The following is a 56495-nucleotide window of genomic DNA, read 5'->3' on the forward strand; positions in this document are numbered from 1 at the left end:
CCGGTGAGCACCGGCCCGCCCGCCCGAGCTCGTTCAACGGCTCTCGGTGCCCTCCGGCCGGCCCGCGCCGCGCGGGGGCGCGGACCACGGCGACTCGCCGCCGGTGCGGCGGGGCAGCGGTTCGGTGGAGGACTCGGGGTACGCCAGCGTGAGCGGCGGCGTGTCCGGGTCCTTCGCCGGCACCGGCGGCCAGTCGGTGAGCGTCGGCTTGTGCTCCACCGGTGTGACGGCCGGGGTCAGCTCCGCCTCGGCCGTCGCGGGTGTGGCGGGACGCCGCCAGCGGCTCGTGCTGAACACGGCCATCAGCAGCAGCACCCCGATGAGGAACAGCGTGCCGTTGTCCAGCGGGTCGCGCAGCGGCAGCGGGTCACCGAGCAGCTTCAGGTCGTCCGGCACCCGGTCCCGCACGCTGAACGGCGCGACGAACAGCCCGAGGTACGGGACCGCGAGTAGCAGACCGGCCGCCAGCGGGCCGAACGGCGAGAAGCGCAACGTGCCGAGCAGGCCGAGCAGGATGCCGGCGACGCCCAGATAGACGGCCGGCTCGATCAGGTTCGGCGTGCTGTACGTCCCGATCTCCACCCAGCGGTCGACGGTCCGCTCAGATCCGTCCTGACCGAGCGTGACGAGCACCCAGGTGACGGGCGCCACCGCCAACCCGGCGAGGAAGCTCCAGAGATGTCGCATCCGCGCACCGTACCGTTTCCGGCATGACAGATCATCCCGCGGTCCCGCCGGGTAAGCCGACCTCGTACTCCCGCGTCACGCTCAGTCGCATCATGACCGCGGTCGATGTCAATCTGTACGGGACCGTGCACGGTGGGGTACTGATGAAATTCGTGGACGACGTTGCCGGAGCGGCCGCGGCGCGGCACAGCGGCGGCACTGCGGTGACCGCGTCCATCGACGAGATCGTCTTCTCCGAGCCGGTCCGGGTGGGCGATCTGGTGCACGCCCACGCCCAGATCAACTGGACCGGCCAGACCTCGATGGAGGTCGGGGTGAAGGTGGTCGCCGAGCGCTGGGACTCGGCCGAGGAGGAGCCGGTCCGGGTCGCCACCGCGTACCTGGTGTTCGTGGGCGTCGACGTGGGTGGCACGCCCCGGCAGGTCCGCCCGGTGCTGCCCGAGACGCCGGACGACGAGCGCCGCTTCCGGGAGGCCGAGATCCGGCGCGCGCACCGGCTCGCCCGGCGCCGCGCGATCCAGGCCCACCGCGCCGGCTGACGGGTGCCCGCCCACACCGGTGCGGGGTGCGGGGTGTGGGCGGGGCACGCCCCGTACGGCGCACCCGGCGCGGACAATGGCGGCACGAGGTAGGGCAAGATGGCGCCACGGCTCCGGCACACCGTCGTGGCGGGCCCAGGGGAGGGTGGAACAGTGGCTGACGTGCTGTGGACGCCGCCGGCGGATGTGCGGGAGCGGTCCCGGATCGGTGACTACCTGCGCTGGCTGGCCGAGCACCGCGGGCTGGAGTTCGCCGACTACGACGCGCTGTGGCAGTGGTCGGTGACCGACCTGGACGCGTTCTGGCGCTCGATCTGGGACTACTTCCAGGTGGTCGCGCACACCCCGCCGACGGCGACCCTCACCGACCGGGCCATGCCGGGCACCCGCTGGTTCCCCGGCGCGACGCTCAACTACGCCGAGAACGTGCTGCGCATGCCGGGTCTGGGCGACGACGACCCGGCGGTGATCGCGCACGGTCAGACGCGCGCGCCGGAGACGCTCACCGCCGCCGAGCTGCGCGAGCGGGTCCGCCGGGTGGCGGCCGGGCTGCGCCGCCTCGGCGTGGGACCGGGTGACCGGGTGGCCGCGTACGCGCCGAACATCCCGGAGACGTACGTACTGCTGCTCGCCACCGCCAGCCTGGGCGCGATCTTCTCCTCCTGCGCGCCCGAGTTCGGCACCCGCAGCGTCACCGACCGCTGGCAGCAGATCGAACCGACGGTCCTGGTCGCCGTGGACGGCTACCGGTACGGCGACAAGCCTGTCGACAGGCGCGCCGAGGTGGCCGCGATCCGGGCCGCGCTGCCGTCGCTGCGGCACACGGTCGCCGTCGCGTACCTCGATCCGGACGGCCCGGCCCCCGACGGCGCGCTGCCGTGGGCGGAGCTGGCGGCGCCGACGGACGAGCCGTTGACGTTCACGCCGGTGGCGTTCGACCACCCGCTCTACGTGCTCTACTCCTCCGGCACCACGGGCCTGCCCAAGCCGATCGTGCACGGCCACGGCGGCATCCTGCTGGAACACCTCAAGATGCTGGCGCTGCACCACGACCTGGGTCCGTCCGACCGGTTCCTGTGGTTCACCACGACCGGCTGGATGATGTGGAACTTCCTGGTCTCCGGCCCGGCGGTGGGCGCGGCGATCGTGCTGTTCGACGGCAACCCGGGCCACCCCGACCTGGGTGCGCTGTGGCGGCTGGCCGCCGACACCGGCACCACGTACTTCGGCACGTCCGCGCCGTTCCTGCTGGCCTGCCGCAAGGCCGGCCTGCTCCCGCGCGAGGTCGCGAACCTGTCCGCGGTGCGCGGCCTCGGCTCGACCGGCGCGCCGCTGCCGGCCGAGGGCTTCACCTGGGTGTACGAGAACGTGAGCGACCGCCTTCAGCTCCAGTCGCTGTCCGGCGGCACTGATGTGTGCACCGGGTTCGTCGGCGGCGTGCCGCTGCTGCCGGTGTACGCGGGGGAGATCGCCTGCCGGGCGCTGGGCGCGAAGGTGGAGGCCCGCTCGGCCGACGGCAGCGCGGTGATCGGGCAGCTCGGCGAGCTGGTGATCACCGAGCCGATGCCGAGCATGCCGGTCGGGTTCTGGAACGACCCGGACGGCGCGCGCTACCGGGAGGCGTACTTCGAGGTCTATCCCGGGGTGTGGCGGCACGGCGACTGGATCACGGTGAACGAGCGCGGCGGGTGCGTGATCACCGGCCGGTCCGACGCCACGCTCAACCGGGGCGGCGTACGCCTCGGCACCGCCGAGTTCTACTCCGTGGTCGAGGGGCTGGACGAGGTGGTCGACTCGGTGGTCGTGCACCTGGAGGACGACGAGGGCGGCGCGGGTGAGCTGCTGCTGTTCGTGGTGCTGGCCGAGGGCCTGGAACTCGACGACGACATGCGTAAGAAGATCTGCCGGGAGCTGCGTACGGCGCTGTCGCCGCGGCACGTGCCGGACGAGATCCACCAGGTCCGGGCCGTGCCCCGCACGCTGAGCGCGAAGAAGCTGGAGGTGCCGGTCAAGAAGATCCTGACGGGTACCCCGGTGGACAGCGCGGCGGCCAAGGGCGCCCTGGCCAACCCCGAGTCCCTGACGGCGTTCGCCGCCCTGGCCCAGCGTCGGGCCACCACCGACACCCCCGTCTCCCCGCGCTGACGCTGGAGGGTCAGCGCAGGGTGTGGGTGGTCTTCTCGGTTTCGGCGCGGGAAGGCAGGCGGGTCGGGTCGGGGTGGGCGCACGCGACCACGCTCGCGCCTGCCGTGAGCGGGGTGAGCAGCCAGTCGACCGGGTCGGGGTGGGTGGTCACGTCTACCAGGAGGCGGTCGCCCTGGGTCAGGCCCAGCTCGATCGCCCGCGCCCGCGCGCGGGCCAGCAGCGCCGCGTCCCCGTCCCCGGCGGCCGGGTACGGCGTGAAGTGGTCGCCGTGCCCGCGTACCGCCCCGACGAAGTCGGTGCAGCCAGCCGGCACCTGCCGCATCGGCAGCGCGAACGGGTCGAGCGCCAGCGCGTACCGCTCGCCGGCCGGCCACCCGGCCGCCTCGTCGACCCGGTCGACAGCCACGAACAGCGCCTCCACCGGCCCCGGCGTGCCGGCCACCGTCAGCTTCGCCGACCAGCAGCCGAGCAGCACTGCGGCGGTCTGCCAGTGCGGCGGCAGCAGCACCCCGGCCGTGTCGCCGGGCGCGGCGCCCACCTCGTCCGTGAGCAGGTTCGCGGTCTTCGCCACCCAGTTCGCGAGCGTGGCGCCGGAAAGTTCGGTGCGCTCGCCGGTGGCGTCGTCGTACCAGGTCAGCAGCGGTCGGGTGGGGTCGGTCGCGATCGCGTCGGCGAACACCCGGGCAATGTTGTCGGCCATCGGCGCGAACGATACGCGCCCCGCGTGCGTACTCGATGACAACGACAAGTCGGCGTACCGTCGGGTCGCGGTCAGCGCCTTCCGCCGGGCCCGGCGTAGGCTTGCCGAGAGTGTTCTTCCCCACAACTGCGCCACCTGAGGAGTCGCCCCGTGACCGCCGGTCGCCCGCCCCGCGTTCTCATCGACGCCACGAGTGTCCCCGCCGACCGTGGCGGCGTCGGTAGATACGTCGACGGACTGCTCGGCGCGCTGGGCCGGGTCTGCGGCACCAGCGTCGACCTGGCCGTGGTCAGCCTCCGCACCGACCTGGAGCGCTACACCCGGATGCTGCCCGGCGCGGAGGTGATCCCCGCCCCGGCGGCGGTCGCGCACCGGCCGGCGCGCCTGGCCTGGGAGCAGACCGGCCTGCCGCTGCTGGCCCAGCAGGTCGGCGCCGAGGTGCTGCACTCGCCGTTCTACACCTGCCCGCTGCGCGCCGGCTGCCCGGTGACTGTGACCGTGCACGACGCGACCTTCTTCACCGAGCCGGAGCACTACGACAAGTCGCGCCGGACGTTCTTCCGCAGCGCGATCAAGACGTCGCTGCGCCGGGCCGGCCGGGTGATCGTGCCGAGCAAGGCGACCCGCGACGAGCTGATCCGGCTGCTGGACGCCGACCCGACCCGGATCGACGTCGCCTACCACGGCGTCGACCAGGACGCGTTCCACGCGCCCGGTGACGAGGAGAAGGCACGTGTCCGGGCCCGCCTGGGCCTCGGCGACAGCAGCTACATCGCGTTCCTCGGGGCGAAGGAGCCGCGCAAGAACGTACCCAACCTGATCCGAGGCTGGGCCCGGGCGGTGGCCGACCGGCCGAACCCGCCCGCGCTGGTGGTGGCCGGCGGCCAGGGCCACGACGACGACATCGACCGCGCGGTGGCCGAGGTCCCGTCGCACCTGCGGCTGCTGCGCCCGGGTTACCTGCGCTACGCCGACCTGCCCGGCTTCCTCGGCGGCGCGCTGGTGGCGGCCTACCCCTCGTACGGCGAGGGCTTCGGCCTGCCGATCCTGGAGGCGATGGCGTGCGCCGCCCCGGTGCTCACCACGCCGCGCCTGTCCCTGCCCGAGGTGGGCGGCGACGCGGTGGCCTACACCAGCGAGGACCCGGACCAGATCGCCACCGACCTGGCCGCCCTGCTGGACGACGAGCAGCGGCGGCTGTCCCTGGCCAAGGCCGGTTTCGACAGGGCCAAGGAGTTCACCTGGGAGTCCAGCGCCGAGGTCCACATCGCGGCGTGGCGACGGGCCCGGTCCTGAGCGCCGGCTGCCGGTCCCGGGCGACCGACCGTGACGGCTCGCCCGCTTCGGGCATGATGTGCTGATGTTCTACGCCGTCATCCCGGCGGGCGGCAGCGGCACGAGGTTGTGGCCGTTGTCCCGTGCCGGCCATCCCAAATTCCTCCACCCGCTGACCGGCACCGCCGCCTCGCTGTTGCAGGCCACTGTCGACCGGTTGTCGCCGTTGACCACTCCGGAGCGCACGCTCGTGGTCACCGGTGCCGCGCACGCCGCGGCGGTGGCTCGGCAACTGGCTGGCCTGCCGGAGGAGAACATCCTGGTCGAGCCGTCGCCGCGCGACTCCTGCGCCGCGATCGCGCTGGCCGCGGCGGTGATCGCCACCCGGACCCCGGACGCGGTGATGGGCTCGTTCGCCGCCGACCACCTGATCGGCGACCCGGCCCGGCTGGCCGAGGTGGTACGGCAGGCCATCCGGGGCGCGGAGCAGGGGCTGCTGATGACTGTGGGCATCACCCCGACGCGTCCGGAGACCGGCTACGGCTACCTGGAGACCGGTGAGCCGGTGGGTGACGGCACGCTGCGCCCGGTACGCGAGTTCAAGGAGAAGCCGGCCGCCGAGGTGGCCGAGGTGTACGTCCGTTCCGGGCGGCACCTCTGGAACGCCAGCATGTTCGTCTGGCGGGTGGACGTCTTCCTGTCCGAGCTGGCCCGCCAGCAGCCGGAGCTGCACGCCGGGATCACCGCCATCGCGGCGGCCTGGGGCACCCCGGAGCAGGACGACGTGCTCGGCCGGATCTGGCCGACGCTGCCCCGGATCTCGGTCGACTACGCGGTGATGGAGGGCGCGGCGACTGCGGGCCGGGTGGGTACGGTGCCCGGCGACTTCGGCTGGAACGACGTGGGTGACTTCCACACGCTCGGCGAGGTGCTGCCCGCCGACGGCGCCGGCAACGTGGTGCTGGGCGGGGACGCCAAGCCGGGCGTGCTGCTGCACGACACCACAGGCACCGTGGTGGTGCCGCACTCCGGCCGGCTGGTGGCGACCGTCGGGGTGCACGACCTGATCGTCGTGGACACCCCGGACGCGCTGCTGGTCTGCCCGCGCGACCGCGCGCAGGACGTGAAGAAGATCGTGGACGAGCTGAAGGAACGCGGCGAGGAGGGCCTGGTCTGATCCGCCGGGCCGCCGGAGGGGGCACGCGTCCGGCGGCGCGGCGCGGTACCGGCGCGCTCAGCCGCCGGCGTGGCGGGCCAGCACCGCGAGCGCCGGCGGCACGAGCTGGGCGGTGGCGTGGGCGAGCGGCTCGGGCAGCCGGTCCGGCGTGAACCAGCCGAGCGCCTCGGATTCCGCGCTGACCCGCTCGACCGCGCCCGCCGGGGCCAGGGCGGCGTACCGGACGTCGTAGTGGAACGACCCGCCCTGGCAGGTGACCTCGTGGATGTCCACGTCGATCGGCTCCGGCTCGACGGTCAGGCCGGTGATGCCGGACTCCTCGGTGGCCTCGCGCAGAGCGGCGGCCGCGAGCGTCCGGTCGCCGGGCTCGCAGTGCCCGCCGAGCTGCATCCACCTGCGGATCTTGCCGTGCAGGCAGAGCAGCACCCGGCCGTCCGGGTCGAGCACCAGCGCGCTCGCCGTGACGTGCCCGGCGCGGTGCGTCCGGCTCATCGCGACCGGCCCGTCGGCCAGCAGCGCCAGCGTGCGGTCCCGGGCGGCGCCGGCGGCGGGGCTGGTCGCCGTCCAGCGGCTCAGCGTCGCGACGGCGTCGGCGTGCAGTTCGGTGTACGAGGTGAGGTCGGGCACCCGGACACTCTACGAGCGCCGTCTCCGTACCCTGGCGCGGTGACCCTGCGACTCGTCGAGTTCCTGGTGGCCGGGAACGAAGCAAGCGACCTCCTGCCGGTGCGGTCGGCCGCGCTGCTGCGGGCGCACGGCGCGCGCCGCGGCTTCTGGACCGTGCTGGACGAGGGGCCGGTCGAGCAGTGCCTGGCGCTGCTGCTGGAACGCGACGACGGCCACTGGGAGGCGCACCACGTGGCCGCCGACGCGGGCCCGGAGAACGGCCGCACCGAGGACGGCGAGGCGCTGGCCCACCACGACGGCTGGGTGTACGTCTTCGGCTCGCACTTCGGGTCCAAGCGCGGCCCGCTGCGGCCCCGGCGCGCGTTCGTGGCCCGGTTCCGGGAGGACGACGCGGTGGCCGGGCCGCTGCCGGTGCACGTGGTGCGCAACCGCTTCCGGCTGCACCGGGCGGTGAACGACGCGCTCGCCGCCGCCCCGCTGACGCTGCTGCCGGCCGGTGACCGGGTCCGGGAGCGGTTCATCGTGGAGACGCTGGCCCGGGGCACCGCCCGCGCCAAGAGCTGGGTGACCCGGCTGGCCGCCGACGACCTGCCGGTCAACGTGGAGGCGGCGGCGTTCACCCCGGCCGGTACGGCGCTGCTGGGCCTGCGGTTCCCGGTGACCGCCGCGGGGGAGCCGGTCTACGTCGAGCTGGCCGGCGTACCGGAGATGTTCGACGACCCGGAGCACTCGGGTGACCTGCGGGCGCTCGGGGCGTACGCGCTGACCGGGGTGACGCCGCCCGGCGCGCTCGCCGGCTTCCGCGCGATTACGCCGACCGGCGACGGCGGCTACGCGGCGGTGACCGGGTCGATCGACGCGCTGGGCAAGGGTTCGGTGCTGCTTGACGACCACCCGCACGGCGGTGAGGTGACCTCCCGGCACGTGCGGTTCCGGCACGACGCGGGCGGGGACGCCCTGGTGGCGGGGGAGGTGGTCGCGGAGCTGGCGCCGTTCCACCATGTGGAGGGGCTGGCCGAGCTGGCGGGACGCTGCTATTACGTCACCGACGAGGACCATCGGGTGGCGCTCTGGATCGGATGAGCGAGGGCCGGGCGGCACCCCTGCGACTGAAGTCGCAGACCCTCGTGGTGCCACCCGGCCACGCCCGTCAGCCGGCGTCCGGGTCGATGTTGCGCCCCGGCGTCGGCAGGCAACAGAGAGTTTGCCCAACCCGCCCACCCGCCGTCGAGGTTTTTCACCTGACGCTTAAAGATGGAGATTAGTGCCGGCAGGTACAGTGCGAAGTGTGGCTGGCACCCCCGCCGTCCGCACGGGAGCAATCCATGTTGAAGATCATTTTTTCGGGCGAGGACGTCCTGCGGACCCGGGTCGCACCGGCCGCGGACCCGCTCTGGGAGCTGGTCCTCAGCCTGCACCTGCTCCAGGGGCGCAGCCGGGACCCGATGATGACCACGTGGCGGCGCACCGTGGCGCACGGACTGCGGACCGACACCGACGCCGAGCAGTACCGGCTGCTGCTCGCGCTCAACCCGCCGCGCGGCTACTTCCCCGACTTCCTCACCCCGTCCGCCAGCCGGGAGGGCATCGAGGCCGGGCTGGACGCCGTCCGGGGCACCCCTGTGGACATGCTGCGCCGCGACCTGACGCGGCTGGCCGGGGAGACAGCGCTGCCGTCGTCGGCCAGTGCGCTCGCCCGTGGTGAGCCCGCGACGCTGCACCACCTCACCGACGCCATGGCCCGCTACCAGTCGCTGGCGGTCACGCCCTACTGGGCCCGGGTGCAGGCGGCGGTCGAGGCGGACCGGGCCCGGCGTGCGCGCGCCATGCTCGACGGGGGCGCCGAAGGGCTGCTGGCCAGCCTGCGGCCGAACATGCGCTGGGTCTCGGGCGTGCTGGAGGTGCTCGACTACCCGGACACGCGGGAACTGCACCTGGACGGCCGGGGGCTGCTGCTCGTGCCGTCGTTCTTCTGCTCGCGTACGCCGGTGGCGCTGGTCGATCCGACGCTGCCGCCGGTGCTGGTCTACCCGGTGGACCGGCTCGCCGGCCTGACGCCCGCGTCCGGCGCCGCCGCGTCACCGCAGGGCGAGGCGCTCGCCGCCCTGCTCGGCCGTACCCGCTCCCGGGTGCTCCAGGCCGCCGACGACGGCTGCACCACCGGCGAGATGGCCCGCCGGCTGCGCATCTCCGCCGCCGCGGCCAGCCAGCACACCACGGTGCTGCGCAACGCGGGACTGCTGGTCAGCCAGCGTGACCGCAACACCGTCCTGCACACGCTCACCCCGCTGGGCCGGGCCGTCCTCGACGCCTGAGCACGCCCGCCGGAGTCAGAGCGCCAGCGTGGCGCTCGCGGCGCTGCCGGACGGGGGCGGGAGCAACGTCGAGTCGATCCCCTCCGCGGCCAGCGCGGCGCGCAGGCGCTGCAAATCCGCGCCGAACCGGACCAGGTCCGCCCGGTCCACCGGGGTGGGCGCCGCGCCGAGCAGCAGGCCGGTGGCCGAGGCGGGCCAGCCGGGCACCGTCGCGGCCAGTCCGTCGCGTACCTCGTCGTCGGTGACGTGGGTGAAGACGGTGCCCGGCGCGACCACGTCGGCCACCGCCTCGATCGCCCGCCGCACCGCGTCCGCATCGGCGGGCTCGGGGCCGACCCGGTCCGCGAGCGTCGCCGCCGCCCGCAGACCGGCGGCGCGCGCCTCGGCCGTGCCGAGCGAGAACAGGTCCATCGAGGCGTCGCGCACCAGCGTGCGGGCGCCCTCGTCGTCGTCCCGGGTCGCGGCGAGGTAACCCCGCACCACGGCGACCGGCACCTGGTCGCACTTGCCCTTGATCAGCTCACCGGCCGCTGCCAGCTCGTCGACCACCGCCATCTGGGTGACGAACAGCTCGTTGCCGTACGGGTCGACCTCGCCCCGGTGGTCGCGGATCGCCGGCATGCCGGCGACCCCGAGCGCCACGTCGGTGAGCCCGTTGCGCCACGGCCGGCCCATCGTGTCGCTGACGATGACCGCCACGTCGAGGCCGTACCCGTCGCGCAGCGCGGCGCGCAGCGCCCGGGCGGACGCGTCCGGGTCGACGGGCAGCAGGACCAGCCGGGTCTTGTCCACGTTCGAGGCGTCGATGCCGGCGGTAGCCATCACGAACCCGTGGTGGGTCTGCACGATCCGGGTCGCGCCCCGCGTCGCCACCACCCGGACGGTCTCCCCGGCCAGGATGCGGTCCCGCTCGGCGAGCCGTTCCGGGCCGTCGGCCGGCACGTCGACCAGCCGGCCCTCTGCCTTCGACACGATCTTGCTGGTGACCACCAGGACGTCGTGGTCGCGCAGCCAGGGCGCCGCACCGGTGATCAGCGCCGCCAGGTCGTCGCCCTCGGTCACGTCGCCGATGCCCTGCACCGGCAGGATCTCCAGCCTCACATCAACTCCAGCGCGGCGCGCACCATCGCGGCGGTCGCCGCCTCGTCGGTCATCCGCAGCGGCGCCGCGCGGACGGTCACGTCCGGCACCACGGTGCCCTCGTCCTCCGGCGCGACCAGCCAGCCGTCGAGCAGGCCGCCCGCCGGCCGGGCGCCGTAGAGGCCGCCCACGCCGGCCGCGCTGCACTCCACGCCGAGCACGGCGAGGCAGCGGTCGGCCATGCCGCGTACCGGCGCGCCGCCGATGATCGGGGACACCCCGATCACCGGGGCCGGTCCGCCGGTCACCGCTTCGCGCAGACCGGGCACCGCCAGCACCGGCGCGATGCTCACCACCGGGTTGCTCGGCGCGATCAGCACCACGTCCGCGGCGGCGATCGCCTCGACCACGCCGGGCGCGGGCTTCGCCGCGTCGGCGCCGACGAAGACGAACCGGTCGGTGGGTACGCCTGCTCGATGGCGAACCCACCACTCCTGGAAGTGGATCGCCCGCCGGCCCTGCTCGTCGGTGACGACGGCGTGGGTCTCCAGGCGGTCGTCGGTGGCGGGCAGCAGCCGTACGCCCGGTTGCCAGCGGGCCGCCAGCGCCTCGGTCACCTGGGACAGCGGGTAGCCGGCGTTGATCATCTGGGTGCGCACCAGGTGGGTGGCGACGTCCTTGTCGCCGAGGCCGAACCAGCTCGGCTCCGCGCCGTACGCGGCCAGCTCGTTCTTCACCGTCCAGGTCTCGCCCGCCCGGCCCCAGCCGCGCTCCGGGTCGGCGCCGCCGCCGAGCGTGTAGAGCACGCTGTCCAGGTCGGGGCAGACCTTCAGCCCGTGCAGCAGCAGATCGTCGCCGACGTTCACCACGGCGGTCACCTCGGCGCCCACCTCGCGGGCGTACGCCCGCACGCCGAGCAGGAAACGGGCGCCCCCGATGCCGCCGGTCAGTACCACGATGCGCATGGCGTCCATCCTTCCGCACGCGCCGCCGTCGATCGTCCGGTGGCCGGAGAGACTACGCTCACTTCGGCAACTGTCCGCTTTCGTCCCCTGGGGGAGTCCGTGACCAGCCCCGCCGAGCCCGCGTCCGGCGACGCCGCGCAGGCCAGCCAGTTGATCAAGCCGTTGCGCGAACTCGCAGCGCTCGTCCTTCTCGGCGCCAACGCCGTGCTTCTCTTCGTCGGCCTGGTGCGCCTGCTGCCGATCGACGACTACAGCACGGCCAGCGGCCGGGCCGGGAGCACGTATTTCACCTTCGTCGGCCTGGAGTCGACGGTCCTGCCGCTACTCGCCGTCCTGATCGCCACCGCGATCCTCCCGGTCGTACCGAAGGCCAAGCTGATCACGCAGGTGGCGCTCGTCGAGTACGCCGTGTCCGTCGTGTTCGGCGCGCTGACGTTCCTGATCTGGCTGGTCGGCCGGCTCGCCGACGGTGAGGTGCTGGACGCGTTCCTCGGTCTGCTCACCCGCGTGGCGTGGCTGGCGATCTTCGGGGTCGCCGCGTTCGTGGTGTTCAAGATCTGGCGCACGCTCTACTACGTGCCGAAGCCCAAGCCGCAGCCGGGCGTGTACGGCCAGGCCCAGCCCGGCTGGCCGCAGCAGCCGGGTCAGCCCGGCGGCTACCCCGGTCCGGGCGGCTACCCGCAGCAGCCCGGCCCGGGCTTCCCGCAGGCCGGCTCGCCGCCGCCCGGCTGGCCGCAGCAGCCCGGTCCGTATGGCCAGCCGCAGTCGGCGCCGCCGTTCAACACCGCCCCGCCGCATGCGCCGCAGTCCGGCCCGCCGTCCGCCGACCCGCAGTCCGGCGTGCCGTACGCCGGTCCGCAGCAGCCGCCGCAGTACGGCTCGTCGCAGTCGGCGCCGCCGTTCGGCCAGCCGCCGTCGGCCGACCCGACGCAGGCGATCCCGCGCCAGTCCGCCGAGCCGGGCGCGCCGTCGGCCGCCGCCGACGACGAGCGCACCCAGCGGTTCGACCGCGAGGACCCGAACCAGCCCCGCTCAGGTCCGGGCGGGGGGGGACGGAGCATCGTCGCCCGCCGCCACCTCGGGCCCGCCACCAGCCCGCACCGTCCCGCCCGCCGCTGTGCGGGGGACCACCCGGTTCGTCCCGCTGCCCGGATCGCGACCGGGGGCGGGCATCCGGCCGTGCGGCAGCGCCTAGGCTGGGCGGATGGTTGATCGCAGCGAGCCCGAACCGACCGAGGCGAGCATCCGGCGGGCACTGGGGCGGGCCGCCACCGGCCGGGCGCTCGACGCCGGCGAGGCGAGCGCGCTGCTGGCCGCTCGCGGGCCGATGCTCGACGACCTGCTCCGGATCGCCGGCGACATCCGCGACGCCGGGCTGCGCGACGCCGGGCGGCCGGGCGTGGTCACGTACTCGAAGAAGGTCTTCATCCCGCTGACCCGGCTCTGCCGGGACCGCTGCCACTACTGCACGTTCGCCACCGTGCCGCACCGGCTGCCCGCCGCCTACCTGGAACGCGACGAGGTGCTGGCGATCGCCCGCGAGGGCGCCGCGCAGGGCTGCAAGGAGGCGCTGTTCACGCTCGGCGACCGGCCCGAGGAGCGGTGGCCGGCGGCCCGCCGTTGGCTGGACGAGCGGGGCTACGACTCGACGCTGGACTACCTGCGCGCCTGCGCGGTGGCGGTGCTGGAGGAGACCGGCCTGCTGCCGCACCTGAACCCGGGCGTGCTCACCTGGTCGGAGCTGCAGCGACTCAAGCCGGTCGCGCCGAGCATGGGCATGATGCTGGAGACCACGGCCACCCGGCTCTGGTCCGAGCCCGGCGGCCCGCACTACGGCTCGCCGGACAAGGAACCCGCGGTACGCCTGCGGGTGCTCGACGACGCCGGCCGGGTCGGGGTGCCGTTCACCACGGGCATCCTGATCGGCATCGGCGAGGACCGGGCCGAGCGGGTCGACGCGATCTTCGCGATCCGCCGGGCGATGCGGGAGTACGGCCACCTCCAGGAGGTGATCGTGCAGAACTTCCGCGCCAAGCCGGACACCGCGATGCGCGGCATGCCGGACGCGGAGCTGCACGACCTGGCCGCCACAGTGGCGGTGGCCCGGGTGCTGCTCGGCCCGAAGGCCCGCATCCAGGCCCCGCCGAACCTCATCGCGGGCGAGTACGACCTGCTGCTGCGCGCCGGCATCGACGACTGGGGCGGCGTCTCCCCGGTCACGCCCGACCACGTCAACCCGGAGCGGCCCTGGCCGCACCTGGACGAGCTGGCGGCGCGTACCGCGAGTGCCGGGTTCACGCTGCGCGAGCGGCTGACCGTCTACCCGGAGTACGTCCGGGCGGGCGAGCCGTGGCTCGATCCGCGCCTGCTGCCGCACGTCACAGCGCTCGCCGACCCGGCAACCGGGCTCGCGGTCGAGGCGGCCCGCCCGGAGGGACGGCCCTGGCAGGAGCCGGAGGAGGTGTACGGCGGCCGCACCGACCTGCACGTCACCATCGACGTCACCGGCCGTACCGACGACCGGCGGGGCGACTTCGACAGCGTCTACGGCGACTGGGCCGAGGTGGCCGGCAAGGTGGCGCCGGAGGCGCGCGCCGGCGTACCAGTGGGTGGTGGCGCGGACGCCGACCTGCGCGCGGGCCTGCGGCTCGCCGCTGACGACCCGGCGGCGCTGCTGACGCCGGCGCACGAGGCCGAGGCGCTGGCGCTGTTCGGCGCGGACGGCCCGGCGCTGGACGAGCTGTGCCGGCTCGCAGACGACGCGCGCCGGGACGCGGTCGGCGACGACGTGACCTACGTGGTCAACCGCAACATCAATTTCACGAACGTCTGCTACGTGGGCTGCCGGTTCTGCGCGTTCGCCCAGCGGGAGAGCGACGCCGACGCGTTCCGGCTCTCGCTGGAGCAGGTCGCCGACCGGGCCGAGGAGGCGTGGACCGCGGGCGCGACCGAGGTGTGCCTCCAGGGCGGCATCGACCCGAAGATGCCGGTGACCGGTTACGCCGACATCGTCCGCGCGATCAAGGCGCGGGTGCCGGACATGCACGTGCACGCGTTCTCCCCGATGGAGATCGTCACCGCCGCCGCGAAGGCCGGCGTGCCGGTGCGGGAGTGGCTGCTCCAGCTCCGCGAGGCCGGGCTGGACACCATCCCGGGCACCGCCGCCGAGATCCTCGACGACGACGTGCGCTGGGTGCTCACCAAGGGCAAACTGCCGGCCTCCGCCTGGGTCGAGGTGGTGAGCACGGCCCACGAGCTGGGCATCCGGTCCAGCTCCACGATGATGTACGGCCACGTGGACCACCCGGGCCAGTGGCTGGCCCACTTCCGGGTGCTGGCCGGCGTGCAGGACCGTACCGGCGGGTTCACCGAGTTCGTGGCCCTGCCGTTCGTGCACACGAACGCGCCGATCTACCTGGCCGGCATCGCCCGCCCGGGCCCGACCTGGCGGGAGAACCGGGTGGTGCACGCGATGGCCCGGCTGCTGCTGCACGGCCGGATCGACAACATCCAGTGCTCCTGGGTGAAGCTCGGCGACGCGGGCACCGTGGAGATGCTGCGCGGCGGCTGCAACGACCTGGGCGGCACGTTGATGGAGGAGACGATCTCCCGGATGGCCGGCTCGGGCAACGGGTCGGCCCGTACCGAGGAGCAGTTGCGCGCCATCGCGACCGCCGCGGGGAGGCCGTTCCGCAAGCGGACGACCGCGTACGGTCACGCCCGCGCCTGAGGTCGAACCTTTCCCCGCCGCGGCCCGTACCTGTGGATGCCGGCGGCGGTTTCGGCGAGGACCGCCGCCGGTGACCCCGAACCGGGGCCCGGCGGTGTCCGGGCGCCCGGCCCGCTGCGGCGCTGCGGCGCCGGTCCGGAAAGGTTGCCGATGAGCACTGACGAGACCACCGAGGCGCCGAAACGGCGGACCTGGCCGCGGTTGACCCGCAGGCAGACGCTCACCGCCGCGGCGAGCGCGACACTGGGCGCCGCCGCCCTCACCGTGCCGGGCCTGTCCGCCGCGCAGAACGCCCCCACGGCGAACCGGCGCGACGAGCCGATCGTGGTCCATCTCCGCGACGCCGCGGCCGGCGTCATGGACGTCTTCGTCGGCGCCAACCGGGTCGAGGTACGCGACCGCGGCCTGGCCGACCGCCTGGTGCGCGCCGCCGGCCGGCGCTGATCCCACCCTCCGCCGGCGCGGGCTCCCGGCGCCGGTTCCGACTTCCGTTCCCCCGACGAAGGTGCGTCCGCCATGTCCTCTCACCGCGAGGCCCCGGAGATCGCCAAGGATCCGGTCGCCGACAGTTCCGACCTGTACGCGTTCGTCACGCCGAGCCAGCCGGACACGGTCACGTTGATCGCCAACTACGTGCCGGTGCAGCTTCCGTCCGGCGGCCCGAACTTCTTCGAGTTCGGTGACGACGTCCGGTACGAGATTCACATCGACAACGACGGGGACGGTTATCCGGACGTCACCTATCGTTTCGAATTCACTACCGAGATCACGAACCAGAACAGTTTTCTCTACAACACCGGGCCGATCGAGTCGCTGGAGAGCAAGAACTGGAACCGGCGCCAGTTCTACCGGCTGACCCGGATCGCGGACGGTCGCGCCCGTGTGCTGGCGCACAAACTGCCCTGCCCGCCGTGCAACGTCGGCCCGCTGTCCACGCCGAACTACCAGAACCTGGTCCGGCAGGCGACGTTCAAGCTGTCCACCGGCGAGAAGGTGTTCGCCGGGCAACGCGCCGACGGTTTCTTCGTCGACCTGGGCGCGGTGTTCGACCTGGGCACGCTGCGGCCGTTCCAGCAGTTGCACGTCGCCGGCAAGAAGCTGTTCCGGACCGAGGGCGAGCCGGTGAACGCGCTGGACCGGCTCAACGTGCACAGCCTCGCCGTGCAGGTGCCGCTGCGCCAGGTACGCCGCAAGGCGTCCCGCTACGGCTACGCCGACCGTGCCTCGACGATCGGGGTCTGGACCAGCGCGTCCCGCCAACAGGTGCGGGTGCTGGGGGACCGGGTCGCTGCCGACACCGCCGCCGGGCCCTTCACGCAGGTGTCGCGACTCGGTAACCCGTTGTTCAACGAGGTCATCGTGCCGATGTCCAGGAAGGACGTGTGGAACACGCTGCCGCCGTCGGAGGACAAGCGGTTCGCCGGGTTCGTGGAGCGGCCCGAGCTGGCCGGACTGCTGCCGGCGCTCTACCCGGGCGTGTTTCCCAATCTGGACGCGCTGAACAAGTCCAAGAAGCCGCGTGCCGACCTGGTGGCGATCCTGCTCACCGGCGTCCCGGCCGGACTGATCGACGGCTTCGCCAACACCACCGGCGACGTGCAGGCGGACATGCTGCGGCTGAACACGGCGATCCGGCCCAGCCGTACCCCGGACCGGTTCGGTGTGCTCGGCGGCGACCTGGCCGGCTTCCCCAACGGCCGCCGTCCCGCCGACGACGTGGTGACGATCGCGCTGCGCGCCATCGCCGGGCTGACCGTGCCGCTGGTCGACAAGACGTTCCGGCCGGACGCCGCCGCGGCGGCGGTGACACCGGGCCTGAGCGCGGCCGACGTGACAGCGCCGTTCCTGGCCGACTTCCCGTTCCTCGGCACGCCGTACGACGGGTTCGGCAACCCGCAGGCGAAGAAGTCCTGACGGGAGCCGGCGAATGTCACACCATCACGATCTCGGCCCGTCGGAGGTCGGCAGCGTCGTGCTCGACCTCGGCGGGGACCGGGGCGCGCTGATCATCCACACCGGGCGGGACCTGCACGGCCGGGAGATCGAGATCAGCCGCGTGGACCTCGACGGCCCGCGGACCCACTCCGCCGTACGCGAGCGGCACGTCCGGGACGGGGTGTTCCACAGTGCGGTCTACCCGGATCTGGAGGCGGGTGTGTATACCGTCTGGTGGGACGAGAGTACGTCCGCCGGCGCGATCTCGGTCACCGGTGGGTCGATCGCCGAATTCGTTTGGCCCACCAGCTCACCAGCCCGCTTGGACTGATCCGTCAGTCGCGCCGGAACCCGCGCCTCGTCCACATGATGGACGGGGCGCGGTCGGCGTTGGACGGCTCGACGGGCGGTACCGCGGGAAGCGGGTTACCCTTTGCCCCACCAATTCTGATCTTGGTACGAGCGGCCGGCGGGGGCGTCCGGCCGGCCTGTCGGCGATGCGCCACGGCAGAAAACTTCCGGCAACTCGCCGGGGAGGGCGTTACTCGTCCGGGGTCTGAATCGATAGGGCAGGTTGCGAGGCTACGGGCGACCGGGGCGGTCGTCACGGACGTGTCGGGAGGGCGACTCCATTATCAAGTTTGGCTTGACGGCGCACGCATTACACGCGTGTAATTTGAATGGGGTTGTTCGCACGGAACGCAACAAATGGTGACCGTACGGACAGGCACGCCTTTCGCGTGGGGGGTTGCAGCGGCGAATGACGCCGGTGCGCGACAAGGAGGCAATCGATGGACGGCCAGCTCGAGGTGGCCGACCTGCTCGGGAACGCGCCGGAGTGGCAGGAGCGAGCGCTCTGCTCGCAGACCGACCCGGAGGCGTTCTTTCCCGAGAAGGGCGGCTCGACCCGCGAGGCGAAGCGCATCTGCTCGCGGTGCGAAGTGAAGACGGAATGCCTGGAGTACGCGCTCGGCCACGACGAGCGGTTCGGAATCTGGGGTGGCCTCTCCGAGCGGGAGCGGCGCAAGCTCAAGCGGCGGGTCGCCGCCTGATCCACGTACGGGTCCACGGGCGGTGGGGGCCGCCCGGACCCGGGTCGTCGTCCGGCCGGCGCGTCCGGCCGGGTGGCGGCGCCTGTCCGGCCGACCCGGTCAGGCCAGCTCGTCCGGGTCGACGCCGAGCAGATTCGCCACCTGCTCGATGATCACGTCGTGCACCAGGTCGGCGAGGTCCTCGCGGTCCATCGCGCGGAACTCCAGCGGCCGCCGGTAGAGCACGATCCGCGGCGGCACCTCCTGGCGGCCGGGCCGCCCCGGCAGCAGCCGGGCCAGCGGCACCTCGCCGTCCTCCAGCACGTCCGAGTCGTAGACGTTCAGATCCGGCGGGACGTCCTCGACCGCGAACTCCACCCCGGCCAGCTCCTTGGCGAACCGGCGTTCGAGCGTCTCCACCGTGTCGAGCACCAGATCGTCGAAGACCTCGGCCTTCGTCCGCGCCAGCGGCACCGTGGCCGGCACCAGCCGCCCGCGCAGCCCGCGACCGTGCCGGTCACGGTGGGTGCGCCGGCCGGAGCCGGGGCGGCGGTTCTGGGGGCTCGTCATGACGGACAGGGTAGCCCGGGCCGGCGGTCCACCCGCCGTCGCGCGGCCGACCGGCGCGCCGGTGTGCCGATCGGCGGAATTGTGATCACCATGACGGGCGTGTCGTAACGCGAAGCGGTGCGCCGGACCCGGTAATGGGGATACCCTGCCGCCGTGAGGTCACCACGGCGCTGCTCCCGTAACGGCTGCCCCCGGCAAGCGGTCGCCACACTGACCTATGTCTACAACGAGTCGACGGCGGTGGTGGGCCCGCTCGCCGCGTTCGCCGAACCGCACACGTACGACCTGTGTGAGCCGCACGCCCGCAGCCTGACCGCCCCGCGGGGCTGGGACGTGGTGCGGCACGAGGGCGAGTTCGAGCCGCCGCCGCCCACCACCGACGACCTGGTGGCGCTGGCCGAGGCGGTACGCGAGGCCGCCCGCCCCGCCCCGCCGCGTCCCCCGGAGGACGAACCCACCACCAAGCCCCAGACCCCCCACCAGCAGGGCCGTCGGGGCCACCTCCGGGTCATCCCGCCCCACCACTGAACGACCCCGCCCCGGACCCTCCATCGGTCGATCATGAAGGTCCCGCTGGTCGGCCAAGTGCACGGACCAACGGGTGCCCGCCGGCCGGTCTCGGCCAGGTCGTCCGGGGTGGCGGGCGGGAGGCCCAGGATCGGGCTGACCGGCCCGGCGACGTCCGCGCCACCCTCGGCCGGCGCGACCGCCGTGGCCCGGCCAGACCAAGGTCAACACCAGTACGGCGAGGTGGCCGCATCCAACCCACCCGGACCCCACCACCACCCCGGACTGGTGTCGATCATGAACGCCGGGCGCACTTGGCCCCGCGAAGATCAACGCCAGTACGGCGAGGTGGCCGCATCCAACCCACCCGGACCCCACCACCACCCCGAACTGGTGTCGATCATGAAACCCGGGCGCACCGGGGTCAGTGGCCCAGGAAGCGGGTGAAGAGATCGGCTCGGCGGGACGGGCGGGACGTGCGGTGCTCGCTCTTGTCGGCTGAGGACATGATCTTCAGGCCGGCGTTCACCGCCAGCCAGCGCAGCGGCTCCGGTTCCCAGTGGGGGGAGCGGTGGCCCACCCAGGGCAGCGCCGTGAGGTCGCTGTCCACGCCCCGGATCAGGTCGGCCAGCGTACGGCCGGCGAGGTTGCTGGTGCCGACGCCGTCACCGACGTAGCCGCCGGCCCAGGCCAGACCGGTACGGCGGTCCAGCCCCACCGACGCGGCCCAGTCCCGGGCCACGCCGAGCGGTCCGCCCCAGGCGTGCGTCACCGGCACGTCCGGCCCGAGTACGGGGAACAGTTCCCCGAGCGCCCGCCGCAGCGCCGCGAACACCCGCGGCTCCCGGTCGAAGCCCTGCCGGACCCGGGAGGCGTAGTGGTAGGGCGCGCCCCGCCCGCCGAACGCGAGCCGGCCGTCGGCGGTGCGCTGGCCGTACACGATGACGTGCCGGTAGTCGGAGAACGTCTCCCGCTGCGCCAGCCCGATCCGTGCCCAGGTCTCCTCGGGCAGCGGCGGGGTGGCCACCATCAGCGAGTAGACGGGCGCCACTGTGCGCCGCTGGCCTGGCAGCCCCGGCGTGTAGCCCTCCGTCGCACGCACCACCACGGGCGCCCGGACCACGCCCGCCGCTGTCACCGCCGCGCCCGGCCGCAGCGCGGTCACCGGGGTGCGCTCGTGGATGCGTACGCCCCGGCGCTCCACCGCCCGGGCCAGACCCCGGACCAGCCTCGCCGGGTGTACGGCGGCGCAGTGCGGGGTGTACGTGCCGCCGCGTACCCCCTCGGCGGTGCAGCGCGCGGCGGCCTCGCCGGCGTCGAGCAGCCGCAGGTCGTCGTCGGTCAGCCCGTGCGCGTGGGCCTGGGCGACCTCGGCGCGGGCCCGCTGGAGCTGGGCCTCGCCGCGGGCGAGCATCACCGTGCCGCCGGCCTGCCAGTCGCAGTCGATGCCCTCGGCGAGGGCGACCCGCCCCACCTCGGCGACCGTGTCGTGCATGGCCCGCTGCATGGCCAGTGCCCGGTCCCGGCCGTGCCGCCGGGCCAGCGCCGGCAGCGAGGTGGGGAACAGCGCCGAGCACCAGCCGCCGTTGCGCCCCGACGCGCCGTACCCGGCGATCTCCCGCTCCAGCACGACGACGCGCAACGTGGGGTCGGCCTGGGCCAGGTAGTACGCCGTCCACAGCCCGGTGTACCCGGCGCCCACGATCGCCACGTCGGCGTCCGTGTCTCCGGGCAACCCGGGTCGCGGTGTCAGCGGTTCGTCCAGGCCGGACAGCCAGTACGACAGCTGCTGGTATCCCGTCATCGGCTTCAGAGCCGCGACCACGCCTCGGTCAGCACCGCGCGCAGGATCTGCTCGATCTCGTCGAAGTGCTGCTGGTCGGCGATCAGCGGCGGGGCGAGCTGCACGACCGGGTCGCCCCGGTCGTCCGCCCGGCAGTAGAGCCCGGCGTCGAACAGCGCGGTGGACAGGAAGCCGCGCAGCAGCCGCTCGGACTCGGCCTCGTCGAACGTCTCCCGGGTCGTCTTGTCCTTGACCAGTTCGATGCCGTAGAAGTAGCCGTCGCCCCGGACGTCGCCGACGATCGGCAGGTCGTGCAGCTTCTCCAGGGTGGACCGGAACGCGTCCTCGTTCGCCCGGACGTGCCCGATCAGGTCCTCCCGGGCGAACACCTCCAGGTTGGCCAGCGCGACCGCGCAGGAGACCGGGTGGCCGCCGAACGTCACGCCGTGCGCGAACATGCCGGTCTCGGTGAGGAACGGCTCCATCAGCCGCTCGCTGGCGATCATCGCGCCGAGCGGGGCGTAGCCGGAGGTGATGCCCTTGGCGGTGGTGATGATGTCCGGCTGGTAGCCGTAGCGGACGGCGCCGAAGTACTCGCCGAGCCGGCCCCAGGAGCAGATCACCTCGTCGCTGACGAGCAGCACGTCGTACGCGTCGCAGATCTCGCGTACCCGCTCGAAGTAGCCGGGCGGCGGCGGGAAGCAGCCGCCGGAGTTCTGCACCGGCTCCAGGAAGACGGCGGCTACCGTCTCCGGCCCCTCCCGCTCGATCGCCCGGCCGATCTCCTCGGCGGCCCAGCGGCCGAACGCCTCGGCGTCGTCGCCGTGCTCGGGGGCCCGGTAGAAGTTGGTGTTCGGCACCTTGATGCCACCGGGCACCAGCGGCTCGAAGTCGGTCTTGATGCCGGGCAGGCCGGTGATCGACAGCGCGCCCATCGAGGTGCCGTGGTAGGCGATGTAGCGGCTGACCACCTTGTGCTTGGTGGGCTTGCCGGTGCGCTTGAAGTAGGCCCGGGCCAGCTTCCACGCCGCCTCGACGGCCTCGGAGCCGCCGGTGGTGAAGAAGACCCGGTTCAGGTCGCCGGGGGTGAGCGTGGCGATCTTCTCGGCCAGCTCGACGGCCTTCGGGTGGGCGTACGACCAGAGCGGGAAGTAGGCCAGCTCGCCGGCCTGCTTGGCGGCGGCCTCGGCCAGCTCGGCGCGGCCGTGACCGGCGTTGACCACGAACAGCCCGGCCAGCCCGTCCAGGTAGCGGCGGCCCTGCGCGTCCCAGACGTACGCGCCCTCGCCCCGGACGATTGTCGGAACCTCGCCGGCGGGGTAGCTCGCCATGCGGGTGAAGTGCATCCAGAGATGGTCGGTGGCGTTGGCCATGTCAGCCCCATCGGGTCTCGGGCCGGTCAGGGGTGACACCGGCCGCTCTGCCCACGGTTATCCCACAGGCGATGCCGATAAGGCAAGCGAACAAGCTTCAGCGCGACGGATTCAGCGCCATATCACTGTGCTGTCAACGGAATCCGCATCAGGCGGTGCCCCAGCTGTAGGTCTGCTTGCGCAGCTTCAGGTAGACGAACGCCTCGGTGGAGAGCACCCCGGGCACGCCGCGCAGCTTCTGCAGGATCTCCAGCAGGTGCGCGTCGTTGCGGCAGACCACCTCGGCCAGCAGGTCGAACGAGCCGGCGGTGATCACCACGTAGTCGATCTCCTCGAACTCGGCCAGCCGGTCGGCGACCGGCTCCAGGTCGCCGTCGGTACGCAGCCCGATCATGGCCTGGCGGGGGAAGCCGAGCTGAAGTGGATCGGTGACCGCGACGATCTGCATGACACCCGCGTCGAGCAGCCGCTGCACCCGCTGGCGTACCGCCGCCTCGGAGAGGCCGACCGCCTTGCCGATGCTCGCGTACGGGCGGCGCCCGTCCTCCTGGAGCTGCTCGATGATCTGCTTGGCCACGTCGTCGAGCAGAGCGTGGTTGGCTCCGTCACGCACAGTGACCCGACGGGCGCCGTTTCCGTTCTCCTGGTGCCGGTTGACCATCGACGCTCCTCGTGTCCGGTTCTCCGTGTTGAGCGTAGTGCCCCGCGCAGTCTGGCGTATTTCGTGGCGACTGGCCATTCCCGCAACGGAATCCCTTGTGAGAGAGGTTTTCTCATGTCAGGATCAGTCGTCCATCGCCACTGACCCTCCCGCCGGCGCGCCGCCCCCCGTCCCGCCGCCGACGATGCCCCCCAAGGAGTCGTCACATGCGTAGTCCCCTCCGGCCCCTCACCCGGCGTGGTCTGCTCACCGGGACCCTCGGCTCGGCCGCGCTGCTCGCCACCGCGGGCACCCTGGCCGGCTGCGGGACCAAGGGCGCCCAGCAGACCGAAGCCGGATGCAAGAGCGAGGATCTGTCCGCCACCGAGAAGAAGGTCGCCTTCTCGAACTGGCCGCAGTACATGGACACCGACGAGAAGGACGAGTCCAAGCGCCCCACGCTCGACGCGTTCGTCGCCGCCACCGGCATCCAGGTGACATACACCGAGGACGTCAACGACAACAACGAGTTCTTCGGCAAGGTACGCAACCAGCTCGCCGGGTGTCAGAGCACCGGCCGGGACATCATGGTGCTCACCGACTGGATGGCCGCCCGGGTGATCCGCCTCGGCTGGGTCCAGAAGCTGGACAAGTCGAAGATGCCGAACGTCGAGGCGAACCTGCTGCAGTCGCTGCGCGGTCGCTCCTTCGACGCCGAGACCCAGCTCGCCGTCCCGTGGCAGTCCGGCCTGGCCGGGCTCGCGTACAACGCGAAGGTCACCAAGGAGATCCGCACCGTCGACGAGCTGCTCACCCGTCCCGATCTCAAGGGCAAGGTGACTGTGCTGTCGGAGATGCGCGACACCATCGGACTGCTGCTCCAGTCGCTCGGCCACGACCCGGCCAAGTTCACGTCGGCCCAGTTCGACGACGCGCTGAACAAGCTGAAGAAGGCCGTGGACAGCAAGCAGATCCGGCGGTTCACCGGTAACGACTACGCACCCGACCTGGCCAAGGGCGACATCGCCGCGTGCATCGGCTGGTCCGGCGACGTGGTCCAGCTCGGCTTCGACGACGAGAAGATCAAGTTCGTGGTGCCCGAGTCCGGCGTGATGCTCTGGTCGGACAACATGCTGGTGCCGAACAAGGCCACCCACAAGGCCAACGCCGAGGCGTTGATGAACCACTACTACGACCCGGCGGTGGCGGCGAAGCTGGCCGCGTACGTCAACTACATCTGCCCCGTGCAGGGCGCGCAGGCCGAGATGGAGAAGATCGACCCGGACCTGGCGAACAACCCGCTGATCTTCCCGGACGACACGATGCTCTCCAAGGCCAAGGTCTTCATGGCGCTCGACGAGGCGCAGGAGAAGGAGTACGAGACCAAGTTCCAGCAGGTGATCGGCGCGTGAAGGGGCAGCAGACCCCGGCCGGTGACCTGCGACTGGTCGACCTGACCAAGCGGTTCGGCGTCTTCACCGCCGTCGACGACCTCACCCTCACCATCCCGCAGGGCTCGTTCTTCGCCCTGCTCGGCGCGTCCGGCTGCGGCAAGACCACCACGCTGCGGATGATCGCCGGGCTGGAGCAGCCGACGAGCGGACAGGTGCTGCTCGGCGAGCAGGACATCGCCGGGCTGCGGCCGTACAAGCGGCCGGTGAACACCGTCTTCCAGAGCTACGCCCTCTTCCCGCACCTGGACATCCACGAGAACGTGGCGTTCGGGCTGCGCCGCCGCGGGATTCGCAACGTGGGCGACCAGGTGGAGCGCATGCTCGCGCTGGTGCAGCTCGAAGGGTACGGACGGCGCCGCCCGGCCCAGCTCTCCGGCGGCCAGCAGCAGCGCGTCGCGCTGGCCCGGGCGCTCATCAACCACCCGCAGGTGCTGCTGCTCGACGAACCGCTCGGCGCGCTCGACCTCAAGCTGCGCCGGCAGATGCAGATCGAGCTGAAGCGGATCCAGACCGAGGTCGGCATCACGTTCGTGCACGTCACCCACGACCAGGAGGAGGCCATGACGATGGCCGACACGGTCGCGGTGATGAACGCCGGCCGGATCGAGCAGCTGGGCGCGCCCGCCGACATCTACGAGTACCCGGCCACCGCGTTCGTGGCGAACTTCCTCGGCCAGTCCAATCTGCTCGCCGCCGAAGCCGGCGGTCGCGCCGCCGACGACGTGCTGGTCACGGCGCACGGCTCGCGCTTCTCGGTGCCCGCCGGCCGGGCCCGGCTCACCGACGGTCCGGCCTTCCTCGGCGTACGTCCGGAGAAGCTGCACCTGGTCGACGGCCCGGACCGGGTGCCGGCCGGACACCAGCACGTCGGTGGCGTGGTCACCGACGCCTCCTACGTCGGGGTGAGCACCCAGTACCTGGTGCGCACCGCGTGGGGCAGCGAACTGTCCGCGTTCGCCGCGAACAGCGGGCTGGGCGGTCAGCTGGCGGTCGGCACAGCGGTGACCGCGCACTGGGATCCGCGGCACGCGTTCCTGCTGCCCCGGGCCGCCGGTGCGGACGACCAGACCGCGCCGCTGCTCGACGAGCCGCCGGTGGGTGCGCTGCCATGAGCGAGCGCAGCGAGCGAAGCGGAGTGGCGGCATGAGCGCGCTGGCCCACGTACCGACCTCCGCCGGGAAACCGGCGCCGCCGCCGGTGCGGCGCGGGCGCAGCCGGCTCCTGCCGTACCTGTTGCTGCTGCCCGGCGCGGTCTGGCTGTTCGTCTTCTTCGCGCTCCCGCTGGTGCAGCTCGCCTCGGCCAGCCTCTACGACCCGGCCGGCTCGCTCTCCACCGGGTACGCCATGACCTGGGCGTTCAGCAACTACCCGGACGCGTTGCAGGCGTACTGGCCGCAGTTCTCCCGGTCGTTCCTGTACTCGGCGATCGCGTTGGTGCTCGCGCTGCTGATGGGCTACCCGCTGGCGTACGCGATCGCGCAGAAGGCCGGCCGGTGGAAGAACCTGCTGCTGGTCGCGGTGGTCGCGCCGATGTTCACCAGCTTCCTGGTGCGCACGCTGGCCTGGAAGACCATCCTGTCGGACAACGGCGCGCTGGTCGGGCTGCTGCGCGACGTGCACCTGCTCGGCCCGGACGGCCGGCTGCTCGCCACCCCGATCGCCGTGGTGCTCGGTCTGACGTACAACTTCCTGCCGTTCCTGGTGCTGCCGCTGTACGCGAGCCTGGAGCGGCTCGATCCCCGGCTGCTGGAGGCGGCGAGCGACCTGTACGCGAGCCCGCTGCGCGCGTTCGCCAAGGTGACGCTGCCGCTGTCGATGCCCGGCCTGATCGCCGGCACGCTGCTGTTCTTCATCCCGGCCACCGGTGACTACATCAACGCCGAGCTGCTCGGTACGCCGAACGAGTACATGATCGGCAACGTCATCGACTCGGCGTTCCTGGTCCGGCTGGACTATCCGCAGGGCGCGGCGCTGTCGTTCCTGCTGATGGCCGCGATCCTGGCGATCGTCTTCGTCTACCTGCGCCGGGCCGGTACGGAGGAGGTGCTGTGAAACTCAGGCGCTGGCTCGCCGACCGGTGGGTGATGGGCGTGGCCCTGCTCGTCCTCGGCTACCTGACGCTGCCGATCATGGTGGTCGCCGGTCTGTCCTTCAACCGGCCCTCCAGCCGGCTCTCCTACGACTTCAACGAGTTCACGCTCGACAACTGGAAGCAGCCCTGCGCCACCTCGGACATGTGCGACGCCGTGGTGCGCAGCATGCAGATCGGCCTCATCGCCACAGTCGTCTCCACGCTCCTTGGCACGCTGATGGCGTTCGCGCTGGTCCGGCACAGCTTCCGCGGCCGCTCCGGGCTCAACGGGCTGATCTTCCTGCCGATGGCCACCCCGGAACTGGTGATGGGCACCTCGCTGCTCGCCCTCTTCGTCGCCGCCGGGGTGCCGCAGGGCTTCTGGACCATCGTCATCGCGCACGTCATGTTCTGCGTGTCGTTCGTCGTGGTCACCGTGAAGGCCCGGCTCTCCGGCATGGACCGGCGGCTGGAGGAAGCCGCGATGGACCTGTACGCCAGCGAGTGGCAGACGTTCCGCCGGATCACGCTGCCACTCGTGCTGCCCGGCATCGTGGCCGCCGCGCTGCTGGCGTTCTCGCTCAGCTTCGACGACTTCATCATCACGAACTTCAACGCCGGCACCACTGTCACGTTCCCCATGTACGTCTGGGGCGCCTCCCAGCGCGGCATCCCGCCGCAGGTGAACGTGATCGGCACGGCCATGTTCGTGATCGCGTTGCTGCTCGTCGGGGCCACCTCGCTGCGCGGGCGGCGGGCGCGCCGGGCCGCCCTCGCGGTGGTCGCCACACCGGCGGGCAAGCCATGACACTCCCGCATACCGGCCGGGCGCTGGCCGACGCCGCGCCCGTGTCGTACTGGCTGGACCGCCCGGTCCGCCCCGACCCGCTGCCGCCGCTGACCGGGACGCACACCGCCGACCTGCTCGTGGTCGGCGGCGGGTACGCCGGGCTGTGGACCGCGCTGCTCGCAAAGGAGGCCGACCCGGACCGCGACGTCCTGCTCGTCGACGCGGGCACCTGCGGCTGGGCGGCGTCCGGGCGCAACGGCGGGTTCTGCGCCGCGTCGCTCACCCACGGGCTCGCCAACGGCGTCGAACGGTTCCCCGGCGAGATCGGCGAGCTGGAACGGCTGGGCCGGGAGAACCTGGACGCCATCGCCGCCACCGTGGCGAAGTACGACATCGACTGCGACTTCGAACGCACCGGCGAACTGGCGGTGGCGGTCGAGCCGTACCAGCTCGATGGGCTCGCCGCCGACGCCGAGATGGCCCGCCGGTACGGCCACGACGTGCGGCTGCTCGACCGCGACGAGGTACGCGCCGAGGTGGCGTCGCCGACGTACCTGGGCGGGATGTGGGATCGCGACCGGGTGGCCCTGCTCGACCCGGCGAAGCTCGCCTGGGGACTGCGCCGCGCCGCGCTCGACCTGGGCGTACGCGTGCACGAGCACACCCGCGTCACCGGCCTGGTCCGCGACGGCGCCGGGATGCGGGCCGCCACTGCGGGCGGTGCGGAAGCGGCGCCCGGCGCGGTACGGGCGCGGCAGGTTGTGCTGGCCACGAACGCGTTCCCGCCGCTGCTGCGCCGGCTGCGTTCGTGGATCGTGCCGGTCTATGACTACGCGCTGATGACCGAGCCGTTGACCGAGGCGCAGCGCGACGCGATCGGCTGGCGGCACCGGCAGGGGCTCGCAGACACCGGCAACCAGTTCCACTACTACCGGCTCACCGCCGACAACCGGATCCTGTTCGGCGGCTACGACGCGATCTACCACTACGGCAACCGGGTGGCGCCCGCGCTGGAGCAGCGCGAGGCCACCTTCACCACGCTCGCCTCGCACTTCTTCACGACGTTCCCGCAGCTCGCCGATGTGCGCTTCAGTCACCGCTGGGGTGGCGTCATCGACACCTGCACCCGGTTCTGCGCGTTCTTCGGCACCGCGTACTCCGGACGCCTGGCCTATGCGGCCGGGTTCACCGGGCTCGGCGTCGGCGCGACCCGGTTCGGCGCCCGCGTGACGCTCGACCTGCTCTCCGGCACCGACACCCCGCTGACCCGGCTCGACCTGGTGCGCCGCAAGCCGCTGCCGTTCCCGCCGGAACCGGCCCGGTCCGTGGGCATCAACCTCACCCGCTGGTCGCTCGCCCGCGCCGACGCGCGTGACGGACGGCGCAACCTCTGGCTCCGTACTCTCGACCGTCTTGGACTGGGGTTCGACTCCTGATGCGTATCCTCCTCGTCGGCGCCGGTGGCGTCGGCTCCGCCGCCGTATCCATCGCCGCCCGCCGTACCTTCTTCGAGATCATGGTGGTCGCCGACCACGACCCGGCGCGTGCGGCGCGGGCCGTCGCCGGGCACGGCGACCGGTTCGTCGCCGCCACAGTCGACGCGTCCTCCGCCGACGCGGTGGCCGCGCTGTGCCGGGAACACCGGATCACTCATGTCCTCAACGCGGTCGACCCGCGCTTCGTCATGCCGATCTTCGACGGCGCGTTCGCCGCCGAGGCCGACTACCTGGACATGGCGATGTCGCTGTCCCGGCCGCACCCCGAACACCCCTACGCCGAGACCGGGGTCAAGCTCGGCGACGAGCAGTTCGCCGTCGCGGAGCGGTGGGCCGCCGCCGGGCGGCTCGCGCTGTGCGGCATCGGCGTCGAGCCGGGCCTGTCCGACGTCTTCGCCCGCTACGCCGCCGACGAACTCTTCGCCGAGATCGACGAGATCGGGGTACGCGACGGCGCGAACCTGACAGTCGCCGGGTACGACTTCGCGCCGTCGTTCTCCATCTGGACCACCATCGAGGAGTGCCTCAACCCGCCGGTGATCTGGGAGGAAGGGCGCGGCTGGTTCACCACCGAACCGTTCAGCGAGCCGGAGGTGTTCGACTTCCCGGCCGGGATCGGCCCGGTCGAGTGCGTCAACGTCGAGCACGAGGAGGTGCTGCTCATCCCGCGCTGGGTGCCGGCGAAGCGGGTCACCTTCAAGTACGGCCTCGGCGCCGAGTTCATCGAGGTGCTCCGCACGCTGCACAAACTCGGACTGGACTCGACCCAGCCGGTGCGCGTACGCGGGGTCGAGGTGTCGCCGCGCGACCTGGTGGCCGCCGCGCTGCCCGACCCGGCCACGCTCGGCGACCGGATGAGCGGCAAGACGTGCGCCGGCACGTACGTCACCGGCACCGGCCCGGACGGCCGGCCACGCCGCGTCTACCTCTACCACGTGGTCGACAACGAGTGGTCGATGGCCGAGTACGGCCACCAGGCGGTGGTCTGGCAGACCGCCGTCAACCCGGTCGTCGCGCTGGAACTGCTCGCCACCGGTGCCTGGTCCGGCACGGGCGTGCTCGGCCCGGAGGCGTTCCCGCCGACCCCCTTCCTCGACCTGCTCACCGGCTACGGTTCGCCGTGGGGGATGGAGGAACGATGACCCGGTACGGCCCGATGTACGGCCCCGACGTCACGTTCCTCGGCGTGCCGCCGTGCACCGTCGAGGAGCCGGTCACGTACGCCGACGCGGATGTGGTGATCATCGGGGCGCCGTTCGACGGCGGCACCTCGCACCGGCCCGGCACCCGGTTCGGGCCGTCCGCCATCCGGCAGGCCTGCTACCTGCCGCACGACGGCTCCCGCCCGTCGCTGGCGCTGCGCGTGGACGCGCTGAAGGACCTGTGCGTCTACGACGCCGGCGACGTGGAGATGTTCGGCGGCGACATCGAGCGTTCGCTTGCCGCGCTGGAGACCGCCGTGCACGCGGTAGCCGCCGCCGGAGCGATCCCGGTGGTCCTCGGCGGGGACCACTCCATCGCGCTGCCCGACGCGACGGGCGTGGCCCGGCACCACGGGCTCGGCCGGGTGTCGCTCGTGCACTTCGACGCGCACGCCGACACCGGCGACGTCGAGTTCGGCTCGCTGCACGGTCACGGCCAGCCGATGCGTCGGCTCATCGAGTCCGGTGCGGTACGCGGCGACCGCTTCCTGCAGATCGGGCTGCGCGGCTACTGGCCCGGCCCGGACACGCTGGCGTGGATGGCGGAGCAGCGGATGCGCTCGTACGAGATGACCGAGATCGTGGCGCGCGGGCTGGACGCCTGCCTGACCGAGGCGTTCGGCATCGCGACCGACGAGTGTGAGGGCGTGTTCCTCTCGGTCGACGTGGACGTGGTCGACCCGGGCATGGCACCGGGCACCGGCACACCCGAGCCGGGCGGGTTCACCTCCCGGCAGCTGCTCGACGCGGTGCGCCGGGTCTGTTACGAGCTGCCTGTGGTCGGGCTGGACGTGGTCGAGGTCGCCCCGCCGTACGACCACGCCGACATCACCGCGTACCTGGGCAACCGGGTGGTGCTGGAGGCGCTCTCAGCGATAGCCCGCCGCCGCCACGACGCCGAGACCGGAACCCCGTGGAACCCCACCCAGCCGCTCCTGGATGGTCGCTGACTGGTAGTCGGCGATGTTTAGCTCGGGCTATGGTTGGAGCATGGGTGCGGACGGGAAGCGCTGGTCGGTCCGGGTCACCGGAGAGGTCCGGCACTGGCTGCGCGACCTGCGGGACCACGACCCGGCGTCGTATGAGAGCGTCCGGGTGGCGGTGGACAAGCTGGCCGAGGTGGGGCCGGGGCTAGGTCGCCCGCTCGTGGACACGCTGCGTGGAAGCAGTCTCCGTAATCTGAAGGAGTTGCGGCCCCGCTCCGGTCGGGACGTGGCTATCCGGGTGCTGTTCGTCTTCGATCCCTGGTCGCAGGCGGTCCTCCTGGTCGCCGGCAACAAGGCGGGCAACTGGACCCGCTGGTACCGGCAGCACATTCCGGCGGCGGAGGTTGCCTACAAGGCTTGGCTCGACAGCGAGCGCGAGCGAAGGGGGGAGTCGTGACGGAGTTCTATCACTGGGACGAGGTCCGCGCCGAACTCGGCGGTGACGACGAGGCGTACGAGGCGGAGCGCGCCCGGACCGACGCGTGGGTGAGCGCGTTCCACCTGGCCGAGGAGCGCAAGCGGCTGGGGCTCACCCAGCGGCAGGTAGCCGAGATCATGGGGGTCACGCCGGGCCGGGTCAGCCAGATCGAGAACGGCGACCTCGACGTCAACGAGGTGGCCACGCTGAGCCGGTACGCCAACGCCCTCGGCGCCCGGCTGCGGATCATCTTCGACTACGGCGACGACCTCCGGCAGATCGCCTGACCGGAGGCCGCCGACGCGGTCAGGGGTGGGCGCAGCGGGGGCGCAGGCGTACGGGCTCGGTGGTTTCGGTAATCGAGTTGGGCTCGATCACCAGGCGGGCGATCGTCGTTGCCCGGCCGGGACGGAATCTGCCCTGGTCGGCGGGGATGGTTGCGGTCCAGGTGCCGGCGGTGCGCTCGTCGGTGCACGCGCCGATCACCCCGAATCCGAAGCCGGTGACCGAGCCGCGCCGGACCCGTTGGTCGAGGTGCACCTCGATGTACGCGAGGCCGCGCTCCGCGCCGCAGTCGAACCGGCCACCGACGGTGGCGGTGTGCGCCCGCGCGTCGGCCGTGCCGAACCAGTTGACGGAGATGCTGGGGGAGGCCGCCGGGGCGGCGACGGCGGCGCCGGGTGCGAGCCCGAGCGTGGCGGCGGTGGCCAGGGCGGTGAGGCCGGCGGCGAGCACTGGCTGTCGGACCGGGTGCATGGGCGGTCTCCTGTCGGGCGGTGGCGGACGCGACCCGGTAGCGACTCGAGCGGTGGTGGGACGCGTTCTCCGAAGTGGACGGCGTCAGCATCCCACCGCCGCGATGCCCGCGAGCTGCAAGATCTCGGACAGATCAGCGGTTCAGGTGGGACCGGATGAGGAAGCGGACGCCCTCCGGGGCCTCCAGGGAGAAGCCGCTGCCCCGGCCGGGCACCACGTCGACGGTGAGCCGGGTGTGCTGCCACAGCTCCCACTGGGCCTTCGACATCCAGAACTCCACCGGCTCGGGCACGCCGTCGACCGCCAGCGAGGCGAGCAGCACGTCCGAGCCGCCGGTGCGGAACTCACCGGCCGGGTAGCACATGGGGGCGCTGCCGTCACAGCAGCCGCCGGACTGGTGGAACATCAGCGGGCCGTGCTGCCCCCGCAGCGACCGGATCAGGTCGGCCGCCGCGGGGGTCACTGTCACGGTGTCGCCCATCAGAAGAAGCCCAGCTTCTTCGGCGAGTAGCTGACCAGCAGGTTCTTGGTCTGCTGGTAGTGCTCCAGCATCATCTTGTGGTTCTCCCGGCCGATGCCGGACTGCTTGTAGCCGCCGAACGCCGCGTGCGCCGGGTAGGCGTGGTAGCAGTTCGTCCACACCCGACCGGCCTGGATCGCCCGTCCGGCCCGGTACGCGGTGTTCAGGTCCCGGGTCCACACGCCCGCGCCGAGCCCGTACAGCGTGTCGTTGGCGATCTTCACGGCGTCGTCCAGGTCGGCGAAGGAGGTCACCGACACGACCGGGCCGAAGATCTCCTCCTGGAAGATCCGCATGGAGTTGTCGCCCTCGAAGATGGTCGGCTGGACGTAGTAGCCGCCGGACAGTTCGCCGCCGAGGTCGGCGCGCTCGCCGCCGGTGAGGACGCGAGCGCCCTCCTGCCGCCCGATGTCCAGGTAGGACAGGATCTTCTCCAACTGGTCGTTCGACGCCTGCGCGCCGACCATCGTGTCGGTGTCCAGCGGGTGCCCCTGCTTGACCGCCTTCGTCCGCTCGACGGCGGCGGCGAGGAAGTCGGAGTAGTGGCCCTGCTGGATGAGCGCCCGGGACGGGCAGGTGCACACCTCGCCCTGGTTGAGCGCGAACATGGTGAAGCCTTCGAGGGCCTTGTCCCGGAAGTCGTCGGACGCGGCGCTGACGTCGTCGAAGAAGATGTTCGGGCTCTTGCCGCCCAGCTCCAGCGTGACCGGCTTGATGTTCTCGCTGGCGTACTGCATGATCAGCCGCCCGGTGGTGGTCTCGCCGGTGAACGCCACCTTCGCCACCCGCGGGGAGGACGCCAGCGGCTTGCCCGCCTCGACGCCGAAGCCGTTCACCACGTTGAGCACGCCGGGCGGCAGCAGGTCGCCGATCAGCGAGAGCAGGTAGTGGATCGAGGCGGGCGTCTGCTCGGCCGGCTTGAGCACCACCGCGTTGCCGGCGGCGAGTGCCGGGGCGAGCTTCCACACCGCCATGAGGATCGGGAAGTTCCACGGGATGATCTGCCCGACCACGCCCAGCGGCTCGTGGAAGTGGTAGGCCACTGTGTCGTCGTCGATTTCGCCGAGCGAGCCCTCCTGCGCCCGGATCGCCCCGGCGAAGTAGCGGAAGTGGTCGATCGCGAGCGGGATGTCGGCGGCGAGCGTCTCGCGTACCGGCTTGCCGTTCTCCCACGTCTCGGCGATCGCCAGGGACTCCAGGTTGTCCTGCATGCGGTCGGCGATCCGGTTGAGGATCAGCGAGCGTTCGGCGACCGACGTGCGGCCCCACGCGTCGGCCGCGCCGTGCGCCGCGTCGAGCGCCTTCTCCACGTCCTCGGCGGTGCCCCGGGCCACCTCGCAGAAGGTCTGCCCGGTCACCGGCGTCGGGTTCTCGAAGTACTTCCCACCGTGCGGCTTCACGTACTCGCCGCCGATGTAGTGGTCGTAGCGGGACTGCCAGTGGGTGGGGGCGTCGTAGCGCGTCATGGGTACCTCCGCCGTCCGTCTGGGGTGGATGGCGGGCAGGCTAGTTTCCGGGACGTTGCAGGAACGTTGCGCGCGGCAGCGCGTACTCCTCGGCGAGCTGGCGGGCCCGCACGACAGCGAGTGGCCGGCGGGGCGCGCCCGGCGGCAGCGCCCGGGCCAGGGCCTGCCACGCGGCCAGGTCGTCGGTCCCGGCCGCCGTCGCGGTCCAGGCCGCGAGCAGCCCCGGGTCGGCGCCGGCCAGCACGGCGGCGCGCAACTGGCCGTCGACCAGGCGGCGCAGTCGCGCGACTCCCGGCGCGTCCGACCCGGGCAGCAGGGGCCCGGGGTACGCGCGCAGCGCCGCCGCCGGATCGCCACGTTCCAGCAGTTCGGTGACGGTACGGAAGTCGGCGCGCACGGTCGGGCGCAGCCGGTACGGGCGGGAGTCGAGCAGTTCCTCGCCGAGCACGCGGCGCAGCCGGGACAGTTCGGCGCGCAGCGTGACCGGGTGCCGCCTGTCGTCGCCGTAGAGGTCGAGGCCGAGCTGTTCCCCGGTTCGTCCCTCGGGATGGTCGACGAGCAGCACCAGCAGTTCGCTGTGCCGCCGGCCGAGCCGGATGCGCCGGCCGCCGACGCGCAGCTCCGCCTCGTCCCGCCCGAGCGCCGACACGTACGCCACGTCCGGCGCGGTGGGCGCGGCGCCGGCCAGGAACGCCTCGGCGGCCCGGGCGGTCGCCCGCACCAGCGCGAGGCTCTGCGGGTTGGCCAGGTGGTCCCCGCCGGTGATGTCGACGGCCCCGAGCAGCGCGCCGCTGGCCGGGTCGTGGATCGGCGCGGCGGCGCAGGTCCAGCGCTGCACCGGCCGGACGAAGTGCTCGGTGGCGAAGATCTGCACGCCGTGGTCGACGGCGAGGGCGGTGCCGGGGGCGTTCGTGCCGGCGTGCGCCTCGTCCCAGCGGGCGCCCGGCACGAAGTTCATCCGCTCGGCGTGCCGCAGCACCCCCGGGTGGCCCTCCACCCAGAGCAGCCGGCCGGCGGCGTCGCAGACCGCCATCAGGTGTGCGCCGTCCTGCGCGATGCCGCCGAGCAGGTCGCGGAACAGCGGCATCACCCGGGCCAGCGGGTGCGCGGCGCGGTAGCTCTCCAGCGCCTCGTCGGTGAGGTCGACCGGCGCGGTGGCCTCCGGGTCGAGCAGCGCGGACCGCTCCCACGAACGGGCCACCACCTCCCGGACGCCACCGGTGGTGCCCCTGGCGAGGAACGCCTCGTGGGCGGCACCGATCTGCGCGATCCGCTCCGCCGGATCCGCGCCGAACTCCAGGGCGAGCCACGGGTCAGCCACCAGCGCCTCCTTCCACCCATCGTGACCCACCTCACGCCTGAGCGCCAATGCGTGATCCGGGTCACTTCAGCAGTGCGCGCGCCGCCCGCGGACCGGACGAACGGCCCAGACGGCCCTACGCCGGTTGTCGCAGCGTGGCCCGCGTGGAGGATGGCTGCTGCGGACGCTTACAGAACCCTTAACTGCGGCCTGCGAAGGTGTGCCGGACGACGAGGAAAGACGGGGGAGCGCAAGGTGCGGGTGCTGGTGGCGGACGACGAGCGGCTCTTGGCGGACACGGTCGCCGAGGGGTTGCGACGGTTCTCCATGGCCGTCGACGTCTGCTACGACGGGGACGGCGCGCTGGAACGGATCGGGGTCAACCGGTACGACGTGGCGGTGCTGGACCGGGACATGCCCGGCGCCACCGGCGACGAGGTGTGCCGGAGCCTGGCCGGGGCCGACGCCGGCACCCGCGTGCTGCTGCTCACCGCCGCCGCCGGCATCCGGGACCGGGTCGCCGGCCTCGGGCTGGGCGCCGACGACTACCTGACCAAGCCGTTCGCGTTCGCCGAGCTGGTGGCGCGGGTGCAGGCGCTGGGCCGCCGGTCCACCCCGGCGCTGCCGCCGGTGCTGGAACGGCACGGCGTGGTGCTCGACGTGGCCCGGCACACCGCGACCCGGGACGGCAGCCCGCTCGGGCTGAGCCCGAAGGAGTTCGCCGTCCTGCACGTGCTGATGCGGGCCGGTGGCCGGGTGGTCAGCGCCGAGGAGCTGCTGGAACAGGCGTGGGACGAGTTCGCCGACCCGTTCACCAACGCGGTCCGGGTGACGGTGATGACCCTGCGCAAGAAGCTCGGCCAGCCGTCGGTCATCCACACCGTGCCGAAGGCCGGCTACCGGATCGGCGAGCCGGAGTGAGCCCCCGTCGCCGCATCCTGCTGATCGGGGTGCTCGCCCTGCTGGCCGGGTTCTTCGTGCCCAACATGGTCAAGTCGCTGCTCGGACTGGTGTGGGGGCAGGCCCAGTGGTTCTGCGGCCTCGCCACCATCGGTGCGGTGTGCGAGCCGGGCCGCCCGTTCGTGCCGCTGCTGCCGCTGCTGACCCAGTTGCTGGTGCTGGTGGCCGCCGGATTCGCGGTGTGGGGCGCTGCCCGCTGGTGCCTGCGCCCGGTGCACGACCTGGCCGCCCCGATCGCGAACCTGGGGCCGCAGAACCTCGGCTACCGGATCCGGCGCGGCGGCCGGGACGAGCTGGCCGGGCTCGGCCGCGCGATCGACGACATGCTGGACCGGGTCGCCGCCGGGTACGAGGGGCAGCGGCGGTTCGCCGCGAACGCCTCGCACGAACTGCGTACGCCGCTCGCGGTGCAACGCACCCTGATCGAGGTCGGCATGGCCCAGTCGCTCACCGGAGAGCAACTGGAACTGCTGACCGCCCAGCTGCTCGCCACGAACGAACGCAACGAGCGGCTGATCGAAGGGCTGCTCGCGCTCAGCGAGAGCGACCAGGGCCTGCGGTCCTCCACGCCGCAGCGCCTCGAACAGATCGTCACCGGCGTGCTGGCCGCGTACGCCGACCGGGCCGCCGAGGCCGGCGTGACGGTCGAGGCCCGGCTGTCGCCCCGGATCGTGACCGGCGAGCGAGTACTGCTGGAACGCCTTGTCACGAACCTGGTGGAGAACGGCATCAAGTACAACCGCGAGGGCGGCCGGCTCGTCGTCACGGTCGGCGGTGACCCCGCGCTGACCGTCGTCAACAGCGGGCAGGCCGTCCCCGCCGAAGCGGTCGACGGGCTGTTCGAGCCGTTCCGGCGCCTCGCCCGGGACCGGACCAACCAGGGTGGCGGTGCCGGGCTCGGCCTGGCCATCGCCCGCTCCATCACCCAGGCGCACGGCGGCATCATCGCCGCCCGCCCGGGTGCGGACGGCGGCCTGCGGGTCGACGTCCACCTGCCCACCGTGGGCTGACCACCCCACACGACTCCGGGAGCCGCCGTCGCGGCGTCCCGCGATGACACCTGCCCGAGGACGGGACCGGCGCCGCCGCCTCCCACCCGCAGACGGCCGGAGAGGAGACCGCAGTGCCGACCCGTACCGAGGGGAACGCGCCGTCCGATGGCCGGGTGGTCTGGGCCGACGTGGCGAAGGGCGCCTGCATCGTGCTCGTGGTGCTCTGGCACGTCGTCGTCAAGGACTACCTGCGCGTCGACTGGCGCGTCGGCCTGCCGGTGCCGGGCGCGTGGGGCCTGCTCGGTGAGCAGTTGCTGCCGCTGCGGATGCCGTTGTTCTTCACGATCTCCGGCGTCTTCGCGGCGAACGCGGTGGCCCGCCCGTGGCGGGTGGCCGGGCGGCCCCGGATCGCACAGAACCTCTACCTCTATGCCATCTGGCTGCTCATCCACACCGCGCTGCTGGCGCTCGCGCCCGGTTTCCCGACCGACCGGGCCACCAGCCCCGGCGAGCTGCTGGCTCAGCTCACCGTGACGCCGTCCAACCTCTGGTACCTGTACGCGCTGGCGCTCTACTTCGCGATCGCGAAGGCGCTGCGCCGGGTCCATCCGGCGGTGCTGCTGGCTGCTGCGGGCGCGCTGTCCGCGGTCGCCGCCACCGGGCTGCTGGACAGCCCCGGCAACCGGGGGCAGGTCTACCAGAATCTGGTGTTCTTCCTGGCCGGGGTGCACCTGAAGCCGTACCTGACGCGGTGGGCGGACGGCACCAGCACCCGCCGGCTCGCCGGCACCGGCCTCGCGTACGCGATCGGGCTGGCCGCCATGGCGCTCGCTGGCGCGCAGAGGTGGCCCGGCGTGTACCTGCTCGTCTCCGTGATCGCTGTGGCGTTCGGGCTGACCGCCGCCGCCCGGCTGGCCCGGCACCGCCTGGCCGGTCCGGCACTGGCCCGGCTCGGCCGCCGCACCCTCCCCGTCTACGTGATCCACATGCCGGTGCTTGCGCTGCTGGACCGGCTCCTCGCCGCACCGGTGGCCGGCCTGCCCGGGCCGGCCCGGGCGCTGCTGGTGACCGTCTACCCGGTCCTGCTCACCGCGCTCGTGCTGGCACTGAGCCTCGCCGCGCACCGCGGCCTCACCGCGCTCGGCGCGCACTGGCTGTTCGACCTGCCGCGCCGCCGCGCCCACTCGAATCCCGAAGGAGAGACCATGCCCCGAATCGACGCGCCGGTACTGCCGGACCGAACACATGTCGAGGAGGCCGCCCGCGTGCTGTCCGGCCGGGTGGTGCGTACCCCGGTGCTGCACAGCCCGGCGATCGACCGCCTGGCCGGCGCCCGCATCCTGCTCAAGGCGGAGAACCTGCAGGACGGCGGCTCGTACAAGATGCGCGGCGCAATGCTGGCGGTGGGCCGGCTCGCCGCCGCCGGGCACACCGGCGTGGTCGCGCAGAGCACCGGCAACCATGCCGTCGCGGTGGCGCTCGCCGCGCGCCGGCACGGGCTGGCCGCGACCGTCGTGCTGCCGGAGGACGCCGCGCCGGTCAAGGTGGACCGGGCGCGCGCCGCGGGCGCCCGGGTGGTCCGGGCCGGCACCACAGTCGAGGAGCGCCTCGCAGTCGCCCGGCGGATCGCCGAGATGGAGGGCCACCCGCTCGTCGACGCGTACGACCACCCGGACGTGGTGGCCGGGCAGGGCAGCGCGAGCCTGGAACTGATCGAGGAGGCGGCGCGGCGCGGTACACCGCTGGACGCGCTCGTGGTGCCGGTGGGCGGGGGCGGCGGCATCGCCGGTGCCTGCCTGGCGGCGACCGGAACGCCGATCGAGGTGTACGGCGTGGAGCCGGTCGGGTGCGACTCGCTGGCGCGCAGCCTGGCCGCCGGACGGCCCACACCCGTCGCCCCGGCGCCGAGCCTGGCCGACGGACTCCGTCCCGGCTGCGTCGGTGACCTGCCGTTCGCGGTGGCCCGCAACCGCGTACGCGGGGTGGTCCGGGTCGACGACGACGCGATCGCCGAGGCGTTCCGGCTGCTCCTGCTGGACCTGAAGGTGCTCGTCGAGCCGTCCGGCGCGGCCGCGCTGGCCGGCGCGCTGCGGCTGGGCGAGGTGGCCGGCGCGGGCGGCGTCGCCCGTCCCGGGGGCGGGGCGCCGTGGCCGCCCGAGGGCCGGCGGTGGATGACTGTCGGCGTGGTGCTGACCGGCGGAAACGTGGAAGCGGACCTGGTGGCCCGGCTGGCGGGCGACCGGATGACTGTGGGAGTGGCGGCATGAGGACAGTGCGGATCGGTGTCCTGTTCGGAGGCCCGTCGGCGGAACACGAGGTCTCCTGCGCCTCGGCGCTCGGCGTGGCCCGGGCCCTGGCCGAGCAGGGGCACCGGGTGGTGGCGCTCGGCATCACCCGTACCGGCGGGATCCGGCTGCTGCCCGAACCGGTGCTGGCGCAGCACCTCGGCACCGTGGCCGCCGGGCGGGCGATCGACGACCGGCTGCCGGTCACCGGCCCGGCGGTCGAGCTGCGACGCGGCACGACAGCCGGCACCGTCGCGGTCGGCGCGGCCGACGCCCCCGCGACTGTGCACGCCGAACTGGATGTGGTGTTCCCGGTGCTGCACGGCCCGTACGGCGAGGACGGCGTGGTGCAGGGGCTGCTGGAATCACTCGGGGTGCCGTACGTCGGGTGCGGGATCCTCGCCTCCGCAGTCGGCATGGACAAGGTGGCGATGAAGCGGGCGCTGCGGGCCGAGGACGTGCCGACCACGCCGTACGTCTGGTTCGACGAGCCGACCTGGCGGGCCGCGTCCGACCCGGAGAAGCTGGTGGTCGGGCTGCGCGGGCCGCTGTTCGTCAAGCCGGCCCGGATGGGCTCCTCGATCGGGATCTCCCGGGTCGCCGACGGCGACGACCTGGTGGCGGCCGTGGAGGAGGCGTTCCGGCACGACCACGTGGTGCTCGTCGAGCAGGGCGTGACCGGCCGGGAGCTGGAGTGCGGCGTGCTCGGCGGCTGGCAGCCGGAGGCGTCGGCGGTCGGGGAGGTCCGGGTCGCGGGCGGCTGGTTCGACTACCGGCAGAAGTACTTCGGCGACGCCGACCCGATGATCGTCCCGGCGCCGCTGCCGGACGAGGTCACCGAGCGGATCCGGGAGCTGTCGGTGCGGGCGTTCACCGCGATCGGCGGCTGGGGCCTGGCCCGTGTCGACTTCCTCTACGACGAGGCCACCGGTGACCTGTTCGTCAACGAGCTGAACACGCTGCCCGGCTTCACCGCGCACTCGATGTACCCGAAGGTGTGGGCCGAATCCGGCGTCGCGTACCCCGAGGTGGTGGACCGGCTCGTCGCGCTCGCCTTCACCAGGCACGCGGCCCGGCCGTCGCGCGAACACCCCGGGGGTACGCCGTGATCCTGCTCTCCGACCCCCGGGTCGCCGCGGTGTCCAGCCGCGACGACGGCGAACCCCTGGTGGACCTGCGCGAGATGCCCGGGCTGCGGGTGGACGGGCGGGCCGCCGACCCCGCCGGGGCGTACGCCCGGGTGCGGCGCGGTGTCGCGGACCGGTTGCTGGCCGCGCAGCGCGCGCTGCCGGCCGGGCTGCGCCTGCTCGTGGTCGAGGGCTACCGGCCGTACCGGGCGCAGCTCGACATCTTCACCGGCTACCGGGACGAACTGCGGCGGCGTCACCCGGACTGGCCGGCGGACCGGCTGCACCGGGAGACCACCAAGTTCGTCTCGCCGGTCGCTGTGGCCCCGCACAGCACCGGCGGAGCAGTGGACCTCACCCTGTGTGACGCCGACGGTATGGAGCTGGACATGGGCACCGCGCTCGACGCCACCCCGGAGGAGAGCGCCGACGCCTGCTTCACCGCGGCCCGGCACATCCCGGTCAGCGCCTGGCGCAACCGGAACGTGCTGGTGGCGGCGCTGAGCGGTGCGGGGCTGGTGAACTACCCGACGGAGTGGTGGCACTGGTCCTACGGCGACAGGTACTGGGCGTTGATGACCGGAGCGCCACAAACCCGCTACGGTCCGTTGTAGTCCATCAGCCCAGGTGAACGTTCCGGTCCTCCCGTCCGTACCACGCGTCGAACGACGGCGACGACGGGAGAGAACGTGAGGGTGCAGCGCAAGCACGTGCTGGCGGCGACTGTGGCGGTGACCGCCACGGTGGCGGTCTCGGTGGGCACCGGACTCGGTTTCGCGGACACCGCGCCGGCCGCGCGATCGGTCTGCGCCGGGTCGGTGACCTTCTCGGCCGAGGGCGGGCCGCCGGCCGCGACGAGTGACAGGTTCCCGGTGGGCACCCGGCTGCGGGTGACGAACCTGGACAACCGCAAGGTGACCACGGTGACGGTGACCGGGCCGTCCGGGAGCTGCGTGCTGCTGAACGCCGCCGCCATGGACCTGGTACGCGAGCCGGGCAAGAACGTCATCCGCCGCAACGTGGTGGAACGCCTCGACGGCGGCGGCGCCCCGGCGCCCGGTGTGCAGCCGGGTGAGACCCGGCCGGGCGCGGCGCAGCCGATCGGCGGCAGCGTCTGCTCCGGCGCGCTCACGTTCTTCGCCGAGGGCGGGGCGCCGGCCGCCACCAGCGGTCAGTTCCCGCTCGGCACCCGGCTGCGGGTGACGAACCTGGACAACGACAAGGTGGTGACGGTGACGGTGACCGGGCCGTCCGGTAGTTGCGTGCTGCTGAACACGGCGGCCATGGACGCGATCCGGGAACCCGGCAAGAACCTGGTCCGGCGCAACACCGTGGAGCTGCTCCGCTGATCCTCCGGGCGGAACACCATGGGCCGGTCCTGGGGGAGATCGGGCCCATGGTGTTCCACGTCCGGATTCAGCCGAAGGCGGCCGCCAGGATGTCCAGCCCCCGGCCCAGCTCGTCGTCGGAGATGACGAGCGGAGGCAGGAACCGCAGCACGTTGCCGTAGGTGCCGCAGGTCAGTGTGAGCAGCCCGGCCGCGTGGCAGGCCGCCGAGATCGCCGCCGTGGCGGCCGGGTCCGGGGTCAGCGTGCCCGGCTGCACGATCTCCACGGCGAGCATCGCGCCCCGGCCGCGTACCTCTGCCACGCGCGGATCACCGGCGGCGATCGCGTGCAGCCGCTCACCCATCACCGCGCCGATCCGGCGCGCGGCGGCGGCCAGGTCCAGCTCCCGCATCGTCTCCATCGCCGCGAGCGCGGCGGCGCAGGCGATCGGGTTGCCGCCGTACGTGCCGCCCAGACCGCCGACGTGCACCGCGTCCATCAGCTCCGCCCGGCCGGTCACCGCCGCCAGCGGCAGGCCGCCCGCGATGCCCTTGGCCAGCGTGACCAGGTCCGGCTCGACGCCCTCGTGCTCGCAGGCGAACCAGTCGCCGGTGCGGCAGAAACCGGTCTGGATCTCGTCGGCGACGAACACCACCCCGGCCGCCGTCGCCCACTCGCGCAGCGCCGGCAGGAAACCCTCAGCGGGTACGACGAAACCGCCCTCGCCCTGGATCGGCTCGATCAGCAGCGCGGCCACGTTCTCCGCGCCCACCTGCTTCTCGATCATCTCGATCGACCGGGCCGCCGCGGTGGCGCCGTCGAGCCCGCCGTCGCGCAGCGGGTACGACATCGGCACCCGGTAGACCTCACCGGCGAACGGCCCGAACCGGTGCTTGTACGGCATGTTCTTCGCGGTCAGCGCCATGGTCAGGTTGGTCCGGCCGTGGTAAGCGTGGTCGAACACCACCACCGCGGGCCGCCCGGTCGCGTGGCGGGCGATCTTCACCGCGTTCTCCACCGCCTCGGCGCCGGAGTTGAACAGCGCCGAGCGCTTCGCGAAGCCACCCGGGGTGAGCGCGTTGAGCTGCTCGCAGACCGCCACGTACGACTCGTACGGCGCGACCATGAAGCAGGTGTGGGTGAACCGCTCGACCTGCGCGCGTACCGCCTCGACCACGCGCGGCGCGGAGTTGCCCACGTTGGTGACGGCGATGCCGGCGGCGAAGTCGATCCACTCCCGGCCGTCCACGTCGGTGATGGTGCCGCCGCCCGCCCGGTCCACGTACGCGGGAATCGTGCTGCCGACGCCCCGCGCCACCGCCTCGACCCGGCGCTTGTGCAGCTCATCGCTGGTGGTCATGGGGATCAGCCCTCGATGTTGTGCATGACGTGCTTGACCCGGGTGTAGTCCTCCAGGCTGTAGACCGACAGGTCCTTGCCGTGGCCGGAGTGCTTGAAGCCGCCGTGCGGCATCTCCGAGACGAACGGGATGTGCGTGTTCACCCAGACGCAGCCGAAGTCCAGCCGACGCGTCATCCGCATGGCCCGGCCGTGGTCGCGCGTCCACACCGAGGCGGACAGGCCGTAGTCCACGCCGTTGGCCCAGCGCACCGCCTCGTCCTCGTCGGAGAAGCGCTGCACGGTGATGACCGGCCCGAACACCTCGTCCTGGATGATCTCGTCGGTCTGGCGTACGCCGGAGACCACTGTCGGGGCGTAGAAGAAGCCGCGCTCGCCGACCCGGGCGCCGCCGGTGGTGACGTTCGCGTGGTCCGGCAGGCGGTCCACGAAGCCGCTCACCCGGGCGAGCTGGTTGGCGTTGTTCAGCGGGCCGTAGAGCACGTCGGCGTCGTCCGGCGCGCCGGTGCGGGTGTTGCGGGCCTGCTCGGTCAGCGCGGCCACGAAGTCCTCGTGGATGCCCGGACCGGTGAGCACGCGGGTCGCCGCCGTGCAGTCCTGACCGGCGTTGAAGTAGCCGCCCATCGCGATCGCCTCGGCCGCCGCCGCCACGTCCGCGTCGTCGAAGATCACCACCGGGGCCTTGCCGCCCAGCTCCAGGTGCGTCCGCTTCAGGTCCGGCGCCGCCGCGGCGGCGACCTCCATGCCCGCGCGGGTCGAGCCGGTGATCGACACGAGCTGCGGGGTCGGGTGGGACACCAGCGTACGGCCGGTGTCGCGGTCGCCGCAGACCACGTTGAACACACCAGGGGGAAGGTGCTCGGCGGCGATCTCGGCCAGCAGCAGCGTCGACACCGGCGTGGTGTCCGACGGCTTCAGCACCACCGCGTTACCCGCCGCCAGCGCCGGGGCGATCTTCCAGACCGCCATCATCAGCGGGTAGTTCCAGGGCGTCACCTGGGCGCAGACGCCGATCGGCTCGCGCCGCACGTACGAGGTGTGCCCGGCCATGTACTCACCGGCCGAGCGCCCCTCCAGCAGGCGGGCCGCCCCGGCGAAGAAGCGCAGCTCGTCCACCGCGGGCGGCAGCTCCTCGTCGGCCGTGAGCTGCCGGGGCTTGCCGGTGTTGCGGACCTCCGCGTCGACCAGCTCGGCGGCCCGCGACTCCACCGCGTCGGCGAACTTCAGCAGCGCCCGCTGCCGCTCGGCCGGCGTGGCGTCCCGCCAGGTCTCGAACGCGGCGGAGGCGGCCTTCATCGCCGCGTCCACGTCCGCCGCGCCGGAGACCGGGGCCTGGGCGAAGACCTCGCCGGTGCACGGGTCGATCAGGTCGGTGTAGCCGCCGTCCACCGGGTCGACGTACTCGCCGTTGACGAAGTTGCGCAGCTGCTGCTGGTCGCTCATCAGAAGTCTCCGAGAAGGTGGCCGGGAGGAGGGTCAGCGGAGGTTATCGCAATCTGACTGCCATCTTGGCTACTAAATCCGAGGCAGACAAGGGTTTGAGCAACTGTTTCCGCGTGGGCACCTGTGGTCTAGGCTGCCGGTCGTGGAGCCGAGAGCCTTCTACGTCGCCGGTCGCCCCGCCCACGGCGGGGACGAGCTGACAGTCACCCACCCGTACGACGGACAGCCGGTGGGGCGTACCACGCTCGCCACGGCCGACCAGGTCGAAGCCGCCGTCGCGGGCGCCGCCCGGGTGGCGGCGGAGGCCGCGGCCCTGCCCGCGCACGCCCGCGCTGCGGCCCTGGACCACGTCTCCCGCCGGCTCGCCGAGCGGGCCGACGAGGTCGCCGCGCTGATCACCGCCGAGAACGGCAAGCCGGTCAAATGGGCGAAGGCCGAGGTGGGACGCGCGATCTCCACCTTCCGCTGGGCCGCCGAGGAGGCCCGCCGCTTCTCCGGCGAACTGCAACGACTCGACACCGACCCCGCCGCCACCGGCCGGATCGCCCTGGTCCGGCGCGTGCCGCGCGGCCCGGTGCTCGGCATCACCCCGTTCAACTTCCCGCTCAACCTGGTCGCCCACAAGGTCGCCCCGGCGCTCGCCGTCGGCACCCCGATCGTGGTCAAGCCCGCCCCGGCCACCCCGCTCACCGCGCTGCTGCTCGGCGAGATCCTGGCCGAGACCGACCTGCCCGAGGGCATGTTCTCGGTGCTGCCGCTGCCGAACGAGCGTGCCGCCGAACTGGTCACCGACCCGCGGCTGCCGGTGGTGTCGTTCACCGGCTCCGGACCGGTCGGCGCGGCCATCCGCCGGGCCGCCCCGGACAAGCACGTCACGCTGGAACTCGGCGGTAACGCCGCGGTGGTCGTCTGCGAGGACTGGGCGGCGGACGAGGACCTGACCTTCGCCGCGCACCGCATCGCCACGTTCTCCAACTACCAGGCCGGGCAGTCGTGCATCGCGGTGCAGCGGGTCTACGTGCACGAATGGCTCTACGACGGCTTCCTGCCCCGGCTCGTCGCGGCGGTGCAGGCGCTGCGCACCGGCGACCCGCGATCCGAGCTGACCGACGTCGGCCCGCTGGTGTCGGTCGAGGCGGCGCAGCGCGTCGAGACCTGGGTGGACGAGGCGGTCGCCGCCGGCGCCGTCATCGAGACCGGCGGGCGGCGCGACGGCGCCACCTACCCGCCCACGGTGCTCAGTGGCGTGCCGGCCGACGCGAAGGTGTGCGCCGAGGAGGTGTTCGGACCGGTGCTGGTGGTCGCCCCGGTCGCGAACGACCGGGCCGCGTTCGCCGCCGTCAACGACTCCGTGTACGGCCTGCAGGCCGGTGTCTTCACCCACCGGCTCGACGTGGCGTTCGACGCCGCCCGCACGCTTGAGGTCGGCGGCGTGATCGTCGGGGACGTGCCGTCGTACCGGGCCGACCAGATGCCGTACGGCGGCATGAAGGGCTCCGGCGTCGGGCGGGAAGGGCTGCGCAGCGCGATGGACGACTACACCGAGCCGCGCGTCACGGTGCTGACCGGCGTGGCCCTCTGATCACTCGCCCTCGGCTCACCAGGTGCCGTCGTCGCGGACCCGGGCGGGGGCGCGGCCGAGCAGCAGGGTGGTGAGGGCGGCGTCGATGTCGGCGCCGAGGAACCACTCGCCGGCCTGGTCGAGGGCGAAGACGCGGCCGTGCTCGTCGACCGCGAGGATGCTCTCCTGACGTTCGCTGCCGAGCGGGAACAGACGGGCGCCCAGGACGGCGGCGAAATCGGCGAGGGAGTCCGCGGTGTGCGCGGCCCGCAGCGGATTCGTGGTGAACCGGCTGATCCACACCTGCTCGCCGGGCCCGCGCCGCCGGCTCAGGACGGCCGGGAACGCGGTGAGCGCCGCCTCGGCGGCGGGGAACGCCTCGTGCCGGTGATGCTGTCCCGCGACCGCTTTCGTCTCGGTCATCGCGCCCATCGCGAGTGCCTCGTTGAACATGCTGATCTGCCAGCCGCCGTCCATGAGGGCATGGGCGACCTCGTCGGGAAAACGGCCGGGTTCAGTGACCTCGCGCGGCTCCGGGCGCCATTCCTCCACGAAGGCGAGGTCGGACCACGGCAGTACCGCGAACCGCACCAGGAACCGGACGCACGAGTCGCAAGGAAGATCCGCTTGTCCGCCCTGCGGATCGCCCGGCTCACGACTGCGATAGACCTCGATCCGGCTGGTGCCGAGCAGGTCGCGCGCGTCCTCGATGGACAACGGCGGCAGACCTTCGGCGGCGCGACGGTGGTCGTGCTCGTAGAGCGCGTCCGAGACGACGATCATCTCGGCGTGCCGCTCCCCGCCGCGTACCAGATGCCCCGCGGGTAGCTCGTCCAGATAGGACTGCACCAGCGGGTGGTGGCGTACCTCGATCTCGCCCTTCGCGCCCTGCGCGACGTGCTGCCGGCCGTCGACAGTGAGGTGCGCCGCCGCGCCGGGCGTGGGCAGGCGGGTCAGCTCACGCAGCAGTTGGGCGGCCGGATCGACGGTACGCGGCGGGCGCGGTTCGGCCGGACGTCGCTGCCGGTACATCCGCTCGACCGCCGCGGCCGGCACCCGCGGCCACGTGGACACCTCGCCGGTCTCCTTGTCGATGACAGTGGTCGGCAGGTCGCCGGGGAGCGCCGGGGCCTCGGTGGACACGATGGAACTCACCACGTAGCCCAGGTCGAACTCCTCGACCTCCGGCGTGCAGGGAAAACCGAGGCGGTCGGAGTCCCGCCGGGCCCACACCGAGGCGATCTGCTCGGCCTGCTGTCGCTCGATCACCACCTGAAATTACCGGACCCCACGGATTTCGTGGCACCCGGTATGGTCGGCCCTACCCACGGTGACGGAAGGGGAGCGACGGTGGCCGAGAGTGCGGACCGGGATGCGAACCGTGCACTACGAGCGCGATTCGACGAGGTGTACGGCCAATACCAGCGCTTGCGGTCCGGTCTGGACGAACTCCAGACCAAGCTGGCCGACCTGCGGGTCACCGAACGCTCCCACGACGGTCAGGTGACCGCGATCGTCGGCGCGCGAGGTGAGCTGATCAGTGTCGAGGTGAGCCCGGCGGCGTTCCACGACCGGGACGCCCGGGCGCTGAGCCGGAAGATCACCGAAACCGTGCTGCGTGCCTCCACCGCGGCGACCACCGCCACCCGCGAGCTTGTCGCCGGCTACCTGCCGCCGGGCTCGCCGTCGGTCGAGTTCCTGCGCACCCACGACTTCGGCGCGCTGCTCGGCCGGGCCGACTCCGTGCTGGCCCGCGGCGAGTGACAGGTGGCCGGGGGAGAGATCTGGCTGGACCCGGACCGGGCCCGCCGCGGCGGCGCCGACCTGGCGCTGTCGGGGCGGGCGGTGAGCGCGGCCCGGCGGGAGACCGGCGAGCCGATCGCCGCCGCGAGCGCCCAGCGGCCCTGGGGCCGCGACGACATCGGCGCCGCGTTCGACAAGCACTACCAGGGCTACGCCGAGACGCTGCTGCGCGCGTGGGAGCTTCTCGGCCGCTCGCTGGAGGTGCTCGGCTCGGACGTCGTCCGCTCGGTCACGGCCACCGTGGAGACGGACCTCAGCAACGCCCGTGACCTCGGGACGATCCCGCAGCAAGGGCACAACCCCCATCGGCCCCGGCGCTGACCACCGGAGGACCCGCGCGTGAGCATGCTGCCCAGCCCGATCCCGCACCCGCTCGACTTCTGCCCGTGGGACCTGCCCGGCTGGATCTACGAGGCGCTCGACTGGGTGGTCGGCGTCGAATGGCCGGAGGGCGACGAGCGGGCCGTCTGGAACCTGGCCGACCAGTGGTACGGCGTGGCAGGCGTCCTGACCCGTCCGCGCGACGACGCGATCACCGCCGCCGGCGAGGTGAAGAGCGGGTACGGGGGAGTCGGCCTGGTCGCCGGCGCGTTCGACACGGCGTGGCACAAGCTCGCCGAAGGTGAGGACGCCCCGCTGCACGTCCTGGTCGCGGCGACCGACGAGCTGGCGCGTCTGGTCGACTCCTGCGGCTGTGACATCGAGGGCGCGAAGCTGGAAGCCTGGATCGAGCTGGGCATCCTGGTCATCGAGTTGCTTTCCCTGGCCGTCGCGACGGTGCTCACCCTGGGCGCCGCCTCACCGGCGGCGGCCGCCGCGATCACCGCCACGCGGGTCGTGGTGCAGCAGATCTTCAAGCGGCTGGTGGCTCAGCTCGCCCGCAAGGCGGTCAAGCAGGGCCTCAAGGAGGCGGGCGAACGGGCCGCGAAGGAGGCGGCCAAGTCCGGCGCCCGCAAGCTGGCCCGCCGGGCCGCGATCGGTGGCCTGCTGGAGGCCGGTCAGGAAGCGGGCACCAGCCTCGGCACGCAGGCGTACCAGAACTCCACCGGCCGGAGGGACGGCCTCGACCTGACCGACGTGAGCACGTCGGCTCTCGGCGGATTCGCCGGCGGCGCGGTCGCGCCGCTGGCCGGGCTGGGCCGGCACGCCAACGGGCCGTTCGCGGAGATCGCCGAGCGGTTCGGGCGGGAGATGGGCGGGGAGACGCTCGCCGAGACCGCCGCGGGTCTGGCGACCGGCCAAGGGCCGTCGCTCGAGGATCTGGCGCGCGCCGCTGCCTCCGGCGCCAGCGGGTCCGCCACCAACCAGGCGGACTCGGCACTGCAACGCCGCCTCGACGGGCAGCTGAGCGGGTTGACGGTGTCCCCGGTCGGCCTGGACGTGCCGGTCGCCGCCGATCCCGTCGGGCTGATCCCGGCCCAGCGGGTTGCCGAGCCGATCGTTCAGGGCAGCGGCACGATCGCCGGCGCCGTTCCCGCGACACCCTCACACGTCACGCCCCAAGCCGCCGGTCCGCACCCGCTCGCCGTGGACCTGCCCCGCCCGGCGCCGGATCCCACGACGACGCCGCCGCACAGCGATGTCGTCCCGCACGACGAGGCACGTCCGGCGGTCGCCACGAGCCCCACGTTGTCCTCGGTGATCACGGACGCGCCCGTCGCCACGCCCCCGCCGACCGCGTCCGGAGTCCACAACGGCGTAGGTCCGGTGACGGCGCCGATCGACCACCCCACGCCGCCCTCGACCAACCCGGTCCAGGCGGCAGCCTCACCGACGACACTCCCTACACCACCTGCCGACCACACGCGGGTCGCGGCGCCACCAACGGCGGACCGCGCCGCTCCCTTCAGCAACGGAGTTCAGGCGGGACCGCCTCCGGTCTCGCCGGTCCATCCGCAGACGGGGCCGCATCCGGGAGCGCCGGCCGTCGGGCCTGAGCCCCGACCGGGGCCGAACACCCGTTTTCCGCTGCTGGAGTCCTTGGCTCCGCATCGCCCTCCTACCGACTCCCCGGGGCCCCACCCGGGCCCGCCCCATGTCCAGGCGTGGCCCCGTGAGACCGCCGAGCAGCGCGCCGCGCGGCTGAAGGCCGACCGGGAGGGTCTGGACCGGCGGCGCTACCAGGGCTATCTGCAGTCCCAGCGTGCCTTGCACGAGGAGAACAGACGAGAGGCGCAGATCAAGGAGCTGCGTGATCTCGCCGAACAGCATTACGAGGCGGCGCGTTGGCTCCTCATGCAGGCCCACGAACTGCGCCAAGCCGGGCGGCACGAGCTCGCCGACAGGCACGTGTGGGAGGGCCGGCGGCGAGAACGCCTGCATTACCGAGCCGTCGATGAGGTGGAGGCGGTCCGTGCCGGCCAGCGTCTGCCGCAGAAGGTGATGGTCGAGGACGACCTCGACTTCTACCGCATCAACGACGACGTGGCGGACTTGGCCGTCGGCGCGGTGGAGACGGCCGACCACTCCGCGCTCACCGGTCACGGGCACCCCGAGCCGATCGACAGGTCCCGGCCGTACGGCCGCCGGGGAGGGCTCCGGCCTCCGCTGGCGCTGCACCAGACCGACCTCGAACGGCAGATGCCCCGCAACCCCGACGGCAGCGTGACCCGTACCGCCGATCCCCGACGCGGCAGATGGTTCCGCCTCGCGAACGACGGCGGACCGGCGGCCGACGCGACCCGGGGGATCAACTGCCTCGACTGCACGCTGTCGCTGTTCGAGACCTGGGTTCACGGACGGCCGCGCGTCGCGGCGCCGCGCACGTTCGACGGCTACCTGAACGGCGACGTGAACCGGCCGGTGGGCGGGGAGGCGGACGGGCCGCTTCGCGTCGAGCAGACGACCGGCGGCCGGTTCCAGAACCTCTGCCCGCCGGACCGGCCCGGTGTCACCGGCCGGCAGCGGCAGCTGTTGGTGGACGGCGGTTACCGAGACCTGTACGCGCAGCTGGCGTCGGGCGGCCACGGCAGTTACGCGTTCCTCATCACCAGCTTCGAGGGCGGCGGATCGCACGCGTGGGTGGCGTTGAACCAGAACGGCACGATCCTCTTCCTCGACCCGCAGACGGGCGAGGTGGCGGACCGGCCGATCTACCACCACAGCGGGCGTCCGGCCCGCGGCAACGTGGTCGGCGTCGATGCTCTGGTGCTCGGCCCGGACGGCCGGCCGATGCCGCTCGCCGGCCGCCCACCCGGCACCTACAACGTCCTGCCCGAGCCGCTGCCCCGCCCGGCGCCGCCACGGCCGCCGGCCCCGCCGCCGATCGCCGACGGACCCGTCCCGGACTTCAACCACGTCCACCTGCTCGGCGAGTCCACGACCATCCACCGCCGCGCCGACGGACCGATGCCGGGCGGCGCGCCGCCCGTCGAGCCGGAACCCGACCGGGTACGCGAGGATCACCGGCAGGCACACGCCGACCGGATTGCGGCCGGGCTCTACGTTCGCGACGCGCTGGCGGAGAGCGGGAACCTCGACGCCGCCTTTGCCGCCGGCGTGACGCCCGTCGAGTTGGCGCAGCACGCCGACGTATCGACGTTGCGCCGGCTCGTACCGGGGTTGGACGAGAGCGGTGCGGCCGACCTCACCCGGTTGTTCGCCGACCCGCGCGTGCAGCGGATGCTCGACCAGAGCTGGGAGGCGCCGCCGCGACGCGAGGAGTTGCTGGCCGAGAGTTTGGTGCGGCAGCTCGCGGAGCGGCCCGACCTGGTCCGGATGATCCTGGCGACACCGGAACTCGCCAACTCGCTCACCGCCCGGCCGCTGACCCTGCATCACCTGGCCAGCCACCAGCAGGCCATCGACGTACTCGGCGAGGTCATCGACGACATCGCGGTCCGCGGGGTCGATGCGGTCATGTCGCATGAAACATTGACGCCTCAACCGACGCCCATCACTCACGAGCAGCGTCGACTCGTCGAATCGGTCGCATCTCGCCGCCAGTCGAGACTGCAACCTGGGTTTGATGAAAGGCGACGTCATGATGAGGTCTACCGCCTTGCATACGTTGACCGGCTGTATGCGGATGCGGTGGTCGCCCAGCAGGAGCTGAACAGGCTTGCCATCAAACTGGCTGCACACGGCGGCACACCCGGCTGGCGGACCGAGCCCAAGAGCCGAGAGCGTGTCCTCGACAAGCTGGAAGGCGAGTACGAGAATGACGCGTCCCAGCTCAAGGACTTGGCCGGCGCCAAAGTGCAGTTCGACAGCATCGATGCGGTTTACCAGGCGCTCGGCCGTCTGGCAGCCGACCCGGAGGTCGTGATTCTGCACATCAAGGATCGTTTCCTCAGCCCGCAGGGGAGCGGTTATCGGGACCTACTGCTGAACCTCCGGATGTCGAACGGCCATGTGGGAGAGCTTCGGCTGCACCTGGTGTCGCTCGACGACATCGCAGAGTGGGAGCATTCGTTGTACGAGGTTCGGCGCGACCTCAGCGCGGCGGCAGAGATCGAGGGCAGATCGTTGACACCGGGGGAACGTGCGATTCGGGACGGACTCCTCCGGCGAGTGCAGAACGCTTACTGGAGCAAGGTGCAAGAGAGTCTTGGGGAGGAGCCACCGCGGTGAGTCAGGTAGAGGGCTTGCGGCTGCCGAAGTTCTTCGATTACTTCGGGTCCCCTCTGAAGCTCGTAGCCACCCCCGACGGCGGCATGGCGGGCTGGCGGCTCTCCAAGGACACGGGGGGCTGGCGGGAGGCCAACAATCTCGTCGACAAGGTGCTTTTCGTCGGCGGCGACGAGATCAATCAGATCTCACCGGATGAGTTCGTACAACTCACTGAGCACGAGCGAGGTCGCTATCTGAGTGGCGACGGACCGATCTTCGCTCTCTATGAAACCGTCCAGGCGATCGAGGACACGCTTCGGGCGGAACGCCGGTACCCGACGCCGCAGGAGCAGGCACTGATCCGGGGCGTCCGGCGGCGGACCTTCGTGATGTTCGAGGAGCAGCTCCAGCAGGCCGGTGACCCCGCCGCCGACCCCACCATCGCCTCCTGACAGCGACCGGGAGCGCCATGCCCTCCACCGACGGCCCACCCGTGCCCTACGTGCCGCCCGCCGACGTGGCGGAGGCGCGACGCGTACAGGAGGAGTTGCGGTCGCGGGTGGACCTGGTCGGGCCCGGTCCTGCCGCGCCCGCGACGGTGGCCGGCTTGGACGTGGCGTACGCGCAGGACGGTGACCTGCTCGCGGCGGCCGTCACGGTCCTCGACGCGGCCACCCTCGACGTGGTGGACGAGGCGGTGTGTGTGGGGCGGCCCGCCTTCCCGTACGTGCCGGGGCTGTTCGCGTTCCGCGAGATGCCGGCGTTGCTCGCCGCGCTGGACCGGCTCACGGTCCGTCCCGAGCTGCTGGTCTGTGACGGGCACGGGCTGGCGCACCCGCGCCGGTTCGGGCTGGCCTGCCACGTGGGCCTGGTGACCGGGCTGCCGGCGATCGGGGTGGGCAAGACGCCGCTCGTCGGCTCGTGGACGGGTCCCGGTCCCGAGCGTGGGGACAGCGCCGACCTGTGCGACGGCGGCGAGGTGGTCGGGCGGGTACTGCGGACTCAGGACGGTGTCCGGCCGGTCTTCGTGAGCGTCGGGCACCGGATGGGGTTGGACGACGCGGTGGAGCGGGTACTGGCTCTGACGCCCCGGTACCGGCTGCCGGAGACCACCCGTACGGCCGACCGGCTGTGCCGGCGGGCGCTCGCCGATGCAGGCGCGTCGGGCGGTGACCTGGGCGGGCGGTGATCGCGTGGCGCTGCACACATGTGGCGTGCTCGATGCGCGGGTGCCCGCAGGGGCCGGTAGTAACCTGACCGGCGGATCCGGTCCGGACGCAACGGTGAGGTGGAGATGTCGGCAGGGCGGCACGCGGCGCGGTGGGCCATGGTCGGCGCGCTGCTGGGTGGCCTGATCGCCGTCCCGGCGTCACCGGCGTCGGCCCGGGACGACCGGGTGGGACTGCGCGCGGCGAAGAGCTTCACCGCCGGTGGGCCGCCCGGAACGGTGGCGGTCGAGGTGCGCAAGCGGACGGACGGCTGCGTGCAGTTGCGTACCGCTGTCGGGCTCCGGCTGGAGGGCCTGCGGGCCGACCAGGTCCGGGTGCAGGTGGCGTCCGGCGGCCGATGGGTGCCGGTGCAGGTCTCCGGGGACGGCGGCGCCGTCGCCACCGCCGCGGTGGCCCCGGTCGACCGGCCGCTGTGCAAGGGCAAGGGCGTCACCGTGCGTTACCGGGTGTCCTTCCTGGCCGGGACCATCGGCGGCCGGCTGGAACTGGCCGGTGAGGCGAGCGCCGCGAACGGCGACGTGCTCGGCCGGGCCGGCGGGTCGGCCCGGCTGGTGGGCGCGGCGACGCCGAGCCCCACCCCGTCCCGTAAGCCCTCGCCGACGCCCAGCGCGAGCGAGACCACGGCGGCCGAGGCGACCGACACGTCGCCGGTCGCCGCCGCCGTCGCCCCGGCCACCGCCGCGGCCGACGACTCGTCGTTCGGAGGTTCCATGATCATGTGGTTCGGTATCGGGCTGGTGCTGGTCGGCGCCGCCCTCATCGTCCTGCTGCTGCGCCGCAACCGCGCCGACCGCAGCGGTGACGGCGCGGATGCCGGCCTCCCGCCGGTCCCGCTGCCGCGCAGCACCACCACCTACCGCTCCGGCACGCCCGGGCCGGCCCCTACGGTGTATGGGGGCGCGACGCCGCCCCGCCCGGCCGGCAACGTGTACGGCGCGCCCGCGTCCGCCCCGACGCCACCGGCCCCGCCCGCCGGGGACGCGACGAGCGTCTTGCCCCGCTTGCCGGACTGAGCCGGAACCCGACCCGCTCCCGGGGTTACCGTGACGGTGGGTGGTTGCGCCGTGACCCGGTAGCCGCCACCTGCCCGACCGGAGGACGGAACACCGGGGCCGAACGGGGCCCGGTGCCGGGGCCGCTCGGCCGATAAGATCGCGTGCGCCGACCGGCACCGCCGACCGGTGAGACCGCATACGTGGAAGGAGCCGCGCCGTGGCCCTGGACCCGCAGTTGCTCGACATCCTCGCCTGCCCGGACACGCACCACGCCCCGCTCGACTACGACGCGCAGGCGCAGACGCTCACCTGCACCGAGTGCGGTCGCATCTTCGAGGTCCGGGACGACGTCCCGGTGCTCCTGCTGGACGAGGCGCGTGGTGGACCCGCCGCCGACGACGCGCGGGGCGGGTCGTCGCGGTGATGGAGGGTACGGCCGGGGTCAGCGGCCACCGGCACGCGGACGAGGCCCTGCTGGACGACGCGGCGCAGCTCTCCGAGCGGGATCCGGGCGGCATGCTCCGGCACACCGCTTCCGCCGGCGCCCAGGTGCGCGAGTCGGCGGCGCTGGCCGCCGAGGCGAACCTGTCAGTGCTCGCCGACGACGGACGACCCCGCGCGGTGGTCATCGCCGGCATCGGCACCGCCGGGCGTACCGGTGACGTGCTGGCCACCGTCGCCGGGCCGCGCTGCCCGGTGCCGGTCATTCCGCACCGCAGCGCCGGCGTGCCGGGCTGGGTGGGCGCGGCGGACGTGGTCATCGCGGTGAGCGCGTCCGGTCGCAGCCCGGAGGCGTTGGGCGCGGCCGAGGCGGCGCACCGGCGCGGCGCCCGGCTGGTCGCCGTCGGCGCGCCCGACTCGCAGCTCCAGTCCGTGGCGGAGCGGGCGCGGGCGCCGTTCATCCCGGTGCCCCGGCGCGCGCCGGCCCGGGCCAGCCTCTGGGCGCTCACCGTGCCGGTTCTGCTGGCCGCCCGTACCCTCGGGCTCGTGAAGGTCAACGAGGCGGATCTGGCCGAGACGGCGGCCCGGCTGGACGCCGACGCCGATCGATGCCGGCCGACCGCCGAGTCCTTCGTCAACCCGGCGAAGTCGCTGGCGCTGGGGCTGTCCGGTTCGATCCCGATCGTGTGGGGTTCGTCCCCGCTGGCCACCGTGGCCGCCCGGCGGTTCGGTGACACGCTGTCCGCGAACGCCCGCTACCCGGTGGTCGCCGGTGCGCTGGGCGAGGCGGGCCGGGGCCGCGTCGGCCTGCTCGACGGGGTGTTCGGCGGTCTGGCCGAGGGCGAGCGGGACATCTTCGCCGACCCGGGCGACGACGAGCCCG

General features: G+C 72.9%; 52 protein-coding genes and 1 pseudogene (1 of these 53 running past the window's edge). 37 read left to right on the forward strand and 16 right to left on the reverse strand.

From position 1 onward, the window contains the following. Positions 1–33: 33 nt before the first annotated feature. Positions 34–687: a hypothetical protein gene (locus AC2CHG_RS05140; RefSeq protein ID WP_484524250.1), complete on the reverse strand. Its 654-nt coding sequence runs from the start codon at positions 685–687 to the stop codon at positions 34–36. Between the two features lie 23 nt (positions 688–710). Here AC2CHG_RS05140 and AC2CHG_RS05145 point away from each other — a divergent pair, with 23 nt between their 5' ends. Then, positions 711–1226: an acyl-CoA thioesterase gene (locus tag AC2CHG_RS05145; protein ID WP_484524251.1), complete on the forward strand. Its 516-nt coding sequence runs from the start codon at positions 711–713 to the stop codon at positions 1224–1226. 153 nt (positions 1227–1379) lie between these two features. Continuing rightward, positions 1380–3371 (forward strand): acetoacetate--CoA ligase, encoded by a 1992-nt coding sequence (locus AC2CHG_RS05150; RefSeq protein ID WP_484524252.1) that lies wholly within the window; start codon positions 1380–1382, stop codon positions 3369–3371. A 10-nt stretch (positions 3372–3381) separates the two neighbouring features. Here the strand turns inward: AC2CHG_RS05150 and AC2CHG_RS05155 are convergent, their stop codons facing one another. Next, positions 3382–4071 (reverse strand): TIGR03089 family protein, encoded by a 690-nt coding sequence (locus tag AC2CHG_RS05155; protein WP_484524253.1) that lies wholly within the window; start codon positions 4069–4071, stop codon positions 3382–3384. 150 nt (positions 4072–4221) lie between these two features. Between AC2CHG_RS05155 and AC2CHG_RS05160 the strand changes: the two genes are divergently transcribed. Together AC2CHG_RS05160 and AC2CHG_RS05165 are read left to right on the forward strand one after the other, a co-directional pair. Next, entirely contained in the window at positions 4222–5367 is a 1146-nt protein-coding gene (locus tag AC2CHG_RS05160) for a glycosyltransferase family 4 protein (protein WP_194798512.1), read from the forward strand. 64 nt (positions 5368–5431) lie between these two features. Next, a complete protein-coding gene (locus tag AC2CHG_RS05165) occupies positions 5432–6523 on the forward strand; it encodes a mannose-1-phosphate guanylyltransferase (RefSeq protein ID WP_262012477.1) in 1092 nt (363 codons plus the stop codon). Positions 6524–6580: 57 nt separating this feature from the next. On the opposite strand, the gene AC2CHG_RS05170 is transcribed toward AC2CHG_RS05165, so the two are convergent. Beyond that, positions 6581–7150, reverse strand: coding sequence for an NUDIX hydrolase (locus tag AC2CHG_RS05170; RefSeq protein WP_366624098.1), 570 nt, complete (start codon positions 7148–7150; stop codon positions 6581–6583). Between the two features lie 39 nt (positions 7151–7189). Here AC2CHG_RS05170 and AC2CHG_RS05175 point away from each other — a divergent pair, with 39 nt between their 5' ends. Beyond that, positions 7190–8233 carry a hypothetical protein gene (locus tag AC2CHG_RS05175; protein WP_402810300.1) on the forward strand — a complete coding sequence of 348 codons (1044 nt, stop codon included), beginning with the start codon at positions 7190–7192 and terminating at the stop codon, positions 8231–8233. A 242-nt stretch (positions 8234–8475) separates the two neighbouring features. Beyond that, on the forward strand, positions 8476–9465 hold the full coding sequence (locus AC2CHG_RS05180; RefSeq protein ID WP_366624102.1) for an ArsR/SmtB family transcription factor: 990 nt from the start codon (positions 8476–8478) through the stop codon (positions 9463–9465). Positions 9466–9480: 15 nt separating this feature from the next. On the opposite strand, the gene AC2CHG_RS05185 is transcribed toward AC2CHG_RS05180, so the two are convergent. Further along, a complete protein-coding gene (locus AC2CHG_RS05185) occupies positions 9481–10566 on the reverse strand; it encodes a coenzyme F420-0:L-glutamate ligase (protein WP_484524254.1) in 1086 nt (361 codons plus the stop codon). Beyond that, complete coding sequence (gene cofD / locus AC2CHG_RS05190) at positions 10563–11510, reverse strand: 2-phospho-L-lactate transferase (RefSeq protein ID WP_484524255.1); 948 nt, start codon at positions 11508–11510, stop codon at positions 10563–10565. Before cofD ends, AC2CHG_RS05185 begins: the two co-directional genes overlap by 4 nt. 99 nt (positions 11511–11609) lie before the next feature. Between cofD and AC2CHG_RS05195 the strand changes: the two are divergent. The 6 genes and pseudogenes from AC2CHG_RS05195 to AC2CHG_RS05220 form a co-directional block, all read left to right on the forward strand. Continuing rightward, a pseudogene (locus AC2CHG_RS05195) lies at positions 11610–12542 on the forward strand (hypothetical protein); the annotation flags it as partial. A 172-nt stretch (positions 12543–12714) separates the two neighbouring features. Further along, complete coding sequence (locus tag AC2CHG_RS05200; RefSeq protein WP_484524256.1) at positions 12715–15240, forward strand: bifunctional FO biosynthesis protein CofGH; 2526 nt, start codon at positions 12715–12717, stop codon at positions 15238–15240. A 150-nt stretch (positions 15241–15390) separates the two neighbouring features. Further along, positions 15391–15684: a hypothetical protein gene (locus AC2CHG_RS05205; protein WP_366624111.1), complete on the forward strand. Its 294-nt coding sequence runs from the start codon at positions 15391–15393 to the stop codon at positions 15682–15684. A gap of 72 nt (positions 15685–15756) precedes the next feature. Continuing rightward, the gene (locus AC2CHG_RS05210; protein WP_262012468.1) at positions 15757–17154 is read left to right on the forward strand and encodes a DUF4331 domain-containing protein; all 1398 of its coding nucleotides are present in this window, start codon (positions 15757–15759) and stop codon (positions 17152–17154) included. Between the two features lie 13 nt (positions 17155–17167). After that, complete coding sequence (locus tag AC2CHG_RS05215; RefSeq protein ID WP_013284160.1) at positions 17168–17506, forward strand: hypothetical protein; 339 nt, start codon at positions 17168–17170, stop codon at positions 17504–17506. Positions 17507–17966: 460 nt separating this feature from the next. Continuing rightward, complete coding sequence (locus tag AC2CHG_RS05220; RefSeq protein ID WP_013284161.1) at positions 17967–18227, forward strand: WhiB family transcriptional regulator; 261 nt, start codon at positions 17967–17969, stop codon at positions 18225–18227. Positions 18228–18326: 99 nt separating this feature from the next. On the opposite strand, the gene AC2CHG_RS05225 is transcribed toward AC2CHG_RS05220, so the two are convergent. Further along, on the reverse strand, positions 18327–18776 hold the full coding sequence (locus AC2CHG_RS05225) for a metallopeptidase family protein (protein ID WP_018787548.1): 450 nt from the start codon (positions 18774–18776) through the stop codon (positions 18327–18329). Positions 18777–18929: 153 nt separating this feature from the next. Here AC2CHG_RS05225 and AC2CHG_RS05230 point away from each other — a divergent pair, with 153 nt between their 5' ends. Continuing rightward, positions 18930–19304 (forward strand): DUF3499 domain-containing protein, encoded by a 375-nt coding sequence (locus tag AC2CHG_RS05230; protein ID WP_402810288.1) that lies wholly within the window; start codon positions 18930–18932, stop codon positions 19302–19304. 403 nt (positions 19305–19707) lie between these two features. Here AC2CHG_RS05230 and AC2CHG_RS05235 read toward each other — a convergent pair whose 3' ends face one another. The 3 genes from AC2CHG_RS05235 to AC2CHG_RS05245 all read right to left on the reverse strand — a co-directional run bounded on the left by AC2CHG_RS05235 (position 19708) and on the right by AC2CHG_RS05245 (position 23100). Next, complete coding sequence (locus AC2CHG_RS05235) at positions 19708–21087, reverse strand: NAD(P)/FAD-dependent oxidoreductase (protein ID WP_484524257.1); 1380 nt, start codon at positions 21085–21087, stop codon at positions 19708–19710. Between the two features lie 5 nt (positions 21088–21092). Further along, complete coding sequence (locus AC2CHG_RS05240) at positions 21093–22439, reverse strand: aspartate aminotransferase family protein (RefSeq protein WP_366624115.1); 1347 nt, start codon at positions 22437–22439, stop codon at positions 21093–21095. Between the two features lie 148 nt (positions 22440–22587). Beyond that, positions 22588–23100, reverse strand: a complete 513-nt coding sequence (locus AC2CHG_RS05245) for an Lrp/AsnC family transcriptional regulator (RefSeq protein ID WP_262012466.1) — start codon at positions 23098–23100, stop codon at positions 22588–22590. A gap of 206 nt (positions 23101–23306) precedes the next feature. On the opposite strand from AC2CHG_RS05245, the gene AC2CHG_RS05250 reads away from it, so the two are divergent. The 9 genes from AC2CHG_RS05250 to AC2CHG_RS05290 are packed head-to-tail and all read left to right on the forward strand — an operon-like array spanning position 23307 to position 31783. Further along, entirely contained in the window at positions 23307–24491 is a 1185-nt protein-coding gene (locus AC2CHG_RS05250; RefSeq protein ID WP_262012465.1) for a polyamine ABC transporter substrate-binding protein, read from the forward strand. Next, positions 24488–25645, forward strand: coding sequence for an ABC transporter ATP-binding protein (locus tag AC2CHG_RS05255; RefSeq protein WP_484524258.1), 1158 nt, complete (start codon positions 24488–24490; stop codon positions 25643–25645). Before AC2CHG_RS05250 ends, AC2CHG_RS05255 begins: the two co-directional genes overlap by 4 nt. 31 nt (positions 25646–25676) lie before the next feature. After that, positions 25677–26585 (forward strand): ABC transporter permease, encoded by a 909-nt coding sequence (locus tag AC2CHG_RS05260; RefSeq protein WP_484524259.1) that lies wholly within the window; start codon positions 25677–25679, stop codon positions 26583–26585. Beyond that, positions 26582–27412, forward strand: coding sequence for an ABC transporter permease (locus AC2CHG_RS05265; RefSeq protein WP_312247453.1), 831 nt, complete (start codon positions 26582–26584; stop codon positions 27410–27412). Before AC2CHG_RS05260 ends, AC2CHG_RS05265 begins: the two co-directional genes overlap by 4 nt. Further along, positions 27409–28830, forward strand: a complete 1422-nt coding sequence (locus AC2CHG_RS05270) for an NAD(P)/FAD-dependent oxidoreductase (RefSeq protein ID WP_484524260.1) — start codon at positions 27409–27411, stop codon at positions 28828–28830. The genes AC2CHG_RS05265 and AC2CHG_RS05270 overlap by 4 nt, the downstream gene beginning before the upstream one ends. Then, positions 28830–30032, forward strand: coding sequence for a saccharopine dehydrogenase family protein (locus AC2CHG_RS05275; RefSeq protein ID WP_402810276.1), 1203 nt, complete (start codon positions 28830–28832; stop codon positions 30030–30032). The genes AC2CHG_RS05270 and AC2CHG_RS05275 overlap by 1 nt, the downstream gene beginning before the upstream one ends. Next, positions 30029–31042, forward strand: coding sequence for an agmatinase (speB, locus tag AC2CHG_RS05280; RefSeq protein WP_366624124.1), 1014 nt, complete (start codon positions 30029–30031; stop codon positions 31040–31042). Before AC2CHG_RS05275 ends, speB begins: the two co-directional genes overlap by 4 nt. Before the next feature lie 40 nt (positions 31043–31082). Then, a complete protein-coding gene (locus tag AC2CHG_RS05285; RefSeq protein ID WP_186461666.1) occupies positions 31083–31475 on the forward strand; it encodes a type II toxin-antitoxin system RelE/ParE family toxin in 393 nt (130 codons plus the stop codon). Then, a complete protein-coding gene (locus AC2CHG_RS05290; protein ID WP_013284175.1) occupies positions 31472–31783 on the forward strand; it encodes a helix-turn-helix domain-containing protein in 312 nt (103 codons plus the stop codon). Before AC2CHG_RS05285 ends, AC2CHG_RS05290 begins: the two co-directional genes overlap by 4 nt. Before the next feature lie 19 nt (positions 31784–31802). Here AC2CHG_RS05290 and AC2CHG_RS05295 read toward each other — a convergent pair whose 3' ends face one another. The 4 genes from AC2CHG_RS05295 to AC2CHG_RS05310 form a co-directional block, all read right to left on the reverse strand. Continuing rightward, positions 31803–32252 carry a hypothetical protein gene (locus tag AC2CHG_RS05295; RefSeq protein ID WP_194798492.1) on the reverse strand — a complete coding sequence of 150 codons (450 nt, stop codon included), beginning with the start codon at positions 32250–32252 and terminating at the stop codon, positions 31803–31805. A 133-nt stretch (positions 32253–32385) separates the two neighbouring features. After that, positions 32386–32733 carry a DUF779 domain-containing protein gene (locus AC2CHG_RS05300; RefSeq protein WP_262012457.1) on the reverse strand — a complete coding sequence of 116 codons (348 nt, stop codon included), beginning with the start codon at positions 32731–32733 and terminating at the stop codon, positions 32386–32388. Continuing rightward, on the reverse strand, positions 32733–34238 hold the full coding sequence (adh, locus tag AC2CHG_RS05305; protein WP_355506537.1) for an aldehyde dehydrogenase: 1506 nt from the start codon (positions 34236–34238) through the stop codon (positions 32733–32735). The genes AC2CHG_RS05300 and adh overlap by 1 nt, the downstream gene beginning before the upstream one ends. Before the next feature lie 40 nt (positions 34239–34278). Then, positions 34279–35559 (reverse strand): transcriptional regulator, encoded by a 1281-nt coding sequence (locus AC2CHG_RS05310; RefSeq protein WP_484524261.1) that lies wholly within the window; start codon positions 35557–35559, stop codon positions 34279–34281. 234 nt (positions 35560–35793) lie between these two features. On the opposite strand from AC2CHG_RS05310, the gene AC2CHG_RS05315 reads away from it, so the two are divergent. From AC2CHG_RS05315 to AC2CHG_RS05340, 6 genes are all read left to right on the forward strand, one after another. Continuing rightward, complete coding sequence (locus AC2CHG_RS05315) at positions 35794–36459, forward strand: response regulator transcription factor (protein ID WP_484524262.1); 666 nt, start codon at positions 35794–35796, stop codon at positions 36457–36459. After that, positions 36456–37508, forward strand: a complete 1053-nt coding sequence (locus tag AC2CHG_RS05320) for a sensor histidine kinase (RefSeq protein WP_366624133.1) — start codon at positions 36456–36458, stop codon at positions 37506–37508. The genes AC2CHG_RS05315 and AC2CHG_RS05320 overlap by 4 nt, the downstream gene beginning before the upstream one ends. A gap of 113 nt (positions 37509–37621) precedes the next feature. Then, positions 37622–39757, forward strand: coding sequence for a pyridoxal-phosphate dependent enzyme (locus tag AC2CHG_RS05325; protein WP_484524263.1), 2136 nt, complete (start codon positions 37622–37624; stop codon positions 39755–39757). Next, positions 39754–40884, forward strand: coding sequence for a D-alanine--D-alanine ligase family protein (locus AC2CHG_RS05330; RefSeq protein WP_366624137.1), 1131 nt, complete (start codon positions 39754–39756; stop codon positions 40882–40884). Before AC2CHG_RS05325 ends, AC2CHG_RS05330 begins: the two co-directional genes overlap by 4 nt. Then, the gene (locus tag AC2CHG_RS05335; protein WP_484524264.1) at positions 40881–41516 is read left to right on the forward strand and encodes a M15 family metallopeptidase; all 636 of its coding nucleotides are present in this window, start codon (positions 40881–40883) and stop codon (positions 41514–41516) included. The genes AC2CHG_RS05330 and AC2CHG_RS05335 overlap by 4 nt, the downstream gene beginning before the upstream one ends. Before the next feature lie 75 nt (positions 41517–41591). Then, positions 41592–42251 carry an RlpA-like double-psi beta-barrel domain-containing protein gene (locus tag AC2CHG_RS05340; protein WP_366624141.1) on the forward strand — a complete coding sequence of 220 codons (660 nt, stop codon included), beginning with the start codon at positions 41592–41594 and terminating at the stop codon, positions 42249–42251. A gap of 67 nt (positions 42252–42318) precedes the next feature. Here AC2CHG_RS05340 and gabT read toward each other — a convergent pair whose 3' ends face one another. After that, positions 42319–43590: a 4-aminobutyrate--2-oxoglutarate transaminase gene (gabT, locus tag AC2CHG_RS05345; protein ID WP_484524265.1), complete on the reverse strand. Its 1272-nt coding sequence runs from the start codon at positions 43588–43590 to the stop codon at positions 42319–42321. A gap of 5 nt (positions 43591–43595) precedes the next feature. Beyond that, entirely contained in the window at positions 43596–45032 is a 1437-nt protein-coding gene (locus AC2CHG_RS05350; RefSeq protein WP_366624145.1) for a gamma-aminobutyraldehyde dehydrogenase, read from the reverse strand. Between the two features lie 142 nt (positions 45033–45174). Between AC2CHG_RS05350 and AC2CHG_RS05355 the strand changes: the two genes are divergently transcribed. Next, on the forward strand, positions 45175–46614 hold the full coding sequence (locus AC2CHG_RS05355) for an aldehyde dehydrogenase family protein (protein WP_366624147.1): 1440 nt from the start codon (positions 45175–45177) through the stop codon (positions 46612–46614). A gap of 15 nt (positions 46615–46629) precedes the next feature. On the opposite strand, the gene AC2CHG_RS05360 is transcribed toward AC2CHG_RS05355, so the two are convergent. Next, entirely contained in the window at positions 46630–47865 is a 1236-nt protein-coding gene (locus AC2CHG_RS05360) for an SUKH-3 domain-containing protein (RefSeq protein WP_484524266.1), read from the reverse strand. Between the two features lie 156 nt (positions 47866–48021). Here AC2CHG_RS05360 and AC2CHG_RS05365 point away from each other — a divergent pair, with 156 nt between their 5' ends. The 8 genes from AC2CHG_RS05365 to AC2CHG_RS05400 form a co-directional block, all read left to right on the forward strand. Continuing rightward, positions 48022–48357, forward strand: a complete 336-nt coding sequence (locus tag AC2CHG_RS05365; protein ID WP_484524267.1) for a YbaB/EbfC family nucleoid-associated protein — start codon at positions 48022–48024, stop codon at positions 48355–48357. 3 nt (positions 48358–48360) lie between these two features. Beyond that, positions 48361–48717, forward strand: coding sequence for a hypothetical protein (locus tag AC2CHG_RS05370; RefSeq protein WP_135243437.1), 357 nt, complete (start codon positions 48361–48363; stop codon positions 48715–48717). Between the two features lie 24 nt (positions 48718–48741). Further along, positions 48742–52968 carry a toxin glutamine deamidase domain-containing protein gene (locus tag AC2CHG_RS05375; protein WP_484524273.1) on the forward strand — a complete coding sequence of 1409 codons (4227 nt, stop codon included), beginning with the start codon at positions 48742–48744 and terminating at the stop codon, positions 52966–52968. After that, positions 52965–53399 carry a hypothetical protein gene (locus AC2CHG_RS05380; protein WP_484524268.1) on the forward strand — a complete coding sequence of 145 codons (435 nt, stop codon included), beginning with the start codon at positions 52965–52967 and terminating at the stop codon, positions 53397–53399. The genes AC2CHG_RS05375 and AC2CHG_RS05380 overlap by 4 nt, the downstream gene beginning before the upstream one ends. A 17-nt stretch (positions 53400–53416) precedes the next feature. Then, complete coding sequence (gene nfi / locus AC2CHG_RS05385) at positions 53417–54136, forward strand: deoxyribonuclease V (protein ID WP_484524269.1); 720 nt, start codon at positions 53417–53419, stop codon at positions 54134–54136. A 105-nt stretch (positions 54137–54241) separates the two neighbouring features. Then, entirely contained in the window at positions 54242–55189 is a 948-nt protein-coding gene (locus tag AC2CHG_RS05390) for a hypothetical protein (protein WP_484524270.1), read from the forward strand. A gap of 199 nt (positions 55190–55388) precedes the next feature. Then, positions 55389–55595 carry a Trm112 family protein gene (locus AC2CHG_RS05395; RefSeq protein WP_013284195.1) on the forward strand — a complete coding sequence of 69 codons (207 nt, stop codon included), beginning with the start codon at positions 55389–55391 and terminating at the stop codon, positions 55593–55595. Further along, on the forward strand, positions 55592–56495 hold the 5' portion of the coding sequence (locus AC2CHG_RS05400; protein ID WP_366624157.1) for an SIS domain-containing protein. The gene runs 293 nt beyond the window's last position; 904 of the gene's 1197 nt are visible here — the first part of the coding sequence; the start codon lies at positions 55592–55594; its stop codon lies beyond the right edge, outside the window. Before AC2CHG_RS05395 ends, AC2CHG_RS05400 begins: the two co-directional genes overlap by 4 nt.

Source organism: Micromonospora sp. ATLC20 (assembly GCF_057196585.1).

Excerpts from the sequence above, each read along its gene's own strand:
- AC2CHG_RS05140 (WP_484524250.1), bottom strand. The coding sequence starts at position 687 with ATGCGACATCTCTGGAGCTTCCTCGCCGGGTTGGCGGTGGCGCCCGTC.
- AC2CHG_RS05145 (WP_484524251.1), top strand. The coding sequence starts at position 711 with ATGACAGATCATCCCGCGGTCCCGCCGGGTAAGCCGACCTCGTACTCC.
- AC2CHG_RS05155 (WP_484524253.1), bottom strand. The coding sequence starts at position 4,071 with ATGGCCGACAACATTGCCCGGGTGTTCGCCGACGCGATCGCGACCGAC.
- AC2CHG_RS05165 (WP_262012477.1), top strand. The coding sequence starts at position 5,432 with ATGTTCTACGCCGTCATCCCGGCGGGCGGCAGCGGCACGAGGTTGTGG.
- AC2CHG_RS05180 (WP_366624102.1), top strand. The coding sequence starts at position 8,476 with ATGTTGAAGATCATTTTTTCGGGCGAGGACGTCCTGCGGACCCGGGTC.
- cofD (WP_484524255.1), bottom strand. The coding sequence starts at position 11,510 with ATGCGCATCGTGGTACTGACCGGCGGCATCGGGGGCGCCCGTTTCCTG.
- AC2CHG_RS05200 (WP_484524256.1), top strand. The coding sequence starts at position 12,715 with ATGGTTGATCGCAGCGAGCCCGAACCGACCGAGGCGAGCATCCGGCGG.
- AC2CHG_RS05205 (WP_366624111.1), top strand. The coding sequence starts at position 15,391 with ATGAGCACTGACGAGACCACCGAGGCGCCGAAACGGCGGACCTGGCCG.
- AC2CHG_RS05210 (WP_262012468.1), top strand. The coding sequence starts at position 15,757 with ATGTCCTCTCACCGCGAGGCCCCGGAGATCGCCAAGGATCCGGTCGCC.
- AC2CHG_RS05215 (WP_013284160.1), top strand. The coding sequence starts at position 17,168 with ATGTCACACCATCACGATCTCGGCCCGTCGGAGGTCGGCAGCGTCGTG.
- AC2CHG_RS05220 (WP_013284161.1), top strand. The coding sequence starts at position 17,967 with ATGGACGGCCAGCTCGAGGTGGCCGACCTGCTCGGGAACGCGCCGGAG.
- AC2CHG_RS05225 (WP_018787548.1), bottom strand. The coding sequence starts at position 18,776 with ATGACGAGCCCCCAGAACCGCCGCCCCGGCTCCGGCCGGCGCACCCAC.
- AC2CHG_RS05235 (WP_484524257.1), bottom strand. The coding sequence starts at position 21,087 with ATGACGGGATACCAGCAGCTGTCGTACTGGCTGTCCGGCCTGGACGAA.
- AC2CHG_RS05240 (WP_366624115.1), bottom strand. The coding sequence starts at position 22,439 with ATGGCCAACGCCACCGACCATCTCTGGATGCACTTCACCCGCATGGCG.
- AC2CHG_RS05245 (WP_262012466.1), bottom strand. The coding sequence starts at position 23,100 with ATGGTCAACCGGCACCAGGAGAACGGAAACGGCGCCCGTCGGGTCACT.
- AC2CHG_RS05250 (WP_262012465.1), top strand. The coding sequence starts at position 23,307 with ATGCGTAGTCCCCTCCGGCCCCTCACCCGGCGTGGTCTGCTCACCGGG.
- AC2CHG_RS05260 (WP_484524259.1), top strand. The coding sequence starts at position 25,677 with ATGAGCGCGCTGGCCCACGTACCGACCTCCGCCGGGAAACCGGCGCCG.
- AC2CHG_RS05270 (WP_484524260.1), top strand. The coding sequence starts at position 27,409 with ATGACACTCCCGCATACCGGCCGGGCGCTGGCCGACGCCGCGCCCGTG.
- AC2CHG_RS05275 (WP_402810276.1), top strand. The coding sequence starts at position 28,830 with ATGCGTATCCTCCTCGTCGGCGCCGGTGGCGTCGGCTCCGCCGCCGTA.
- speB (WP_366624124.1), top strand. The coding sequence starts at position 30,029 with ATGACCCGGTACGGCCCGATGTACGGCCCCGACGTCACGTTCCTCGGC.
- AC2CHG_RS05285 (WP_186461666.1), top strand. The coding sequence starts at position 31,083 with ATGGGTGCGGACGGGAAGCGCTGGTCGGTCCGGGTCACCGGAGAGGTC.
- AC2CHG_RS05295 (WP_194798492.1), bottom strand. The coding sequence starts at position 32,252 with ATGCACCCGGTCCGACAGCCAGTGCTCGCCGCCGGCCTCACCGCCCTG.
- AC2CHG_RS05300 (WP_262012457.1), bottom strand. The coding sequence starts at position 32,733 with ATGGGCGACACCGTGACAGTGACCCCCGCGGCGGCCGACCTGATCCGG.
- adh (WP_355506537.1), bottom strand. The coding sequence starts at position 34,238 with ATGACGCGCTACGACGCCCCCACCCACTGGCAGTCCCGCTACGACCAC.
- AC2CHG_RS05330 (WP_366624137.1), top strand. The coding sequence starts at position 39,754 with ATGAGGACAGTGCGGATCGGTGTCCTGTTCGGAGGCCCGTCGGCGGAA.
- gabT (WP_484524265.1), bottom strand. The coding sequence starts at position 43,590 with ATGACCACCAGCGATGAGCTGCACAAGCGCCGGGTCGAGGCGGTGGCG.
- AC2CHG_RS05350 (WP_366624145.1), bottom strand. The coding sequence starts at position 45,032 with ATGAGCGACCAGCAGCAGCTGCGCAACTTCGTCAACGGCGAGTACGTC.
- AC2CHG_RS05375 (WP_484524273.1), top strand. The coding sequence starts at position 48,742 with ATGCTGCCCAGCCCGATCCCGCACCCGCTCGACTTCTGCCCGTGGGAC.
- nfi (WP_484524269.1), top strand. The coding sequence starts at position 53,417 with ATGCCCTCCACCGACGGCCCACCCGTGCCCTACGTGCCGCCCGCCGAC.
- AC2CHG_RS05390 (WP_484524270.1), top strand. The coding sequence starts at position 54,242 with ATGTCGGCAGGGCGGCACGCGGCGCGGTGGGCCATGGTCGGCGCGCTG.